The sequence below is a fragment of the Sediminibacterium sp. genome (assembly GCF_019264485.1).
In the GTDB taxonomy this organism is placed as follows: Bacteria; Bacteroidota; Bacteroidia; order Chitinophagales; family Chitinophagaceae; genus Sediminibacterium.
This window is the reverse complement of sequence record NZ_JAHVAA010000004.1, coordinates 230,687-284,099: the sequence shown is the minus strand read 5'-3', so window position 1 is coordinate 284,099 and position 53,413 is coordinate 230,687. Positions and strand designations below refer to the sequence as shown.

Below are 53,413 nucleotides of genomic sequence, written 5' to 3'. Positions count from 1 at the left end.
CTATATTTTTATACAATCATAAACGACCTCACTTGGCGCTAAATATGAAAACACCAGAGCAGGTCTATCAAACAAAAATCCCGGCTACCTGAGGCAACCGGGACTATTTTTTAATCTGTCAACTTATTTACGGACGATTCATATATCTAAAACTCCACAATCAATCCAACTGTTGGTGTTACCTGTACTTCCGCATTGGATAATATCAAAGGAATGGCATTGCTTCCATTGGCAGCAATCGGTTGTCCGTTGGTGGTTAGGAATGCCTTGTTATCAGGTGTGCGCTGAAATGTATATTGTGGCATTCCGCTTACAGTGGCACCATACCAATTGCTGATATCGATAAAAAGATTGAGTGTTGTTTTCTTATAGTTCCATTTTTTATCGATACGAATATCGCTGGCATGAAATGCAGGTAAACGGTTGGCATTGAATTTCGAATAGTCTAATACACCTGTACCAAGACTCAGGTAATTCAATTGTGAGGCTGCCAGATCAAAAGGCGTTAACGGAGCCGACCCCTGGTAACGGAATTTCAAACCAAGCTCCCAGTTGCGTGGTAATTTATACCCCATGGTTATGCTGAGGAGCTGACCATTATCCCAACCCGCCGGTAAATAATTTCCTGTGCTGTTGGTAAACTCAGATTTGTACAAGGTATAGCTGAGTAATCCGAAAAACCGTTTGGTTAATTTTTTTTGCATAAAGATTTCCATTCCATAAGCCCTCCCTTTTCCGTTTTGAATAACGGCTTCGTTGCCAATACTGCCAAACTCTGTTCCTTTATTAGCCAGACTGATACCTTCGGTAACACTCACCGGATAGCTGCTGTATGATTTATAAAACCCTTCCACCGTTAAACGAAAACTACCCGATGGCAGGTATTCAACTCCACCCGTGTAATGTGTACTTTGAATATAGTTACCTGAGTTTTTAATACCCGAGCGCATAAATGCCAGTTGTGTGTAGGGTGGAAGTTTATAATAAGAACCTACACTTGCATTCAGGTTCCATTTAGGCGCCAATGCATAACTTACAGACAAGCGTGGCGACAATTGCTTCAGTGGGTTCGATTCGCTGTTTGATAACCTATTGGCATCCATTCTGATACCAGCACTAAAAGCCATTCGATCGTTCAATATTTTTCTTCCGGCCTGTAAAAAAGCACCATACCTAATAAAATCAATATTGCTATTGGCGTTGATACGTACTTCGGGTTGAATGATATTACCATTCTGGTCGCGCAGTTCTTTCCGGTAAAGGTTTTCAAAACGGTTTACAAAATCAACATACTGCAATACGGTTCCGTAACTTATTTTCCAGCCTCCTGTATTACTGGTAACATCAAAACGCAATTTATTTTCCGTTTCACGGCTATCGGTAAATAATGTTTGTGTTGCCGGACTTGGATTTTCATTGTCTTCGAATTTTTCTACTGAATTGTTGAGTGTATTCCTGCTCAGTGCCAGGTTCCAGAATCCTTTTGCCGTTAATTTTTTTAAGCTCACGCCGAATGTATAGTTCCATTGGTTAATGCTGGGATTACTGTTTATGACATATAATTTTTCCGGTGTTGCTTTTTTGGGTGCAGCAAACCTGAATTCATCGATGGCACCAAGTCCGAGAAAGCTCAGCGTTGTAGTTGTATTGATTTTCGTTGTGGTTTTAAACTGAAGATCCCAGTAATTAGGTCTGATGGGCAGGTCAATAGCCTGGAACAATAACTGCAGGTAACTTCTCCGCACCGATGCCAGGTAGGTGGTTTTATTACTCAGTGGACCATCGGCTGTTAATGCCAGTTCTGTGGCACTCAATATTATATTGCCCTGTGTACGCTTATCATTTCCTGTTTTTTGTTTGAACTGTAATACACTACTCAATGCATTATCGTATCGTGCATCAAAAGCGCTGGAGCTGAGTTTTACTTCTTCAATAAAATTGGCATTGAGAATACCCTGCGGACCACCACCACTTCCCTGTGTACCAAAATGATTGATCAGGGGTATTTCTATTCCATCGAGATAGTACACGTTTTCATTGGGCGCTCCACCACGGATGATGATATCGTTTCTAAAACCACCGCCACCCACACCACCACCTACTCCCGGCAGTGATTGTATTACTTTACTCACATCAAAATTACCACCGGGGTTTCTTTTGATTTCTTCAATCGTCATGCGCTGCACACTCAGTGGCGTTTCAATACTTGCAGCACGGGCCGTATTTCTTCTGCCGGTTACCGTTACACCCGACAATACCGAAGTTTCAGACTCCATTTCTACAGAGAGTACATTGATATTACCGTTGGTGACCAGTAAATTGTTTAGTAATATGGTTTTATAGCCAAGACTGGTTAGCGTAAGATTATAGGTTCCGGGCAAGAGATTTGTAAAACGGAAAACACCTGTTGTATCAGACAATACAGTAATAGCGGCTGGAGTTAACCGGATGGTGGCTGCTGTTATCGGTCTCTGGGTGTTTTTATCTGTAAGTGTTCCCAACAAAGCACCCTGTCTGGCCGTTTGAGCAGTGGTGATTGTACTTAAGCAAGAAGCATAAAAAATTACCTGTACCAGTCTGTTTAACATATATCCTGTTTTTCCTGGGTACAAAACAACAAAACAGGTTTCTTGTTCAATACATTAATGTAAAACAATATTCTTCTCCATATCTTCTAAAGCCATTCCTTTTGTTTCGGGCATCATTTTCCATACATAGAGCAGTTGCAAGACCATCATAAAAGCAAAAAAGCCGAAGATATAACTGCCCGCTACATTGGCTGCAAAAAAGGGAAATACCTGTGCCACCAGTGCAGCAAATACCCAGTGCGTTAAAGAGCCAAACGATGTTCCGCTTGCCCTTACAGCATTAGGAAAGAGTTCCGACAGGAACACCCAGATTACAGCACCCTGCCCCACGGCATGCGCCCCAATAAAGATGAATACATAATAAATAATCATGCTCTTGTCTGCACTGTTAAAAGAAACAGCAATCAGTGTAAGAGAAATAATATAACCCAGTGAGCCAATATACATGAGTGCTCTTCTTCCAAAACGGTCAATCAGGTACCAGCCTGTAATGGTGAAGAGCAGGTTTACCGCACCAATGCCTACTGTTGACAATAAGGCACCGCTTCTTTCAATACCTGCCATTTCAAATACTTTGGGTGCGAAATAAATAATGGCATTGATACCCGACATCTGGTTAAAGAATGCAATCAGAAAAGCGAGTAATAAAGGAGTATAGAATTTTTTGGAGAAGAGTTTTTCTTTTGTGGCTGTAACAGACAGCCTGATTTTTTCAATCATTTCATCTGTTGCTTCACCCGTAAGTGCCATTACTTTTTTCGCCGCTGCAGTATCTTTTTTATACAATACCAGCCATCTGGGTGTTTCGGGTGTAAATAACATCAGTACCGAAAAGAGTAAAGACGGAATGGCTACTACGCCCAACATCCAGCGCCAATCCTGTTCGCCACCGGTACCCTGTAATAAGTAATTGGAAAAATAGGCCAGCATAATACCTGCCACCACATTTAACTGAAATGAAATAACCATGCGGCCTCTGTATTTGGGTGGTGCTATTTCAGAAATATATACCGGTGCCACTACCGATGAGGCACCAATGCTCAAACCGCTCAAAAAACGGAAGAACATAAAACTATATACATCTTGCGCCAATGCAGCACCAACAGAAGTGAGCAGGAAAACAATCCCGATCCAGAACAATGTTTTTTTTCGACCGATACGGTTGGCGGGTATATTACCCAATGCAGCACCAAAAACAGTTCCATACAAAGCCATCGCAATCGCTGTTCCATGCATCCAGTTGCTCAGGTTCCATAAACTTTGAATGGCTTGTTCCGCACCGGAAATAACTGCAACATCTAATCCGAATAAAAGTCCACCCAAACCTACAGTGATGGACCATAATGCAAGTTTCTTATTCATGGCAGCTCGTTGATTATTAAATATAAGTCGGAAAGTCCGAAAGTCAGGAAGTCCGAAAGAAAATTGAGTAGTAACAGTTCAGTGTAACTGAATGGAAGAAACCACGGAGTTACGCGGAGGGCGCTATACTAAATCTGTCATCTCCCGGACTTTCCGACTTCCGGACTTTCCAGACTTCCTCACACAAAAAGACCCGCTTCATAAAAAGCGGGTCTGGGTTGTATTCAGGGGGTTCAAGGGCAAAATAGATAATAATCCCCCCGGACTTTCTTTATCGCACCTCGATTGTCTGAATACTATTTTCAAGTGGGTTTTAGACGGATGCGAAAATAGAAGCATATAATCGCCTTCCGAAATGCGTTTGAGCAAGACAGGTTTTCAGTAGATGAGAAGCAACAATAAGTAGATGAAACGTTTTACTGCGCTTTTATTTTGCTGGCGTAATAATGATATTCCTGTATTCAACAGGCCCATGATCGCCCTGTAAGAGTATGGGACCGGGCTCTCCTTCTTTACTATCGAGTGCCCCGCCGGTAATGCCCGGTATAATCTGGTCTACAATAATGGCTTTGCCATTGGCAATTACTGTTACCCTTCTGCCAATAAGTGTAATATCGAAGCTTTGCCATTCGCCCGCAGGCTTGGCTGCCATTTCGTTGGGTGTGAGAAAACCATAGATACCACCGAAATAGGTTGAGGAGGGTTCTTTGCCTGCATTATCTTCAACCTGTACTTCATAACGGCCTCGGAGGTATACGCCACTATTACTTCCTGCAGGATAGCGAAACTCTACATGTAGTTTAAAATCGGTAAACTTTTCTGTTGTCATCAGGTTGCTTCCCGATTTCGGACTGGTGAGTACACCATTTATATTTTGCCACTGGTTGGTTCTGCCCTGTGCCACCCATCCGTCTAAATTGGTTTTGTTGAGCAGGTGAATGGGTTTGCCCCAGTTCGCTGGTGTTGTTCTTTTTAAAAGTGGTGCGCGTTCTCCGGTAACTGTATAGGTTCTGCCATTACTTGCATAGATGGTGCCTTTTAATTGATCGTTTTCCAATGTTGCTTCAAACACCATTTCTTTATCTGTGCGTTCCCACTGTGCCGGTATGGAAAAATGAATTTTGCCGTCTTTTACTTTTACCTGTGCAATAGGTCTGGCGCTTCCTCCATCGGCCACAAATTGTCCAACCAGGGTTTGTATGCCCGAGAGTTTTACTTCCAGCCAGGAGGGCGCCATACGATCGCCCATATTAACGGTAAGGTCCCAGCGACCAATAATATCGTTATCAGCAGCAACTGTTTGTTTATTACTGAATGCTGTTACGGTAACAAATACGGCAATAAAAGCAAAGAATAAAAAGTAGCGGGTGATGCTTTGTTTCATATGGCAGGTTTGAGTAATGAAGATAAAGAAACTTTGAGGTTAATTATAATATCGAATACCCATTATCCAACTTCGAAATTCGGTATTCGACATTTCTCTGTTCTCCAAAGGAGTTCTTCGAACTTCTGTTTCATTTATTTTCTGGCCACTATCATCAAGCCATTACCGGAGCGAACAGGTAAGGTATAATCTAATAGCATACAAAGAAGAATAAGAGGATAGAAAAGCAGCAGTGAAAAAAAGATTATTATTTTAAAAAGAAAGGAATAGGCATTAAAAAGAATGAGGTGAATATTCAACAGTTCGTTGCTTAATTTACCAAAGAAGCCGTATGTTTTTGTTTTTTCGGTTACCAGAAAATTACAGTCCTGCAAAAGTTTTATCAAACCCGCTTCATGATATATCCGCTGGTTTTGCTGAACAGATTCATAGTTCTCATAACGCTGCATTATTTTTTTATAAAAGGGCAGTATGGTGTGGTTGTTAACAGGCACATAGAGCAATAAATCTCCTCCCGGTTTCATGGCATTGTATAAACAAGATAAAAACACCTCGTCGTTTTTGCTGTAGGGTAATACAGAAATGCAGAGGATAATATCATATAGTTCTTTTTCTTTTAACTGTTCCGTTTCTATTTCTTCAAATAAAATATGTGTTAACCCATAATGCTGTGCATAGCGGTTACAAAAAGAGATATTACTTCTTTCCCTGTCTATCCCTTTGAAAAAAGCTGTTTTACGTGAAGCGGCGAAGGGGAATAAAAACTGACCCTCTCCGCATCCGGCATCCAGTAAACGATAGGGTGTTGTTTTTGAATTTAGGAGTTTGCTGAGTCTTTTAGTAATATACCATTTCCTTAGTTGTAAGAAGTAATTGAAGGCATAGAACAAATGTATCCATTGAGGATGGTTTAATAACCAGGATGGATACTGGTGCGTAAAAAAGTGTTGTGGTTTTTTATTGTTCAAACCCTTTCATTGAAGGCCTAAGATAAACAGACTCCTTACATTGAAAAAAGAAATCCTGCTAACCGGTTCTGCTGAATCTGCTCTTCACACATCATCATAATAATAAATGCGGCGCATTGCTGCGCCGCATTTATCTTATAGCTTTCATCAACAAAACTCCGCCTTTCTTACTATCCTCCTGTATAGAGGTCCCAGTTAATTTCTGCCTGTGGACGTGGGAACTGTTTAAAGATGGTTCCCTGATCGTATGAAGTTGGAATGGTATTGAGTCTGTCGTACCTGCGTGCATCAATCCAGCGATGACCCCATGGTTCGGCCCATAGTGAGTAACGACGCTGATATAGAATTTCGTCAATCAATGCTGCCTGTGTAGTAGCGCCGCCATAGTTACCAATATTAGCCGCAGTGCGAATAACATTAATGGCATTTACAGCATCTGTTGTTTGTCCGAGCTGTGCATGCGCTTCTGCTTTAATCAATATCAGCTCTTCATTTTTAATAAAAGGAATGGGTGATGTATTACTGGCCCATCTTTTATCCTGGTGTGTTCCTACCAGTGGTGCAGCATCTGTGGTAATGGTAACCGGTGTGGTACGCTGGTGGAACTTGGCGGCTACACGTGCATCACCGGGTGTGGCATCGGCCAATACAGACGGGTGTACCACAATAATGGTATTCACACTTGCATCAAGCACATAATACATGGGGTTAAAACCATCTGGTGGTGCACCATAAGTATGTGCCGGACCAGCACCTAAAATGCCGGTGAGGTTCATGAATGAATTATTCAATGCAGTTAATGCGCCGTTCCAGTCTTTACGATAAATGGCTACCCTTGCTGCAATAGCCCTGTTCACTCTTTTCAATCCATCGATATTATTAAAGCCATTCCATCCGGCTGTAAGTGTGAAAGGAAATGCTGTACCCGAAGCATTCAGATCAGCATAACCGGCAGTGAGTAATGAATCTATAAAACCCAATGCTGCGGTATAAGTACGGAAGCCTCCGGGTTTCAGCGGATCTTTTACATCGGTTCTGATACCGTTTTCATATTGCCAGTTGGCGGGTATCATAAACTGGTATGCCATGATGGTTTTGGCAAAACCTGCTACTGCACTTTTTTCCTGCGCAGTTAAAGCTGCGGAGTTTTGTGCTGCATCAATCAATACATAGCCTTGTTTAATACACTGATAGGGAGTTGCGTATGAACCACCACCTGTAGCACCAAATCCAAAGTATGCCGCATCGGGAACACGACCTGCCTGGCCTAACCAGTCTGTTTGAAAACGAGGGTCAGATCCATTCAGGTACCATACTTCTCTTCCGAAAGTATTCCATGCCTGACAGATATTGGTGACATAGCCCTTATGTCTTTGTTCCAGACCCGTTACGAGAAACTGTATCTGGCTTCGTGAAGCATTGTTCAACACACTTGCCTCACTGGGATTATTCGGGTCTACCAGTTCTTTTACCTCCAGTGGGTTGCAGGAAAACTGAAACGCTGCAACACTTGCTAATAATAGTATTTGAAGCTTTTTCATGTGTTTCTATTTATTGATTTTGGTCACATGGAATTCGCCAGCATAGTTCAATCCATATCAAACTTTGTAATGGCTCATTTCATGTGTTATAGAATTTAGAAGTCAATTTGTAAATGAAAGAATAATCTTCTGGCTGTTGGATAAGGAGCCACATCAACGTTATTGGCAACTGCCTGTGCACCAAATGTGGATGTTTCGGGATCATAGCCTTTGTATTTGGTGAAGAGGAACACATTGTTTCCTGATACACCAATTTTCGCACGCTGAATAACCCTTCCAAAGCTACGGCTGAGAAAATCTTTCGGAACTGTATAGTACAAACCAATCTCACGTACTTTCATGAAAGTAGCATCCTGCACCCAGCGCGCTGCATTATTATATGGCGCCGGCGGACGCTGACGACCATTGGGTATACCATCTTTATTATCATCATCAAACCAGCCCTTGGTAGTACCACCACCGTCGGTAAGGAAAGAAGTAAGGTTAATATTATCTCCGCCGCTACGATACTCCATCAAAAAGTTCAGATCGAAGTTTTTCAGGAAAGTAATATTGTTCGACCAGGAAGAAGTCCAGTCAGGTTGTGCATTACCCCATACTGTAAATACACCCGGAGAAACTGCCGGTGTACCCACAATGGTTGTGGGTGCCACTCCCTGTTGATAGAGGAAGGTACCCAGTGCAGAGCCAAACGCACCTGCTGTATATGAAGGTATGCCCAGTCTGGTAATCTTCACATCGTTTTTCCACCACATAAGACGTGAAGTCCATTTAATTTTTTCCTTCTGTAATACCGTACCCGATAAAGCCAGTTCAATACCATTGTTACGCATCTCAGCTTCGTTGCTCAATGTTTGTGCAACACCGGTTGAAGGCGAGAGGTTCAGTGGCTGTAAATTGTCTTTAGTTGTTTTAATATAATAAGTAGCTTCTAACAGTATTTTGTTATTAAAGAAGCCCGCATCCAAACCAAATTCCAGCTCTTCGGCTCTTTCTGGTCTGATGTTGAGGTTACCTACATTCACCGCTACAGTTGAACCCAGTAAGCCACCAATATTCACACCACCCAATGAAGTAAATGTTGCACCAAATGGAACAGGCCCTGCGGTTTGTCCATAAGCAACACGTGGTTTCAATTGAGAAATGGTGCGTGATTTCCAGAAATCAAAATTGGTAAGGTTAACGGCCAGTGATGCTTTTGGAAATGCATAATATTTATTCGCATTACCATTGGTATTTGATTTATCCCAGCGAACACCTACTGTACCAATGATCTTATCTTCAAAATTGGCTTCCTGCTGTAAGAAAATACCCACATCGCGCTGTGAGTTTTCAAACTGTGCTTCTACTTCCTGCACAGTGGCCTGTTTGATATTTGATTGTCCGGGCGCCAGACCACGACCACGGTTGAATAATCCATCATTTTTAAAATCCAGGCGAACCATACCGGCCTGTGTAGTCATACTTACTTTTTTCAGTTCCCAGTTATATACCATCGCTGCCTGAAAATTGGTATTCATGGTTTGTTGTCTGCCCACCAATACATCACCGGGGTTGGCCTGTGCCCGCTGAAACTGCAGGTCATCCGGTAAATACACTTTGGTAGAATTCTGGAAGAAATCCAGACCACCATTCAGTTTAAATTTCAGTTGCGATCTTTCTGTACGAAGGAGATTGATATCTAATCCGAACGACTGAATAAAACGGTTTACCAGTGAATTATTAATGCCCTTATCGGTAACTGCTACCGGGTTCTCTGCGAAATATGGATTATTTGGATAAGCACCCGCAACTGGACGCAGGTCGAAATAATTAGGTACATAAGAAATATTGTAACCAATACTGGCACCTGAATTATTCTGATTACCGGTAAAACCACGATCGGTATTACTACGGCTATAGTTAGAGTTAACACTCAGTGTGATGTCTTTAGTAAGCTTATGATCAATATTTGCACGAACAGACTGGCGTTCAAAACCTGTTCTTCTCACTGTACCACCTTCGTCGGTCATGGCGCCTGAGATAAAGAATTTGGTTCTCTCATCACCTCCGCGCACGCTTAAACGGGTGTTTAACAGTGTGGCGGTATTGCCATAAAAATAATCTTCATAATCAATAAAGGTTCCGTTGGCTACTGCATTCTGATAGCGTGTTAATTCAATAGGTCTTCTCGCAACAGGAAAGAAGGAGTTGATTTTTGCTTCGCTCCAGTTGTCTACACCCATTAGTTTCAGTGGTGTTGCAAAACCAATATCCTGTGCAAAGCTGATGGTTGTTTTTCCTGCTGCTCCTTTTTTGGTATTGATTACGAGTACACCGGCATTGGCACGTGTACCATACATGGCCGCTGCTGATGGGCCTTTTAATACTTCAATGCTTTCAATATCAGCTGGGTTAATATCTGCCAGACGGTTGGCACCATCATCCTGATTGGCCGCGCCGGCACCGGTTACAGAAGCACGTCCGGTACGCTGAAAATCGTTACTGATGTATACACCGTCCAATACTATGAGTGGTGCGGATGCCTGGGTAAGACTTGAAAGACCACGCAACTGAATATTGATACCACCACCGGGTGCACCTGAATTCATACGAATATTGGCACCGGGTACTTTACCATAGAGTGCTCCGTCTGTTGTTTGAATTTGTGTGGTTCCTGTGAGGTCGCGTGCCGATACGGTTGTTATTGCATTGGCGAGGTTAGAGCGTTTGATGGAAGAGGCCAGACCTGTTATAACCACTTCTTTTAAAGGACTGATCTCTTCTTCCATCATAACTGCTACCGTTGGTTTGTCGGCGGTAACGGTTACTTCGGTTGTTCTGAATCCAACATAGTTTAACACCAGCACGGCGGTTCTGCCGGTGGGTTTAATGGAAAAATTACCGCTGGCATCGGTAGTAGTCACCTGTTTGGTGCCTTTAATGGTTACGGAAACCCCTGTTAAAGGATTACCTGTTACCGCTTCCTTAATTGTTCCGGTGGCGGTAAAGCCTTGTGCATCGGCCGCTGTTATACTGCCTGTAAAAAAAAGCAGTAGCAGCATTCTGAAAAGATAAAGTTTCTGCATACTCAGCATTTTGGTTTGTGAATAATCGGGTTTTAGGTTTATCGATCGGATTGGTGTCTGTTTATTTTTTTACTACCGGTAGTTTAATCAGTGATGGATATTGTGCAGAGTGATGAATTTTATTCTCCACTTTAATACCCGTCGCTTCATCGTAATTCTTTCCGCCGGTATTCATGTTTCTGTCGAAGCGTGGAAAATTGCTGCTTGTTACTTCAATGCGGATTTTATGACCGGCCGCAAAGAAATTACTGGTAACCATTGGGGTGAGGTCTACCTTGTATACTTTACCTTTTTCCATAAACACTTCTTTGTCATAACCCTCTCTGTAACGCAGGCGTTGTATGGTTTCATCAAGGTTATAGGCTTTACCATCGGGATGTACATCAATCAGTTTGATGGTGATATCGGTATCCGGACCTGTTGAGGAAACGAATAAAGTAGATTCAATAAATCCACTTACTTCTATTCCTTCTTTTAGTACATCGGAGGTATACACCAGTATATCATCACGCAATTCCATATTCGACTGATCGAATGAACCTCCCTGTACAGCATTACCGGTACAACAAACATTACCACCATAAGAGGGAACGGGGTTCATCGGATCGTAGGTAAATGCATCGGGTTTGTCTTCTTTTGGCTGTGTAGTGCTTAGTTGTCCGTCGCCGTTTCTGGTATTTGCTTTTCCGCCGCTGCTTAAATAGAAGGTCTGCATTTCTGCATTGGGTGGTGGAAAGCTTTCGGCCTGTTGCCATTTATTGCTACCCATGGTATAGTAGCGTACCCTTGGGTTTTTGTCTTTGAAATCGTTTTTGTCTCCTTTCAGCAACATATCAAACCAGCCCCAGGTAAGTTCATCGTAGTTCAGCCGGGCATCGCCCACACTTCTTTCACCCACAATGGTATTTTCGGTGGCGCGTTTATACGAACAATGCAGTACAGGTGCAATCACCAAGTACTGGTTATCGGCGGTGGCTTTGTCTTTGGCTGTTTTACGCACATGATTAAAGAGTGCAATATTGGGTGCCGATGATACATCGTACCAGGATACAAACCAATAAGCAGGCACATTGATGGGCATATTATCGTGGTACAATCCGCCCTTGAACCATTTGGGATCATTGGGTTTGCGGCGAATCATGTCTTCATACACGCCATCCTGTCCCTTTGCATTTTTAATGATATCCTGAACGGGCAGGTGGCGTAAACCTACAGACCAGTCTACGCGGGGCATTTCGGTAGACATATCGTAAAATCTTTGTAAACGCTGTAAATCTTTCTGCTGAATATTTTTTGGGAAAGTAGGTTTAAACTTATCGTTCTGTGTACCATAGAGCCAGGCGGTAAAAAGCATTTGCTGGGCGCCACCGCGGTACCAGTTACCCTGTTCCATAAATTTCCCTACGCGTCCAACACCGGCACCAAAACCCTGTGCCACCATGGCTGCCAGTGCGGGGTGATTTTGTGAGGCTACGGCCATCTGCCATTCGGCGGTGGAGGAGCAGCCGATTACACCAATTTTTCCATTGCTCCAGGGTTGTTTGGCCATCCAGGTAAATGCATCATAGCCGTCTGTTATGGGCGCACCGAGAATATCCCATTCGCCCTCCGAAAAATAACGGCCCCTTTCATTCTGTACCACATAGGCATAACCACGGGAAACCGCATTGTATGCTTCTTCCATGGTGCGGGTGGTCATTTTACCATCAACCCAGGTATTAAACTGGTAAGGGGTTTTGGAAAAAACAATGGGTACTTTCTGGTTGCCCTTGGGGCGGTAGATATCGGTAGCCAGACGAATGCCATCGCGCATGGGCATCATTACTTTCTGGTCGATGACGGCAATTTCCTGAAGTTTAAGGTAAATGGCTGCGGTATCCTGTGCATAGGAACCAATGACCAGCAGACAGCCGGCCAGGATGAAGGCTATTCTTCTCATAGGCATTTTTTGGAAAGGCAACTGTTTCTTTAAAAATGTTGCATCAAAACAGTAATAAAGTAAAAAAAGTTTAATGTGAAGGGGGCTTTAGGTCTCTTACTACAAAAAAGTGGCTATTTAGTGAGGTTATGCCCATAAAAAACCCGCTTCTTTGGAAGCGGGGAGGAGCGTGAGACGTGAGAAGCATATTGCTAACTATAATCAAAGTATCCCAATCTTCTTTTCATGTCTCACTTTTCACTTCTTTAGTTGCAGTGCATATTTTAAAAGCGCATCAAAAAGCAGATAGTAACCATCGGTACGTTTGCCGTCATCGTCTTCGGTGTTAGTAAATAGAATAACGCCTACTTTTTTATTCAAATCGGTTAACATCAGGGTTTTAACACCATGATCTCTGCCACCATGTCCTAAGAGGGTAACATTGTTTTTGGTGCGCCAGAAAATGCCCTCATTTTTTTCTGCCAGATTCATATTCGCCGGTTTATTCTTTGCTGTAAACTGAAGTGTTTGCATATCGTTAATGGTGGCTGTTTGTAAAATGCGTTTCCCATTATGTGTTCCTTTTTTCAGCAGCATGGCAAAAAATTGACTCAGGTCGCTAACAGAGGTTCGCAAACCGCCATCAGGATAAGTTGTGATTCCATACAAAGGAATCTGGAAAGAACTATCTCTTTTGTTATAATAGAGTTTAGCGTGCTTTGCACGATCTGTTTCCGATAAAAACCAGCTACTGTTTTTCATTCCTAGTGGCTTCTGTATAATTGATTGACTATACTCGCTCAGTTTTTTTCCGGAAATACGTTCTATAATATAACCAGCAAGTCCAGCAGCAATATTGGAATACTCCCAGTACTCACCAGGTTTTGCCTTATAGAAATTGGAATCACTGTAATGTTTACCACCCGGTACAAAATATTCTTTTAAAAAATCGCCCAGGGGTTCGGGAGAGTCTTTATCGGTAAAATAAGTGCTGTCTCCATAAAAAGGATCCCTGTCGGCCAGGCTTGAGCTGTGTGTTGCAATCATCCGCAGCGTAATTTTTTCTTTAGGAGCATATGGGTTGATGACCTTGAATGGCAGATAGGTGTTGATGTCTGCATCAAGCGAAAGTTTCTTTTCTTCCACCAATCGCATCATACAAACACCTGTGAGGGTTTTAGTAATGGATGCCACATTCATAACGGTATTTTCTGTAAACGGAATCTTATTCGCTTTATCGGCATAACCATATCCTTTCATCCACACAATCTTACCATCAATAATAATAGAGCCTGCTACACCCGCCATTTTCGATTGTTGCAGGTATCTTTCAGCTACACTGTCTATCCAGTGCTGGTTAACTGTGTATTGTTTACTGTTTTGTTGACCTGCTAAATTGGTCATCGTCAAAAGCATAAATGAAAACAAAAAGATCAAAGTTCTAATTTGCATAAGTAGTTTTATGATAGTTAAAATTGTTTGGGTGTACTGTAATTATTAAAACACAAAACTACTGAGCAGTGTGTTGCGTATTTGTTTAAAAAAGCAAGATACACGCACAAAAAAATCATTCAGAAAGTAAAAACCGGTTAAATTATGCATGCGTTAGATAAAACAGATAAACACCTGTTAAATGAGTTACAGGAAAACAACCGTGTTACTGCCGAAGAGCTGGGTCGTAAATACAATTTGAGTACCAGTGCTGTACAACGCCGGTTAAAACGTTTTCGTACAGACAATATTATTGAAGCAGATATTGCCGTTATAGCGTCCGAAGTATCAGGCACCACTCTTCATTTTGTGGTAGAAGTAAGTCTGGAGTTGGGTAATTCATCCGTAATCGAAGGCTTCAAAAAACTCATGTTATCCTGTCCCGATGTGTCGCAGTGTTTTTATGTGGCTGGTGTCTACGATTTTATTCTCTGTGTACAAACAAAAGATATGGCTGCTTATGAGGTTTTCTCAAAAAAGTATTTTATGGATAATAAACAGGTGAAACAATACTATACACATGTTGTATTGAATACGGTGAAGAAAAGGTATGGAGTGAGGTTATAGCAGACAGGAGTTTAAAACTTTATTTACTGACGCACTGAACCTAAAGAGGTATAAGTTTCATTATTAAATATCCCGCAGTTTTATTCGGTGCCTGAACAAGCCAAAAACAAAAAACCCCAACCCGCCAAAGGCGAACTGAGGTTTTTGTGGTGTGGGCCGGGATCGAACCGGCGACACAAGGATTTTCAGTCCTTTGCTCTACCGACTGAGCTACCGCACCGTGCCGGTGAAGGAACAAGAATCAAGAAAACAAGGTACAAGGTTTAGCTTGTGGCTTGCAGCCTGCAGCTTGAAGCTTTCTTCTTACCCTTTCGGGGCAGCAAAAATAGGGGGTTTTCACATATAATCCACATTCAATCGCATTTTTTTGCGCATTTTGAGCCCGTCAATAACAATTCGGTAACGGACGCTTAATGATTCCATCATGTTACGGGTTCAGTTTTGCAGCAAAACCAAACCTTATATGCGAATTACTGCTATTGCACTTAGTTTACTTGTATTTGTTGCCTGCAAAAAAGAAGATACCGACCCCGTTGAAAAAATAGTTAATGAAGACCCTTCTTCCTACACAGAAATCGCTTCCTTAAACCTGGGTGGCTTGGGCGCTGCTGAAATTACCACTTATGACCCCGCCACCAAAAGACTGTTTGCCGTTAACAACGGTACCACCAATAAAATTGATGTAATTAATATAGCGGATCCTGCTAATATTACCGTTATTCATTCCATCAGCATGGCACCTTATGGTGGTTATGTAAATAGTGTTGATGTTAGCAATGGTAAACTCGCCGCAGCCATCGAATCGGTTAACAAACAGGAAAACGGTAAACTGGTAATTTTTAATACCAGCACTTATGCAGAAGAAAAAATAATTACCGTTGGCGCACTCCCCGATATGGTAGTATATAGCCCCGATGGAAAATTTATTCTCACCGCCAATGAAGGAGAACCCAATGCCACTTACACGGCCGACCCTGAAGGCACGGTTTCCATTATCAGCGTAGCCGATAACTATGCAGTTACCACTATTAATTTTTCTGCTTTTGTCAGTCAGCAAACCGCATTAACCGCAAAAGGATTCCGTATCAGTGGACCTAATAAAAGTTTCCTGCACGATATTGAACCGGAGTATATCACGGTTTCTTCCGATTCAAAAACTGCATGGGTTACCCTGCAGGAAGCAAATGCCATTGCCAGCATTGACCTGTCTTCAAAAACCATTACCAATATTATGCCCCTGGGTTTTAAAGATTTTAACCTGGCGGCCAATGCAACAGATGTATCAGACCGCGATAACGCCATTGCCTTTGCTCCCTGGAAAATCTTTGGTATTTATATGCCCGATGCCATCGCCAATCTTTCTTACAATGGTAAAACCTATCTGTTTACCGCTAATGAAGGAGACTCCAGAGAGTACACCGCTTTTACAGATTTTAAAAGGCTTTCTTCTGTTAACCTCGATGCTACTGCTTTCCCCAATGCAGCAAGTTTAAAAACAGATGCACAGCTGGGCCGACTGAATATACTTACCACCAATGGCGATACAGATAATGATGGCGATTACGATGCTATTTACAGCATGGGCGCCCGCTCTTTCAGTGTTTGGGATGCCTCGAACGGATCGCTGGTTTTCGACAGCAAAAATGAACTGGATGTAAAGGCAAAAGATTTATTGGTGTATGATGATGGTAGAAGCGATGATAAATCTGTTGAACCGGAAGCCATCACTGTTGGAAAAGTAGGTACGAAACAAATTGCTTTTGTGGGTCTTGAAAGAGCCGATGCCATTGCTATTTATGATGTTAGCAATCCAACCGCACCTGTATTTCTCAAGATCATTAAAACAGGCGATGCGCCAGAAGGCACTCTATTTATTCCCGCCTCCAAAAGCCCGATCCAGCAAAGTCTGCTCGTAGTAAGCAGTGAGAATGATGGACTGGTTAAGATTTATAAGGCAACTAAATTGTAGTATAGCTGCTAGCTACTAGCTTCTGGCTGCGAGCAGGATGTCTTTAAACTCACAGCCAGAAGCTAGTAGCCAAAAGCTAGCAGCTAAATTAAAACTCACAATTCTTCGGCGTTCTTGCAAAGGCAATTACATCGCGAATATTAGTCATGCCGGTTACAAACTGTACCATGCGCTCAAAACCCAATCCGAAGCCAGCATGGGGAACCGTTCCAAAGCGGCGGGTATCGAGGTACCAGCTCATTTCTTCCAGTGGTATATGCATGGCCTGCATACGTGCTTCTAATTTTTCGAGACGTTCTTCTCTTTGCGATCCTCCCACAATTTCTCCAATACCGGGTGCCAGAATATCCATAGCGGCAACGGTTTCTTTACCGGGTTCACATCCATCATTCAATCGCATATAGAATGCTTTGATGGCAGCGGGATAACCGGTTACAATCACCGGTTTTTTAAAATGTTTTTCTACTAAGTATCGCTCATGTTCACTCTGCATATCGATACCCCATTTCACATCGAACTTGAATTTCTTTTTCTTGTAATGGGGCGAATCCAGCAATACCTGTATAGCTTCTGTATAAGTAATACGTTCAAATTGATTGTCAACTACAAATTTCAGTTTCTCGAGTAATCCCAATTCCTGTCTTTCGTTCTGTGGTTTTTGTTTTTCTTCTTCTGCCAGTCGCTGATCGAGAAATGCCAGGTCTTCCGCATTATGCTCCATCACATATTTAATGAGGTATTGAATGAACTCTTCGGCCAGGTTCATATTGTCTTCAATATCATGAAAAGCCATTTCCGGTTCAATCATCCAGAACTCTGCCAGGTGACGGGTTGTATTAGAGTTCTCTGCACGGAATGTGGGACCAAATGTATAGATCTCACTAAATGCCATGGCACCCAGTTCGCCCTCCAACTGTCCGCTCACGGTGAGGTTGGTGCTCTTACCAAAGAAGTCTTCTGAAAAATCAATACTGCCATCTTCTTTACGTGGTGGATTATCGAATGGCAATGTGGTTACACGAAACATTTCACCTGCGCCTTCTGCATCGCTTGAAGTAATGATGGGTGTGTGCAGGTATACAAAGCCTTTTTCATTAAAGAATTTATGTACGGCAAATGCAAGTGCGTGTCTGATGCGGAATACAGCTCCGAATGTATTGGTACGGAAACGCAGGTGGGCAATTTCACGTAAAAATTCAAGACTGTGTTTTTTGGGTTGAAGCGGGTATTTCTCTGCATCGCTGTCGCCGAGTATTTCGATGGTCTCAGCCTTCAACTCTACGGTCTGACCCTTCCCCAATGAAGGAACCACTGTTCCGGTTATTTTTAAAGAGGCGCCGGTGGTAATTCGTTTCAATGTGGCATCGTCGAGCAAACCCAGTTCTGCTACAATCTGTAAATTATTATTGGTACTGCCATCGTTCAATGCTATAAACTGGTTGTTACGAAATGTACGTACCCAACCCATCACGATAATATGTTGTCCGGTTTGGTCGCTGCCCAGCAGGTCCTTGATCCTTGTTCTGTTGTTAAACATTGCTTGCTCTTGCTTGATTTGAGGGCAAAGATATGGGAGAAGGTACAAGGTACAAGCCTCAAGGTATAAGCAGATTTTTACTTGCCGCCTGTGGCTTACAGCCTATGGCCAAAATTCTTCTTTATTCATCTCTAAATTGTATATTTTTAAACGCTTTTATAGCTCCATATCCAATCCGCATGATCCAACCATCATTGTTCCAGTCGTTGATTGAACTCACCACAGAAGCGGTGTTTATTGTACGTGTACAGGCCGGAGGCAAGGAGTTTGTAATGGAGTACGTAAACCCTGCCTATCTCAGGAAATTTGGCGTTACAGAAGATTCCGTTGTTGGCAAGGAGTTTAAGGATATGCTTCATGTCAACATTGTAAATGCCATCCGGATTCGCTTTATAGAATGTGTGGAAAAAGGCCATAGCATCAGCTTTGAGGAGGATTTCGAAGACCAGAGCGCAAGCTTGAGCGAGCTTTTCCCTATTAAAGACGATGACGGCAGGATTACGCATGTAGTAGGTATTTCCAAAGATATTTCCGAGCTCAAAAATAAACGCGACCAGATTGCTGCTTCAGAAAGAACCCTGCAGTCGATCATTAACAGTTCTGATAATGTGCTCATTTATATGAGCAAGGATTCGAATATTAAATATGCGAATCGAAAAGCCCAGCAACACGCTATTAAAATGTTTGGCCGGCCCTTTATGATCGGTGATAAACTAACAGATTATTATTCTGATGAAGAAAAGACACTGGGTGTGGAACATGGGCGTATACTGGCCGAACAAAAAGCCACTGTTACACATGAACACATGGTAGAATACCCCGACGGAGAAAGAGTATGGTTTCTCCGGAGGTATTATGGTGTTTTTGATGATTCGGGTGATTTATCGGGTATTGTAATTGCCTCCATCAACATCACCAACCGCAAGGAACAGGAGATGCAGATTCAGAAGCATTTAGATGCGCTGAAAGAGATTGCCAAAATACAATCGCATGAAATACGCAGGCCGGTGGCCAATATTATCGGACTGACCGATCTGATGGATTTTAAGCAGAAAACAGTGGCGGAAAACGAACAGATTTTACAGTACCTGAGAACAAGTGCGCTTGAACTTGACCAGATCATCAGCAGGATTGTAGATAAAACGCAATTTGACGGGGAGAAAGAAACTGAGTAGAAGAGGTATTGAATCGGACTTTTTAGCCACAGATTCACAGATTAAAGCACCAAAATCTGTGAATCTGTGGCTAAAATCACCTCAACCCCATCCCCTTCCAAATGAATTTTTTGTTTTGTTTTTGATTTTTTTGGCTTAACATTGCATCGGAAACCAAGCTGATTTAGTCCTTTTTTTAGCTCTCGACGCATCAGTTTACCTTCTTTCCAAATCAATTTAACAATACCCAAGATTTTCCGATCTGAGCCTGCAATTCCTTAGACTGGATTTTGAACGATGACAATTTGAATTTCCCCATCAATAGATTTTATGTACGACATTTTGCAATTAAATGACATGTTATTGCCCGAGCTGCTCGATATAGCTGAGCAGTTAAAGATTACAGGAGCCAAAAAGCTGGATAAGCAGGGGCTTATTTACAAGATCCTTGATAACCAGGCTGTTCAGGCTAGTGAGTCGAAAGATGACCCCAAGAAAAAAACTGCCCGCGCCCGCAAGCCGGTAACAGTAAAAACGGCCAATGGTACCGAAGAAGCTGAAATAATGGAGGAGGCGCCCGAAAAAGCGGCACCTAAACGTGGTCCGGTTAAAAAAGCCAGAAACGAAAAACCCGAAGCTGCCCCCACAGAAGAAGCCCAATCAGCAACACCTGAAAACGGTAATACCGAAACGGCACAGGCGCCAGAAAACGGAATGCAACAGGAAACTCCTGCCCAGCAGCCCCAGCGTCAGCACAGAAAAGAACCCAATTTTAATATTGAATTTGAAGGTGTAATCCTTGGCGAAGGCGTATTGGAAATGATGCCCGACGGGTATGGTTTTCTCCGCTCTTCCGACTATAATTATTTATCCTCTCCCGATGATGTATATGTATCTCCTTCCCAGATCAAATTATTTGGTCTGAAAACAGGCGATACGGTTAAGGGGGCTGTTCGTCCGCCCAAAGAAGGTGAAAAATATTTCGCCTTACTGAAAGTGGATCATATCAATGGTAAGCGTCCGGATGAAGTACGTGACCGTGTTCCTTTTGATTACCTGACGCCTTTGTTCCCTTATGAGAAACTGAATTTATTTACCACTTCCAATAATTACAGCACCCGTATCATGGATCTGTTCACGCCTATTGGTAAAGGACAGCGTGGATTGATTGTGGCGCAACCCAAAGTGGGTAAAACCATGTTGCTGAAAGAAGTGGCCAATGCCATTGCCGCCAATCACCCGGAGTGTTACCTGATGGTGGTATTAATTGATGAACGTCCGGAAGAGGTTACCGATATGGAGCGCAGCGTAAAGGCAGAAGTAATTGCTTCTACTTTCGATGAGCCCGCAGAGAAACACGTGAAAGTATCTACCATTGCTTTACAAAAAGCAAAAAGACTGGTAGAGTGCGGTCATGATGTGGTGATCCTGCTCGATTCAATCACCCGTTTGGCACGCGCACACAATACTGTTGCTCCAGCCAGTGGTAAAGTACTGAGTGGTGGTGTGGAAGCCAATGCCATGCAGAAACCCAAACAGTTCTTTGGTGCCGCCCGTAAAATTGAACATGGTGGTTCACTCACCATTCTGGCTACTGCGCTGATTGAAACCGGCAGTAAAATGGATGAAGTGATCTTTGAAGAATTCAAGGGTACCGGTAATATGGAATTATTACTCGATCGTCGCCTGGCCAATAAACGTGTGTTCCCGGCCATTGACCTGGTTGGTTCTTCTACACGCCGCGATGATTTATTGTTAGACAAAGAAGTATTACAAAGAATGAATATTCTGCGTTTGTATATCAATGATATGAATACCGAAGAGTCGATGAACGAATTGCTGAAACGCATGAGAGGAACAAAAGATAATGAGGAGTTCCTTGCTTCGATGAACAGGTAAGAAAGTCAAAATTCAAAAATAAAAAGTTGAAAGCGGTGAGTAGTATGCTCGCCGCTTTTTTATTTTATTCTGTGTACCTCTGTGTCCTCAGTGGCAGTATAAATTGCCACTGAGGACACAGAAAAACACAGAAGCATTTCGCCTGTTCCTTCACTTTTCACCTTTCACTTTTCACATCTCGTGTACAACGCTCCCAAAATAGAAAAGCGGAATGCATATTTACATTCCGCTTTTTGTTTTTCGGATAGGATATATATTAGTGCCTGCTCAGACTAAACAAGGTTGATGGTTTCACTATACAGTTTTCCAAAACGGTCGGTTGCCTTCACGGTTATTTGTTTTGCATTGGCCGATGGTTTTGCAAAAAACAAATGATCCGCAAGTGTAGGTTCTACGAATTTGTGTTTTACCGGTAACTCAGGACCAGCATATAATTCAATGGCCCAGGGATCTCTGGCTATTCTTTGCTCCATGGCGCCTTTGGCGGCTCCGTCTTCCCACCATTCTACTTTCCATTTGCTGTCCCAGTTCCATACATTGGCTACAATTTCAGCAGGCGCTTCTTTCAGTCTTCCCTTTTCATAAATACGCAACTGATGATCTTTGTCTTTCCCTGTCGATTTATAATACCACTGTACTTCACTTCCATTTACTTCATACACGCCATAACCCATCGGTGTGCCATCGCCACATACGGGACCCGTCCACCAGGCACCACAAACCGTACCATGGTTATGCTCCATGATATTGTCTTCTTCCCATGCTTCATTAAAATGGGTATGGCCCGACATAATATGCACTTTATACGGTGCCAGTATTTTATACAACTGTTTTCTATTGGTTACCACTCCGCCCATTTCTTCTTCTTTCTTCGCTCTTCTTGCAGCACCTGTATTTGTGGGAATATGTACACTTAATACAACGGTTGTTCCGGGTTTTACCAGTTTAAGATCGTTCTCTAACCACTGCAACTGACTTTCAGTAATATAGCCAATGTACTTTTTTGCCGTACCTACAAAGAATACATCATCCAGTACCACATAATGCACTTGTCCGCGGTTATACGAATAGTAGGTTGGACCAAACTGCTGTTTAAATGTTTTGGCTGAATAATCATCGGTACGTGCATCCAAATCCATATCGTGGTTACCGATTACATTAAAAAAGGTAACGCCTGTTGCTGCAATGGCTTCTTTATAATCTTTGAAGAACTGGAATTTATCCCAAACCAGGTCACCACAGCCAATGCCGTGAAAAAGACTGTCTTTGGGGTACGAGGCTACGAGCGCTTTTAAATCGGGTACTGCTGTAGCTTTTAACTGGTCGCAGTCGGCCTGTGAAATCATTTGCGTATCGGCCCAAACTACGAACTGGTGTTTATTATCATCCACAGTAAGTTTCTCCAGTGAAAAATCGGCTTTGGCATTTAACTGGTCTGCAGACAATGACTGATAAAACCAGGCAATATGATTTTGCTGGTTAAATGCATAGCCGGCGGGTGTGCTGATATAAACAAACGCTGCATTGCTATGCACATCAAAACTATAATTACCCTGTGTATCTGTTGATACAACAGAATAACCATCGGTTACAGACACATTGGCAATGCCTTTTCCATTACTATGCACTTTACCCGATACCGTTCGCTGTTTTGTATTTCCAGCAGCAGCATTACTGATTACTGGTGCACCTAAAACAATGGTGGCCAGACTGAAATTTCTTAGGAATGATCGTCTTTGCATAAAAATATTTTTCTTGTGTTTCTGTGTTCTCTGTGGCAAATCTCTCTGTTATAAATAATTATTCAAATTATTGAATCGTTATGTATTGCCACAGAGAACACAGTCCAAAGGACTCCTTCGGAGAATAACACAGAAGTTAGGTTTATTTTTCCCACCAGCCTTTTACGTTGAAATTATCGCCACCCATGGCCTGTACAGCTTTGTTGTAATTGTCTGTATTGGTTGAACGTACATTGATCGGATACATATAACGTACCGGTACTTTTTTATTGTTAACCATTCCGTCTGCTGTTGGTAATACCGGGAAACCTGTTCTCCTGTATTCAAACCACTGCTGGTGATCAACAAAAAACAGTGCTACATACTTCTGTAACATAATACGTTCGAGTGTTCCATTAAATGCAGCATCAGGTGTATTGAAATAAGTTGCCGGCATTACGGCTCCCCATTGTTCTACTGAAGCTTTCACGCCCTTTTCATACGCAGTTCTTGATGCAGTTGTATTATTAAAGAAGAGTTCTACTTCCGATTTAATAAATTCTACTTCTGCATAAGGCATCAGCACGCAAGTCATCGGTGCTGTTACGAGTGCAATATTGAGGTTTGATGGAATGTATTTGAACTGCGATTCTCCTCCCGAATAACCACTGGGTATGCCCATATAACCCAGGTTACCCGTACCGGTGGATGGTCTGGCTGTGGTAGCAAATTTTTCACGACGAGGATCGTTCAATGTATTCAGCTGGTCGAGGAAAAATTTACCCATGGCACGGAAAGTGGTGAAGTCAATAGCCCTGCCCCATGGAGATACATTGGGAACTAATCCGGTTACTTTCAATACTGCTGCATTATCGTTGCTGGTAAATACCGGATACTTTGTTGGGTTATCAATCATGGCACGGAGCTTTGTCATAGCATTCATCTCCGTTCTTTTCGATACACGCAGCAGTAAACGCATCTGTAAAGAATTACAAAAGCGTTTCCAGTTGGTTACATTATTGGCATACAAAATTTCCGTACCAAAACTCATGGCCCTGGATGTTACAAACAGGTTATTTGCTGAGTCGAGATCGGCAATGATTTTTGTATAAATATCTTTCTGGTCATCGAACACCGGGCGCAGAATTCCCTCATCGCCTTTCGCTGCTTCTGTCATGGGTACATTACCAAAACAATCGGTAAGGTTTGAATAGATCCATGCATTCAATGTTAAAGCAATGGCTTTATAATTGGGGTCGTTCAACTCCACTGCCGCGTTGTACATTTCTTTTACATTGGTGAGCCAGCGGTAATAAGTGGTCCAGGTAGAGCTTCCTGCATTTTCGGCAACATCATACCTGTGTACACCACCCGATGCACTGGGGAAAGGAAGTGATACCTGCATGAGGTTGAACGTAAAATCATCGGCCCTTCTTGTATTAAATGCAGTTACTTCATAAATAATCGGATTCAAGAGTGTACCCGGACTTATTTTATCGATACGATTGGGATCTGTGTTTACTTCTGCAAAATCTTTATCACAGGCACTGAACAACAATGTTGAAGCGAGAAGTAAAAATGTATATAGTTTATGCTGTTTCATTTTATAATGGTGTTACTGAATTAAAACTTGATGGTAATATTTGCTCCAAATGTTCTGCTCGATGGTAACTGACCCATTTCAACACCCGGTAAAATGGCTGAACCATTCAATGCCGCAGTTTCCGGATCGAAAATGGGGAAGCTGGTAATCAGCAGCAGATCGCGTCCATACAAGGCTACAGTTACCTGTTTGAATAATGTTTTACCCAGTAAACGTTTGGGTAAACTATATTCAAGTCTGGCTTCTCTCAGTTTAATAAATGACGCGTCAAATGAATTTGATTCCACATTCGCTCTGCGGTAATATTCCACATAGTAATCTACCGGTAATACTTTTCTGGTATTGGGTGAATAAGATTTATCGGGATTTTCAATTACTCCATCACCGATGATAAAGTTTTCTTCACGTCCACGCAGTGTATGTTTCAGCTTACCCTGCTCACTCATTTTATGATGGGTTTGTGAATAGATGGTTCCTCCCAACTGACCATCGAACAGGAAGCTAAAGCGGAAGGCTTTATAAGTAAACTCATTACGGATACCGCCTTTCCAGTCTGCATAAGCAGTTCCGATATATTGAATTTCAGCCGGACGAACAGGTAAGCCACTACTGTTATAAATAACCTGGCCTTGTGGTGAGCGTGCAAAACCAAAACCATAAATATCTCCTGTTGTACCACCCACTCTTGCCTGTATGGTGGCATTACCGCCATAACCAATATCCTGTTTACCATCCATGCCTTCTGCCAGTTCCATTACACGGTTCTGATTTTTCGACCAGGTTAAAATGGTGTTCCAGCTAAAGTTTTTCGTCTTTATCGGGTTAGCATTCAATACCACTTCTATACCCTGGTTACGAACAGAGCCTGCATTCAGTACAGCTCTTGAATAACCTGTTGTTGGGTCAAGGGGCACATCAAGAATCTGGTTCTTCGTGAGGTTGCTGTAAACGGTAAGATCAAGGTTCAGCCTGTTTTTAAACAAACGGATATCCAGACCGGCTTCGTAGTTGGTAGAAATTTCAGGCTTAAAATTTACGTTGTGCAAAATGGTAGGAACAGAAGCAGAGCTGGGGAAATCGCTCATTCCATAATACTTGCTTGTTTTATACGGATCGGTATCGTTACCCACCTGTGCCACAGAGAAACGCAGTTTGGCAAATGAAATCTTTTTGGGTAACTCAAACAGTTCGCTCAAAATAACACTGGTGTTCACAGATGGATAGAAGAATGAATTGTTTTGAACAGGTAATGTACTCGACCAGTCATTTCTTCCTGTTACATCAACAAACAACCTGTTTTTATATGAGAAAGATGCGGTACCGTAAATACTGTTTACTTTTTTGTTGCTGTTTATATTGGTCATGAGTGGGTTGCTGATACCATTACTCAATTTATAAACCGCAGGTGTAACCAGGCCGTCTATGGTTCCATCCACGCGTTTATAAGAACGGCTCATGGCATTGGCTCCGGCAGATGCTGTTACATTTATATTTGACCCGATTTTATTTTTATACGACAGCAATACATCGGTATTGATCTCATAATCTAAAATGGTTTGCTGCTTATAATAACCACGCTGGAAATTCGCTGTACTGTATGGGCGCTTTTGTTCTCTCTCTTCATTAGTCATGCTAACACCTGAGCGAACCATAAAGTCGAGTTTTTTAGAGAACTCATAAGTAGCGGCAATATTTCCTACCATCATATTACTTTTCACCGCATTGGTCATTTCATAAGCAATCAGGTAGGGGTTGTCGATAAATGAACTGAAAGGATGCACCTGATCAACCTGTGCCAGTCCTTTTTTCCAGATGGGTCTGTACCAGGCCAGATCAACATTCGGGTTCTGGAAGATCATGAAATAGGAGATCGACTGATTGTTGTATCCCGTAGCCGGCAGGTTATCGCTTTGTTTGTTGGTATAATTAACTTTTGATGCAATACGCAGCCTGTCTGATATTTTCTGGTTCACGCTCAGTGCTGCAGTTATTCTTTTATAACCGGTGTTCGGCATGATCCAGTCGTTTTTTGAATGGGTGAGCGATGCGCGAACAGAACCATTTTCTCCACCACCTTCCAGCGCAATATTATTGGTGATAGTAGAACCTGTTCTCCAGAATCCTTTGATATTATCTGTATAGGGTCTCCATGGTAACCGGGTTGGCGACTGCCCCTCTACTGCAGGATCGTACTGAAAATAGTTTTGTCCGTTAAAACGAGGACCAAAAGCACTACTGGTACCACCCGTGCTGGCTCCGTCGGCAGAAGCGCCATAAGAGTAATACTTTTCACCGGCTGTATTCAGGGCCTTTCCCGTACCCTGTCCGTATTCATATTGATAATCGGGCCAGCGTAAAACAGTATTGAAACTGATATTGCTGTTGAGTGTTACACCGATACCTTTTTCTTTTCTTGCTCCCGATTTGGTGGTAATCAGTAATGCACCATTGGCCGCCCGACTTCCATAAAGGGCCGTAGCACCGGGTCCTTTTAATACTGTAATACTTTCAATATCATCGGGGTTAATGTCTGAAATGCCGTTACCAAAATCAATCGGCACATCATTACCAGATCCTGCACCATATGCATTGTTAACACCAGATGAGGTGAGGCCACTGTTCATGGGTACACCATCCAGTACAATCAATGCATTGTTTCCTTCCGGATTCATAGACGCATCGCCACGAAGCGATACCCGTACAGAGTTTAGCGGACCAGAGCCGGGAGAAATAAGGTTGAGTCCTGCCACTTTTCCTGATAAAGAACCCACCCAGTTATTAGAGCGGGCATCGTTAACATCATTCTCTTTCATGGTTTGCGCAGCATAACCCAGGGCTTTTTCCTGACGCTTAATACCCAATGCTGTCACCACAACTTCATCAAGACGTGAGTTTTTTTCTCTGAGGCGGATAAGAATAGAGTTTGTTTGTCCCTGTTGCTTTACTACAAAACCATTCTGGTTCTCGTCTTCATATCCAACATAAGAAAAGCTGAAATTGTAACGGCTACCCACCTGCAGTTGCCGGAAAACAAAAACACCTTTTTCATTCGTAGTAGCAGACAGCGATTCGTTACCGGTTGCAGTCTGCTTACGCGCAATAATGGTTACACCTTGTAACACTTCTCCTTTTTCGGTTAATACAGAGCCGGTAACATCGGCTACTGATGACTGTGCGCTCAGTTGTGTAATGGAAAGAACCATTAACAACAAAACAAAGAGCGGGCTTTTTGTCTGGATCAGTTTTTTCATAAATTTTTGTTTCGGTTGCGGCAAAACTTGTCCTTCACATGGCTTAACCATATGTGTACCTTTTGCTGATATGTTGCTTATTGATTTTTTACCAAGAGAAAACGGTTGCTTCCTTCTTTCTTTATAGTTAATCCGTTCATATTACCAATTACATTCAGCAGGAGTTCTGCTGAGTCGGTTGGTAATACTTTTCCGGTGAAAAAATGTTTGTTTATTACCGATTGCTCGTATTCAATTTTTATGGCATAGCGTTCTTCAATTTGCAACAGCACTTCCTGTAAAGGCGCATTATCGAAATTGAGTTCTGTACCCGTTACCTGTTTTTTATTTCCTGAACTTATAATAGCCGTTATACTGTTTTTTATTTTTGCTTCTGGTACAAATACGGCTACCGTTGTTCTTGTTTGTTTGATAGAGTATGTCATGGCTGTTCCCGGCAACAGGTAAACGGGACCACTCCAGTGTTTGGCCGATCCTGATTTGTTTACTATCACTTTCCCCGTATACAATTTCACCGTTACACTTTCTTCATTTTCAACCACACGAAAAGAAGTGCCCAGCGCTGTAGTAGTAATTTCTCCTGCCACCACTATAAATGGTCGGGTTATATCTTTCTCTACTTCAAAAAAACCATTTCCGGTGAGTATTATTTTTCTTTCCCTGCCACTAAATCCCTTTGCATATTTTATGGTTGAACCCGGCTCCAGTGTTACTGCAGACCCGTCTGGTAATTGGATGCTAATAGGCGCTATTGTTGTGTTTCCGCGCAGTTCCATTTCTATGGGCTTATCTGATGCGAGTTGTGGTTGATGAACGGCAACACTATATTCGCGGGTAAAAAACCAGTAGCTACATAGCAGCAGCAATATAATGGCAGCAGCAGATAGGTATATATTTCTTTTGTAAATCCGTGGCGGTTCTGTAAGGTTGATCTCGTTACGTACATTTCGCCACATCTCTTTTCTGTACGATGCAGGAACCGGAATTTCTTTTCCAGCCTGTTGCCAGTCGGGCCCCAGCCATCTTTCTGTTTCTTCTGGATGATTATACAGGTATGATGCAACAGTGTCTGCCTCTTCAGCAGAACACTGTTGATCAAAAAAACGCTGTAATAGGTTTTCTGTTACCTGCATAAAAAATAAACGCTGCTATTAACTAATACGTAAAACAATACTGTTTACCCCTGCTGGTAATAATTTGGTAACAATTACCCGTTGATGAAAAGAAAAAATTGCGAAACAGTAGCAATTGACCGGAGTTGCCTGATGGCTTTTGAATAGTGGTCTTCCACTGTTTTTACTGAAATGAAAAGGCTTTCTGCTACTTCTTTGTTTGAATAGCCGTGAACCACTTTGAGGAGAAAAATATTTTTTCGAACGGGAGGGAGATGGCTGGTAGCCACTTCTATATAATTACTGGTTTCAAAACTACCATCCGCATGAACCATTGCCGTACCAGCCGTTTCGAGTTCTTCTGTACGGCCCGAACGTTTATCTGCCATACACATCCTGATATGATCTATGAGTACGGAAGAGGCAATGGTAAAGCACTGAATGTCCATACCGTGATCGGTTGATAATGTATGACGGCTTTGCCAGATCTTGATAAAAGTAAGTTGTGTTAACTCTCCTGCTACATAGTGTTCGCCCACTCTTTTTTGAAAAAATCGAAACAGCTTGGAGTGAAACTCATTGAATAAAGCTGTAAAAGCCATTTCTGTACCCTCTTTCACAGAAGCCACACTAACCAATAAAGATGATGTATTACGGTACCCTGACATGACTCGTTTTGAGACCGTAAATTTGAGACAGAAAAAGGATGGTGGAGATTATCTGATTGTTAAGAAAGATGAGAAAAATAGTTATTCTTTTAATACATGAAAACTATGTTGTTCTGATCCCGGCATCATTAATCTCATCCGGTTGTCTTGTTTTCACTTCCTCAAAACGCGTATCATAATCTTCGCGGATGGTGCCGAGTATGCGGTCCCAGAAAAGAAAATACAGTCCGTAGTTTCCTTTAAAGTATTGATGGTGCTGGTTATGGTTAATAGATGTGTTGATCCATTTACCAAACCAGTTTTTATTAAATCCTTTGGGGTAGAGCTCATAACCCAGATGTCCATATACATTGTACACAATCATGAACAGAAAGAAAATCAGTAAATGTGTTTTATGCATCGGTATGGTAAATACAAAAACAAACAGGATACCAATTTCAATAAAAGCTTCCACCGGGTGAAAGGAATAAGCGGCCCAGGGAGATGGGTTTGTTGACTGGTGATGTACCAGATGAACAAAGTTGAAAATCTTTTTATGGTGCATCAGCCGGTGCATAAAGTAGAAGTATGTGTCGTGCATAAACAGCATGATCGGGAAAGCGGCGAAATAATACAACCAACCATATTCTCCGATCTCTTTATAAATTGTTGTATGCGGTCTGATGGATGAATGTGTGAAAACAACGGAAGAAACAAGACTAAAAACAAGCATTGTTAAGATGGAGTAAAGAATCTCTCTTTTATAATCTTTGTTTCGGGGAAAGCGTTGCTGAATTTTTTTGTACAGCCATTTATTCCTGAACAACACATAGAATAAAAGAAAGCCTATGAGTGCCAGTAAAAAATACCTGCTGCCGATAAGCTCTGCGTTTTGAAAGAATGCATTCCAGTTCATAGCCTGTCGACTTTATGGTGCTGTATAAAGATAAAGAGCAATGAATAATTATCAGCCGTCAACGATGGGTAATATTCTGTGGACTTCCGGACTTTCCGACTTTCGGTCTCCCACCTACTGCTCCATAAACCGCGTTAACCCGATTTTGGCTTTTAGTTGCAGTTTTTTATGAAAATACCCAGACCAGCCAAGTAGCCAACCGGTTAGTCCGAAAGCCTGTTTGCTCCAGCGGTAAATGGAGAAGGCATCGGAATGTTCAATAATCAGTCCGTCTTTAAAACGCATATGTGCTTTGATCTGGTTCTCTACTTTTCGGCCCGTCTGCGAAAAAATATAATTCGCTTTCCAGTCTGTTGTGGCATATTCATCATCGAGCAACTGAATATTATCATAGGTAAGTGAAAAATCCTTAGCCCTTTTGCAAAGCATTTCCCACATGGCTTTTACTTCATGCACATCCAGCAAGCCGAAAACAGGATCACTGAATACCGCTTCGGGATGATAGCAGGATTGCATGGCTGCATAATCAAGCTTTTGAAAAGCGGTGTAAAATTTGTGTATGGTTGCTTCGTTAGGATTCATGGTAGGGGGTTAAATATTGAATGATGAATAATGAATATCGAATGTAGAAATCGATACTTCTATATTCGATATTCATTATTCGTTATTTCCCTGTTCTCAATGCGCTTCGAGCCAATTGCCTCCCATGCCCACTTCTGCTTCTACGGGTACTTCGTGGGGCAGTGGCATAGCGGTGGTCATACAGCGGATGATGAGCTCTTTCAGTTTGTCTACTTCACCAGGCACCGCATCAAAAACCAATTCATCGTGTACCTGTAAAATCATTTTCGATTGCCAGCTGGCGGTTTTCATTTCGTTGTGAATTTTTATCATCGCCAGTTTAATCATATCAGCCGCCGTTCCCTGAATGGGTGAGTTAATAGCATTTCGTTCTGCATAACCACGCACCGTGAAGTTGCTGCTGTTGATGTCTTTCAGCCAGCGTTTTCTTCCGGCAAGCGTTTGTACATAACCGTTTTCTTTGGCGAAATTCACCTGCTCATCCATGTATCGCTGAATATTGGGAAACTCTTTTTTATAATTATCTATAATTTCTTTCGCCTCTGTTCTGCTTATACCCAGGTTATCTGCCAAACCAAAAGCCCCCTGCCCGTAAATAATACCAAAGTTTACGCTCTTGGCTTTATAGCGCATTTCTTTGGTCACTTCATTCTCCGGAACGTTGTATACTTTAGAAGCAGTGGCGGTATGAATGTCTTTATGCTGTCTGAATGCTTCACACATATTCGGATCGCCGCTGATGGCTGCTACAATACGCAATTCAATTTGTGAATAGTCGGCACTTAACAATACGCGGCCTTCTTCTCTCGGTACAAAGGCTTTCCTGATCTCTCTTCCCCTCGCCGTTCTGATGGGAATATTCTGCAGGTTGGGGTTGTTGCTGCTCAATCTGCCCGTAACCGCCACAGCCTGTGCATAGCTGGTATGTACACGACCTGTTTTAGGGTTAATCATTTCTGGCAATGCATCAACATAGGTTGATTTGAGTTTGGTTAACTCGCGGAAACCCAATATATCGTCTACAATTTTATGTTGATTGGCCAGTTTTAGTAACACATCTTCACCGGTTGCATACTGACCCGTTTTTGTTTTTTTGGCTTTGGGATCGAGTTGTAATTTTTCAAACAATACTTCTCCCAATTGTTTGGGTGATGCCAGGTTAAAACGAACACCCGCCTGCGCATACACACTTTCTTCGCATCTTTTGGCTTCTGTTTCTAATTCTTTACTATACTGTTTTAAAAAGTCAACATCAATTTTTACGCCTTCAAATTCCATGTCGGTTAACACTCTTACCAGTGGGTTCTCAACATTGTCGAATACAGGCTGCACTTCTTTCTCTTTCAGCAGGGGTACAAAAACCTGTTTCAGCTGAAAAGTTATATCGGCATCTTCGGCTGCATATTCTTTTATCTTTTCCAGTTCCACATCGCGCATACTTCCCTGGTTCTTTCCTTTCTTACCAATCAGTTCTTCAATATGTACAGGCTCATAACCCAAAAATTGTGCACTCAGCAGGTCCATGCTTCTTCTGCCCTCGGGCTCAATGAGGTAATGCGCCAGCATGGTATCGAATAATTGACCCTTGATTTCAATACAGTACCATTTTAAAACCAGCAAATCATATTTTATGTTTTGTCCAATCCAGGTAACCGTTTCTTTTTCAAAAAGTGGTATGAACTGCCCAAGTATTTTTTTCACTTCATCCTGATCCTGCGGGCAGGGTACATAATAGCCTTCACCTGCTTTGTAAGAAAAGCTTAGGCCAACGAGTTCTACATTATTGGCATCGGTGCCGGTGGTTTCTGTATCAAAACAAATTTCGCTTTGCTGCATCAGTGTTGATACCAGCTGTTGAATGGCATCGACACCCTGAATTAATTCATATTTATGTACTGTATTGTTGATGTTTTTTTCTGCTATCAAACCAGCCTGTTCTGTTTCCGGACCACTCACAGGTGTTACCGGCTCTGCAGATTTTGTTGATTTGGATGATGCTTTTGGTGTTTCTACTGCATTACCAAACAAATCGGTCTGAACACCCTGAGGTGCTGCATGAAAAGCATTGAAGTCGTCGCCAAGTATGCGTTTACCAAGTGTTTTAAATTCGAGTTCGGTAAATACTTCTGTCAACGCTTCCCTGTTCCATTCTTTGAGACGATAATCTTCTTCATGAAACTCAACAGGCACATCGGTAATAATAGTAGCCAGTTTTTTACTCATGATGGCGAGGTCAACCGCATTCCTTACTTTCTCGCCTAATGCGCCTTTTATTTTATCGGCATTGGCCAGTACGTTTTCGAGTGTATCATATTCTTTCAGCAATTTGGCCGCTGTTTTCTCACCCACACCCGGTATGCCGGGAATATTATCTACAGCGTCGCCCATCAAACCAAGCATATCTACCACCTGTTGTACCCGCTGTATGTCCCAACGCTCACAGATCCTGGCGGCATCCAATATTTCTGAGGGATTACCAAAAGAAGCAGGTTTATAAATATATACGCCGGGATGAATCAATAACTGACCATAATCTTTATCGGGTGTAACCATATACACTTCATAGCCCTTGTCTGCAGCCTGCCAGGCTACGGTACCAATTACATCATCGGCTTCATAACCATCCATCTCCACCACGGGAATATTAAAGGCGCGTATGATGCGCTGTATATCGGGTATAGAATCAATCAGGTCCTCAGGAGCTTCCTGTCTGTTGGCCTTGTATTCTGTAAAGTCGGTATGACGCTCAGTAGGGGCATGTGTATCAAAACAAACTGCCAGATGGGTTGGTTTTTCTTTGTTGATGAGATCAAACAAAGTATTGGTAAAACCAAACTGTGCATTGGTATTTCTTCCTTTTGAAGTAATACGCGGGTTCCGGATCAGCGCATAATAAGCACGATAAATAAGGGCAAGCGCATCCAGCAGAAATAGTTTCTTAGCCATAGAGCTAAGGTAGGGAAATAGTGAGTAGTGAGTAGTCGGTAGTGAGTAAAGAAAATAAACCAATACCTCTCACTACCGACTACTCGCTGCTCACCACTCAGCTTTTCTTCTTCAGGTTCAGGTAATCAAGGAAATAAATAATCCTGATGGAAATACTGTTTTGCTGATCGGAACTGAGGGTATTGCCAAAATTTTTGAAGTAAGTGGTACGGGTGTCCTGGTTAAAAGTGCTGATGGCGTCTTTCCATACCACATTGATGAAACTACCCAGTGCAAACTGCCAGGTGTATACCATGTCGATATTGAAATAGTTCACATTGAAATCTACATTTCTATTGATTCCACCTGCTATATGATTCAGGTAACCATCATCACGCAGTTTATAAAATTCCTTATTGGCTACTTTACTCCAGTAATGTCTGGCACGGAAAGTAAGTCCCATTTTATTGGTGAAATTGTATTTTACATTAAATACATTCTCCACTGTATTTCTTTTGCGTAAGGCAAAAATAATACTGTCGGGACTGTACATCGTGGCATACCCAAGATTGTTGTGGAAGAACTGTAAAAAGCTATTTACAGAAAGTGTAAGTTTTTTATTGAAACGGTAATTGTGCCTGATAAAGATATCCTGTCCGTTGCTGCCATACTGATTGAATGTGCGGTTAAACAATTCAAACACTGCAGAATATTTTTTTGCATTATTGGTTTCAAACCAAACGCCCGTGGCCCAGCTACCGGGACGTTTAAATACTTTGCCGTTTACCCTGGGCTCAAAGAAATCGTTCTGCTCCGGATTGATATTTACATTGAACCCGGCCCACCAAAGATTTTTCAGTTGTGTATTGGCATTGATATTAAAATTGAATCGCTGGTAGTCCATTGGTTTGTAACGCATGGAATAACTGATATTCATATTTGCCTGAATACGGTTATACCATTTTTTTGGCTTTAGCCAACGATACGCCACCCAAAGTCCATTATTGAAATAGTTGTTATTGGTAAAATACCCCATATCGTTATGGTTGTATTTATTATCGGCCAGCTCCTGCCAGAGATTAAAATTGAAACGGCCGCTTGTTTTTCCAAAACCCAGGTTATGACTATACCCCATGAGCGTTTTTCCGGGTGCTTCATAACCAATTAACTGACTCACACCTACCTGACCATTTACGTTCCAGGTATTTTTCTTGTCATAAATGTCCCATAGTGCCGCTGTTACATTGGCATCATAATCTGTTCCGCTGCGGGTAACATTGGTATTGATCAACGATACGCTTGAGTTGTTTTTTAAGGACTGATCGAACACAAGAATATTGTAATTGGTAAGCGGATTGGTTTCAAACTTTCTGGTTTCTTCTCCACCCACTTCTATGCTGGCATGCTGCGCTTTGGTAACCGCATTAAAGAAACCAATACCCAAACCCTTACTTGTTCTTCCGCTTATTTTGCTTGCATTGAGCAACCTGGTTTCTACCGGATTTTGTCCAACGGTTTCACCGGGCTGTAATTGACCCTGCACTTTACCAAGATGTATGGGTGTGCCGCCGATACGTCTGCTGTAAAAGAGGTTTCCTTTTCCAAACAATTCTGTTCCTTCCGTAAAGAAGGTTCTGTTTTCGTTGAACTGTACTTCAAATGGCGTGAGGTTCAATACCTGATTATCGCTTTGTACCTGACCAAAATCGGGCACCAGTGTCATGTCTAATGTAAATGCCTGGTTGATGCCATATTTTACATCCATACCGCCGTTGATAGATGTGGTGGTATTTTTTACCCCCGCCTGGTTATAGGGAAAATGGTTGGCGTAAGTAGAAAGATATGGCGAGAAGGATAGACGAACCGGTGGTTTTATATCCTGCACACCGGTCCACAAACCAAACTGCGCCAAAAAATTACCGCCGATGGCCGGGTCTGTCGGACTCCACATCATTTGCTTACCACTTTTGCTTCTTCTCCTGGTAATATTAATACCCCAATCCTGTATTTTGGTATTACCGAAACGAATGGCACCATAAGGTATTTTCATTTCAAAGGTCCAGCCATCCGATTGTATTTGTGCATTGCTTTCAAAAACGCTGTTCCAGCTTCCGTCTTCACCATTGGAAGAATATTTTGCATCAAACTGTTCGCCTAATGCGGTTACATAATAACCAAAGCCATTTATTTTATCATGATAGGTATCAAAGATGACGCCCACAAAATCGTTCACACCCACTACATCGCGCCCTACCAGTTCTTTGGTAATACTGTCCGGACTCGCTTCGTGTGCATAGCCGGCTATATAGATGGCATTGTTATCGTACAGAATACGGATTTCGGTTCTGTTCTTATCATCCTCCTTATTGCCGAATGTGGGTCTCCATTCTATGAAATCGGTAGCTACGGGTGCTTGTAACCAGGCAGAATCTTTCAGGTTACCATCAATAACAATCTTCTGCGTAGTTCTTACAGCAGGAATTTTCTTCACCACTTTCTCCGCTTGCTGGGCAAGCAGTGTGGTTGTATATATTAACAGGCTCAGAATTGTTAATAAGGTTCTCATACAGTCAGTTTATAGTATATCTGTTTGGCTTGAAAGGGGCCATGCACGGCCCCGGATCATTGTTTATACGAAACTAAACGTAGTAAAAGTAGAAACGTTACAGACTGACGGCTGTTAAGGACCCCATAAGAACGATGAGCGGTAATTGTATGAGAAGGGTGGTGATTAGTAAGGATGTTACTGTAAATCTTTTGTTAAGCCGACCCTGAATTTTATATCCAGATAAGGAAAGGGCACAAAACAAAAACCCCGACGATATCGTCGGGGTTTAAACATTAAAACAAGTGAGTCTGCTTATTTGATACCGTACTTGTGTTTATAGCGTTCAAACAACTGTGTGTGTTTGCTTTGTAAGCTAATGGAGCGTCCCTGAATAAAGGCATTGGTAACAATACTGCTCTTCATATCAAGAATATCACCTTCACTGATTACGATATTCGCATCTTTACCTACTTCGATTGTTCCTGTTCTGTCATCAATACCCAACACTTTGGCAGCATTGGATGTGATGGCTTTCAGGGCTTCTTCTTTTCCAAGTCCATATGCCGCTGCTGTACCTGCATTGAATACGAGGTTACGGCCACGGTTCTGCGGATCATCATCATTCAGACAATACAATACACCTGCTTTTTGCAAGAAAGTGGCTGATTTGTAGGGCTGATCCACATCATCATCATCCAGTGTTGGCAGGTTATGTTCCTGTGTAAGGATAACAGAGATATTGTTTTGCTTGAGGAGGTCGGCAATCTGCCAGCTTTCACCGGCACCTACTACCACAACATCAAACCCAAATTCTTTTACAAAATCTATTGCTATCAGCATTTGTTTTACCTGTGAGCAATGGATAAAGAATTTTTGTTTTTTCTCAAACAAAGCTTTGGTTGCTTCAAACTTGAGGTTGATTTCTTTGCCTGCATCTTTCTGGTGGTAAGCTTTTGCTTGTCTGAAAAATGCTTTTACTCCCTCAATTCTGTCGAGCGCTGCTTTAACAGGATCGGCCGATTGCTGTGGACCGAGTAGTGCAAGCAGTGCTGCAAAACGACCGCCGCCCGGACGGGCCAGCAGGCTGGGCATATAAAAATGCATGCCGTTGTCGGCTTTGTAAGCCGCATCTTCCCAGTTCCAGGCATCAAGCTGTACTACAGATGACTGACCGGCAATTAACTGACCGCCGGGAGCCACATGTGCAAACAAGATACCATTGGCACGAATGGTATTCGTAACAATCGACTCTGCTTTGTACGCTACGATAGAACGTACAGAGGGGTTGAGTTCGCCGATTTCATTTACATCGGTACTTCCCCGCACACCCGAAATTTCCTGTAAGCCCAGGTTCGATGCCGGAAGAATAATACCGGGGTATACATGTTTTCCTTTTGCGTCAATGGTTGTTTCGGCAGAAGGAGCGCCGGCAGCAGCACCGGCATAGGTGATCTTTCCATTGTCGAAAACAATGGTTCCGTTTTCAATGACATTACCATTACCCACATGCACCGTGGCATTGGTGATGGCTGTTTTTTTAGACTGCTTGGCTGCAGGATAAACATCATCCTGTGCAATGCTTGCTTTGGAAAGCAGGAGCGTCAGCACACTGATATATAAAAATGATTTTTTCATGTTGCAGTGGTTTATTGGTTATCGCCATGGGTTTCTTCTTCCGCCTCAATTTCCAGCATACCCAGTTTATGAGAATGGTCTAAACAAGTGTGTACATATTTGTAACTCGGTGTAGCCGGCATGGTTGGACGGCCTCCTCTTTTTTCTCCCACCATTTTACCGATGAGTCTTGTACGTTCTGCCAACACCTGTTTACGCATGGCTGCATCTTTTTCACGATCGAAATAAATGGTACCATCTACCATTGTCTTTTCTGCTTTCGCATAAATGCTCAGCGGATGATCGCTCCATAAAACGAGGTCTGCATCTTTCCCTGCTTTAATACTTCCCACTCTGTCGTCAACATGCAGCATTTTAGCCGGATTAATGGTTACCATTTTCAAGGCTTCTTCTTCACTCATACCGCCATATTTAACGCTCTTCGCTGCTTCCTGATTTAAACGGCGCGCCATTTCAGCATCATCTGAATTAATGGCTACAGTTAGTCCAACCTTATTCATGATATAGGCATTGTAAGGAATGGCATCGGTTACTTCTACTTTATATGCCCACCAGTCGGAGAAAGTAGATGCCGCTGCGCCATGGGCTTTCATCTTATCGGCTACTTTATACCCTTCGAGAATGTGAGTGAACGTGTTGATGCGGAATCCGAATTTCTCTGCTACTCGCATGGTGGCCGTGATTTCGCTTTGTACATAAGAGTGACAGGTAATAAAACGCTGTTTGTTCATGATTTCTACCAGCGCATCCAATTCAAGATCGCGACGTGTGCCTTTAGGATCGGCTTTCATCGCTTTCTCATAAGCTACTGCCCTGTTGAATGCATCGGTTAATACCTGCTCCACACCCATACGTGTATCGGGGAAGCGGTTATTGCTGGTTGATGATGTACGTTTTACGTTTTCACCCAAAGCAAACTTGATAAAGGGATCCCAGTTTTTAAATTTCAGTTCTTCATCATTCACACCCCAGCGCAACTTGATAAGCTGTGTCTGACCACCAATGGTATTAGCGGAGCCGTGCAGGATATGTGATGTTGTTACACCGCCACTTAACTGGCGATAGATATTGATATCATCCGGATCGAGGTTGTCCTGCATACGAACTTCAGAAGTAACACTCTGTGCGCCTTCGTTGGTAGATGCAGATGCAATATGTGAGTGTTCATCAATAATACCTGCGGTAAGGTGTTTACCCGTACCATCAATAACGGTTGCGGATGCGTCGCTCAGGTTTTTACCAATGCGAGCAATCTTTCCTCCTTTTACCAATACATCCGTTCCTTCCAGTTTACCTTCTTTTTCGCTGGTCCATACCGTAGCATTTTTAACCAGGTATGTTCCCGGTGCGGGTAAGGTAGAATCGGTACCATATGCCGTAAACGGATACATGGTTTTGCCAATTCTGTTTGGAGGTGTTGGTCTGGTGCGGGCAGTGGCCGTATCTGGTTTGATTGAATTGAGTTTAGCGGTCCAGGTCATTCTGTTACCTTCTGCATCTTCTGCCATACCATTCCAGTCGCCACCATTATTAAATCCGCTGAAGCGGATAATATTACGTGAACGTCTTTCAGGAGCAAAGCTGAACTTAACCGCTTTACCATCGTAGCTAAATGTAGCTGTTACCGTGTCTTTTGCAATAACAGTTGCTGAAGAACTGCTTTTTACATCTACACTATAGGTATTGGTTCCTTTGGCACCGTTGGTGGTTAGTGTGTACAAACCTGTTACGCTGGTCCAGGCACTTTCATTAACTGCATATTTTTTTCCCTGTACCCAGTTTTGGAGCAGGGTTGTTCTTTCTGCAAATACAGGACCCGTAGTAATAACGAAATTGGCGAGTTTGCCATTATCAATACTGCCTACTTTATCATATACACCCAACCAGGTAGCCGGTGTTTTGGTTAACGCTTCCATGGCCGCTTTTTCTGATAATCCATTTTCCATGGCTTTTCTCAGGTTGGTCATAAATGTGCGTGCGTCGCGGAGATCGGCTGATGTTAATACAAAAGATATACCCGCTTTTTCGATAGCGGCAGGATTGGTAGGAGCCAGTTCCCAGTTTTTCATATCGGCCAGTGATACCAGACGTGCATCATTGGGGTCTTCAACATCCATCGCTGCTGGAAAATTCAAGCCTACAATTAAGGGCGCTTTGGTAGCAGCCACTTCTTTAATACGCTGGTATTCTTTACCTGTTGCTTTCAAGATATACTGAACGCCAAACTCATCGCCCACACGATCGGCACGGATGATGTTCCAGAAATCGGTTCCTGCCCTGTCGGCCGGATCAAAAATCTGCGGAAGCGATTGCTGGTCGTTGAAATATTTCAGACTGATATTTACACCGTCTCCCTGTAAGCCAGCAGCTGCAGGATTGGTTTTATACCATTGTGCATCTAAATATGTCTGACGCAATAATGCAATGGTTCCCATCAAGGAGCCTGGATATGACTGACCCGATGTTCCTTTATTAAAAGAAAGATGTGTGGCTGCTTTTTCTTTTACCACAAGGAAATTATCTGCATCATTGGCCAGTGTAACCACAGAACCGGTACCACGTAGAATACCATCTTTCTGGTGTGTGAGTACGGTACCAAAACCCATATCGCGTAAGGGTTTTGCGCGGGCCTCATCGGCAGTGAAAATTTTATAGGCCTGTACATCAGACTTCAGTGCCTGGTTCCAGCCATAAGCACCTTTCTGGTTGGAGGTTAACTGTGCGGGTGCATTGAAGTTAAAACCGCCGCCGCCCTGCTGACGCTGAGCCTGTGGCATACCATAATCGCTGAAAATATCGATGAAGGAAGGATAGATATATTTATCCTTACAGTCAACTACTACTGCATCTTTTGGAATGGCAACGCCATTTCCTACCGATACAATTTTTCCATCACGGATGACGAGTGTGGCATTGGTGAGTGTGGTTTGTGCATCTTTTACAATGGTGGCATTGGTAAACGCATAACATCCGTCGCGTTTGTCGCCAACACCATTGACCTGAAATGTTTCCTGGGCCTGTAGCAGGGATGCAAACAGGAGCCCCGAAAACAGGAGCTTTAGTCTTCTCATGGTAGTTTTTAGATTGGTTTTAGGAAGACTTTAAAGCTACAGAAATATGCGGGGTGGCAAAAAGGTTTTAGTATTTTAAGGATGAATGGACAAATGAAATCGGTGGAAAGGTCTTTTACCCATCTTAGCTCCGGACTTAAGTCCGGAGCAGGGATAGGAAGATTTATTTTAATAGGTCTGTTTCTTTGATGAATTTGATTACGCCTTCCATAAATATTTTCTGATCATCCCACATAGACAGATGGCTTCCGTTCGGACAATAGAGGTATTTCCCGTTTTTTACCTGTTTGCTCATCCATTCCATATGGGCCGGGTCCATGGTATCGTATTTGGCGCCCACGGTAAGTGTTGGAACGGCGATTTTCGGAAGATCGGCTTTCCGGTCCCAGGTCAATAAGCGGCCGCCTACCTTAAACTCACTTGGACCCTGCATCATTACATAAATAGTTTCGTTGATGTGTTTGAAACAACGGTTTACCGGTTCGGGCCACTCCGGTAAACGGCAGAGGTGTTTGGTATAATATTCATTGAATATCAACTGTTGATAAACCGGATCTTTAAACAATCCCTTTGATTCATAAGATTGTAGCGTATCAACAAGTCCGGGACGCATTTGTGCACGCAGCACCCCATTGTATTTTTCATAATCCGGAATACTGGCCATCATATTACAGATGATCAATCCTTTCAGGTGTTGCTGGTATTTCAACGCATATTCCATGGCGAGTATGCCTCCCCAGGAATTGCCCAGCAGGTAAAAATTATCTTTTGTTAGACCAAGTGCCTGGCGTACCTGTTCTACTTCTTCTACAAACCTTTCTGTTGTCCATAAAGAACTGTCTGTAGGCTGGTCGCTATAGTAAGAGCCGAGCTGGTCATACTCAATCATTTCAAAACCTTCCTTAGGAAAGAAACTTTCAAATGCTTCCATGTATTCATGTGTCATGGCCGGACCACCATGTAATAACAATACTTTGATGCGTGGGTTATTGCCGATGGTTTTGGTCCACACTTTGAATGTACCAACAGGTGTTTTGATGGGAATCATTTTGATGCCGGCAACCTGTACGCCGGAATCTTTTTGTGCGAAATAATCGGTAACTGTAGTTTGCTTTTGCTGACAGGAGACAATTATGAGCAGGATAAAGAAAGAAAGGATATATCTCATGGCATTTAATTGTATGCTATTAAAGATACACCTTCTTTGATTTTTATTCTTTCAGACAGATGGAAGAAAAATTTTAGCCACAGATTTTAGTTTACCAATCTGTGAATCTGTGGCTTTTCTTCATGCTACTTTACGGGCGGGTTCTGTTTTAGTAAATACTCAAAATCAACTTTATCAAAGTTCATCTCAGGTGGTTTACTTGTTGGGCTATGATTTGAAATGACGGGAAATAAATGAGACGACTCTTTTCATCTTAGATATTTTTATCTGGCGCCGGTATTCTTCATTGACCAATACTTACAGAAATCTACCTCCCCATATACACCATCAAAATCTGTACATCACTCGGATTCACACCACTGATACGGCTTGCCTGCCCCAATGTTCTCGGACGGATGCGTTTGAATTTTTGCAAGGCCTCGTTTGAGATGGCCGCTACTTTATCATAATCAAAACTTTCGGGAATCTTTGTATTCTCCATCTGACTCATCCGCGTAGCAATATCCTGTTCTTTCTCAATATATCTTTCGTATTTAATCTGTATTTCAGATTGTTCCAGGCTGTCCTGATCAAAAGAACACAGCGCCTCTTTTAATGCAGGCATATACGCAGCAAGAGAAAGAAGGTCAACATTCGGACGAAGAATAATTTTAGCTGCTTTTTGTTTTTCTGTGATCAGCGCCGAACCAATTTTTTCAAAATATGGATTGATCTGATCCGGCTCCACATTCATCTCCTGTAATATTTTTTTAATGGCTGTTACATTGTTTCGCTTGCTGATCACTTTGTCCATTCTATCCTGCGAAGCCAAACCTAAACGGTAACTCAATTCTGTTAAACGCAGATCGGCATTATCCTGTCTCAACAATGTTCTGAATTCGGCGCGACTGGTAAACATCCGGTAAGGTTCATCCGTTCCTTTGCTGATGAGGTCATCGATCAATACACCAATATAGGCTTCACTTCTTTGCAGGATCACAGGATCTAATTCTCTGGCACGCTGGTGTGCATTGATACCTGCCATCAAACCCTGACAAGCCGCTTCTTCATAACCCGTGGTTCCGTTAATTTGTCCGGCGAAGAATAAATTAGCAACCAGTTTTGTCTCGAGCGAATATTGTAATTGTGTTGGTGGAAAATAATCGTACTCGATGGCATAACCAGGTCTGAAGATCCTGCAGTTCTCAAACCCCGGCACAGTACGAATTGCTTCGTATTGAACTTCTTCGGGCAATGAAGTTGAGAATCCGTTTACATAAATTTCAACCGTGTTCCATCCTTCCGGTTCTACAAATAACTGATGCCGTTCACGATCTGCAAAACGGTTGATCTTGTCTTCAATACTCGGACAGTACCTGGGACCCGTTCCTTCAATTCGTCCCTGAAACATCGGACTTCTATCGAAACCGGTTTTTAATATATCGTGTACTTTTTCGTTGGTATAAGTAATATAACAGCTTCGCTGATCTGCGGCTTTGATGCGGGGTGTATCGGTATAAGAGAAACCCACAATTTCATCATCGCCTTTCTGCTCTTCCATTTTACTGTAATCGAGGCTGCGGCCATCTACACGGGGAGGTGTTCCTGTTTTCAGACGATCGCTTTCAAAACCCAGTTCTACCAATTGCTCGGTAATACCTGTTGAGGCTTTCTCAGCCACCCTTCCTCCGCCAAATTGTTTTTCACCAATATGAATGATGCCATTTAAGAAAGTGCCACTGGTAACAACAACTGTTTTTGATTGTATTTCGTGACCAAGTCCTGTTACAACCCCGCAGGCCCTTCCGTCTTTGATGATGATGGAACGAACCATATCCTGGTAAAAATCTACATTGGGCGTATTCTCGAGCATTTCTCTCCATTTGGCAGCAAAGAGCATGCGGTCGTTCTGGGTACGTGGGCTCCACATGGCCGGGCCCTTGCTCCTGTTCAGCATACGAAACTGAATGGTGCTGATGTCTGACACAATACCACTGTACCCACCCATGGCATCTATTTCACGAACAATCTGTCCTTTGGCAATACCACCCATGGCCGGGTTACAACTCATCTGGGCGATGGTTTGCATATTCATGGTAACCAGTAATACTTTACTGCCCAGGTTAGCGGCAGAGGCGGCGGCTTCACAACCGGCATGACCGGCACCCACTACAATTACATCATATTGCGGAAACATAGTTTGCAAAGATAGTTCAGGCCTTAGGCATTAGCTGAATTTTTTGAGGATTTCGCGTTCAAGGAGGATTTCTTTTAAAGCAACACCTCTGTTTAGTTGATCCAGCTCCCCGCTATATAGCATTTGTATCTGTTCTAAACGATCTTTTTGGTTTGAAAGAAAATCATATAAGGCAGCTGGCACTTCAGCATTCTGTTCCTCTATCTCGCTTAATTTCTCTAACATATTGGAACAAACAGGCAATTGCGATTTTTCCTGGAGTTGAAAAAAATATGTTTTAGCAGCCAGAAGGTTAAAAGAGGGCGTAGATTGACCTTCACCGTCCAACGGCTGGACCCTCATATTTATAAAGCTCCAGCATAGTTTTAGCTCTTTATCATCCGAAAAGTTGAAATAGGTAGCCGGAACAATATGCTCGAACTGCCAGGCTTTTCCATAATTATCCCAGTTAATGGCCTCCGTAAACTGCAAGCTGAACCACTCCCTGAGTGTTTGAATGTCTAAACCAAAGAATTGTCCATAGGTTTCGCTTGGTTTTTGTTCTACCACATAACGCCTGTAGGCTAATTGCCATTTTCGTTTTTCCCTCAAACGCAATAAAGAGTCTGTGATTTCGGTTTGCGGAGTCCATCTTTTTCTTGCCATACCCAAAACTAAGGAATGTTTCATCCCGAAACTGGGATTCGTGGAACAAATCAGACTCCGATGTTTCATCCTGAAACTGTGTTTTGTGGAACATTCAGTTCTGACTACAAGCCATATCCTGTACCATAAAGAATTGATCCTTACTATAAATAGCATAGCCAATTCCAATTTCTGTGAGATTCGGGTTTAGAAGCGCTTTTCTATGGCCGAGTTCGGGCAGGCGGATATCGAGGTAAAGTAAAACGAGTGATATAAGTATGTGGTGACTACCCAATGAAAGGTTTTCATTGGCGCAGGATTTAATCCGGGCCATTCGCATTCTGTCCTGGAAACTACGTCCATCGGTAGAACTATGGCTGGGCTCTGCGTTATGGATTGACATATCATCGCAATGGTCCTGGGCGGCTTTTATGAATGATTCGTTGAGTTTCAACAAGGGAAGAGGGCGGCTTCTGTACAAATCATCTTTTAGGCTTAGGGATTCCGCCCCTTTCAATTCGGGGAAAAGACTGATTATGGGCGCTACAACACTATCCCAGAATCTTTTCGGATTGATTCGGCTATAATTGGTCCAGTAAAGTATTTCCTGCGCTTCTGGTGAAAGCGATTTAAATTCACGGTTGTTGCTATTCCATCGTTCTACATCCAAATCGCGCAGCAGGGGTTGTGGTACAGGCTTTATCTCCAGCTCTACGGTAGACATCTGGGCCTGACTTTTCAGCAGGAAAAAAATAAATAGACAAACTATGCCGATACGAGGCATATACTGGGGTTTATCAAATAAAACGAATTATCAGGATTCTGTTTATCAGGAATATGTTATTTCGCTTTTCTTTTTCACGCTAACTCCGCGTCTGAATGTATTCATACAACTTTAACCCACCTGTTTGTATGTATCTTATTAAAGAGAGAAAACCAGGGTTAGTGTACTGAGGCCTTCAAAAACAGTTTGAGGTAATGATCTTCTCTCTTTCGCATTAACGCTATATCTGCTTTCCTCTTATCCTTGTAGCCGCATAAATGCAGGGCTCCATGGAAAATTACACGCAACATTTCATCCCTGAAAGAAATGTCCAACTGCCCGGCATTGTCTTTCACCCGCTCTGTACTGATATAAATTTCTGCCTCCACAGGCTTACCTGGCGCAGATAAACCAAATGTGATGATATCGGTATAATAGTCATGCTGTAAAAAACTCCTGTTAATAGCCAAAAGGTATTCATCCGAACAAAAGATATAGTTGATTCGCGCCAAGGGCGTTTTCTCTTTCGTAAAGAGCTTTTCAACAAATTCCTGAATAGCCGTTTTCTGTGCAAGGGTTAATCGACGGTCTGCGTAACGAAACATAATCCTCTTCATACTCGTATATCTTCTAATACTCCAAAATTCGTAACAAAAACGGATTACACCATGCTACCTTTATAGAATATTTATAACCAGGCGATGAAACGATTGTCAGATTTAGAAGCGGGTCAGAAAGCGGTCATTAATTCTTTTGAAAAAGATGAGATCTTTATCAAGCTAATGGAAATGGGCTGTATTCCAGGAGAACTGGTTCAGGTTGAACAAGTAGCACCCCTGGGTGATCCTATTTCTATTTCCGTAGCCGGCTATCACCTAAGCCTAAGGTTAAGTGAGGCAAGAAGTATTTTTGTGGAAGATGCAAAATAATCATAATAAATTGATTATCAATTGTTTAGATGAATATTGGACTCTATTTTGGTTCTTTTAACCCCGTTCATACCGGTCACCTCATCATTGCTTCTCATGTGGTGAACCAGACAAATATTCAGCAGGTGTGGCTGGTGGTATCTCCACAAAATCCTTTTAAAACAGCAGCCGGTTTATTAAATGAATATGATCGTCTTCACCTCGTGAACCTGGCGATTGATGATGAAACGCGTATCCGCGCTGCTGATGTTGAGTTTAAATTACCACGCCCCTCGTATACCATCGATACACTTACCTATCTCCGCGAAAAATATCCGCAGCACCAGTTCAGTATTATTATGGGTAGTGATGGTTTTCAGAATTTACCTAAATGGAAAAATGCCGATTTACTGGTGAAAGAATATCCCATCATTATTTATAAACGTCCCGGCTTCGATATTACCGATACCTGGAATGCATCCGTTCAAATACTCGATGCGCCCATGCTCGATATTTCTGCTACGCTGATTCGCAACAATATCCGCGAAGGAAAATCTATCCGCTATCTCGTTCCCGATAAAGTGAGAGAAGAAATTGAGCGGAATAATTATTATAAGTAGTTATTGATTTCACCCAAAGGCACACAAATTTTCCGTAACTCTCTGTGCCTACCCTTTCTATCCGCTTGTAAAATTCATTTCACTATCCCCAATCGATACAATAGATTTATCCGATAAACCAGACGAATGAAAAACAAACTGCTTATCCTCGGCTTTTTATTGGCCGGTTTCTCTGCTTCTGCTCAATTAACTGTTGAGAAAATTATGCGCGATCCGAAATGGATCGGCTCTTCTCCCTCCAATGCATTCTGGAGTGCCGACAGTAAAAAGATTTATTTCAGCTGGAACCCCGATAAAAAAATATCGGACTCTGTTTATGTTTACTCTCTTGCTTCGGCAAGTACCGCAAAAGCAAGTTTACAGGAAGTACAACTGGCACAGGCCACTAACAATGCAGTATATAATGACAAGCGCTCTAAAATGCTTTATGCCTTACGCGGCGATTTATATTTGGTAGATATTGCCTCCAATAAAACAACACGCATTACCCAAACGCAGGAACAGGAATTTGGTCCGCGTTTTATTCTGAACGATGAGTGGGTTGTGTATAACCGCAACCAGAACCTGTTTGGATGGAATACGCAATCCGGCGTAACACTTCAGCTCACCAATATTACAAGGGGGTCCGAAACAGTAGTTACTTCTGCAGCGCTAACAGGCGGTGGTCGTGGTGGTTTTGGCGGAGGAGGGTTAGCTGGTGGAAATATTATTCAGCAAAGAGCTGTGCAACCAACATCAGGTATACAAACACAAGAACCCTGGTTACGCAGCCAACAGTTAGAACTATTTGAAGTATTAAAAGAAAGAAAAGAAAAAAGAGATGCCCGGGTTGATTTCCTCCGTGCCAACCGCGATACAGATACACTTAAACTGATTGGTATTGGCGAGAAGCAATTACAGAATTTACAGATTAGTCCCGACGGACGTTTTGTTACTTATCGTTTATACACTGCTCCGGCCGGCGGTAAAAACACCATCGTTCCGGATTATGTTACCGAAACAGGTTTTACGACAGATATTCCCGCACGCACAAAAGTGGGCGCTCCCTTAGGCAGGTATGAATTTTTTGTTTTCGATAAAACAAAAGATAAACTCATTGCGGTAGTAGTTGACTCTATTTCTGTTCCCGGTATTACGGATCAGCCTGATTATGTAAAAGATTATCCAAAACAATTTGGTACACGCCGTGCACCCGTTCGCGGTGTAATGATCAACGGACCCTATTGGAACGCCACGGGTTCCGCAGCGATAGTAGATATCCGTTCACAGGATAACAAAGACCGCTGGATCATGCAACTCGATGCCGAAACAGGCAAACTGAAATTACTCGATCGTCAGCGCGACAATGCATGGATTGGCGGCCCGGGCGTAAGCGGTTTCGGCGCCACATTTGGCTGGATTGATGAAGGCCAGTTTTATTTTCAAAGTGAGGCCACGGGCTATTCACACTTATATGTGTACGACCTGAAATCCAATGCTAAAAAGGCGCTCACCGGTGGGCAATATGAAGTACAGTCTGTTTCGCTCAGTAATAACAACCAGCATTTTTACCTGTTGACCAATGAAGAACATCCGGGTAAACTAAACTGGTATCGTATTAATAAAGATGGCAGCGGAAAAGAAAAAATTACAGATAAAACGGGTGGTTATGAAGTAAGCATGTCTCCCGACGAAAAATGGATTGCCTATCGTTATTCTTACAGCAATAAACCATGGGAGTTATTTGTACAGGAGAATGCTGTGGGTAAACCAGTTACTCAAATCACTAACAAAGCAGTTTCGGAAGAGTTTAAATCCTATGCCTGGAGAGATCCCCAGATGATTACCATTCCGGCACGCGATGGCCAACAAATCTATGCTCGTTTATATGAACCGGTTAAAGCGAAAAAAAACAAGGCCGCTGTAATATTTGTACATGGTGCCGGCTATCTGCAGAATGTTCACTATTGGTGGAGCTCCTATTTCCGCGAATACATGTTCCATAATTTACTGGCCGATCAGGGTTACACAGTAATTGATATCGACTATCGCGCCAGCAGTGGTTATGGCCGCGACTGGAGAACGGGCATCTATCGTCATATGGGAGGAAAGGACCTGGATGATCATGTAGATGCAGCAAAGATGCTGACAGAAAAATATGGTATAGATGCCGGAAAGATTGGTATTTACGGCGGAAGCTATGGCGGCTTTATTACGCTGATGGGATTGTTTACAACACCAGATGTATTTAAAGCAGGTGCAGCATTAAGACCCGTTACCGACTGGGCACATTATAACCATGGGTATACATCGAATATACTGAATGAGCCTTTTAATGATAGCATTGCCTATGCCAAATCATCTCCCATCAATTTTGCCAACGGACTAAAAAACAATTTGTTGATTTGCCATGGTATGGTAGATGTAAATGTTCATTTTCAGGATGTGGTTCGTTTATCACAAAAACTAATTGAACTCGGAAAAGATAACTGGGAACTGGCGGTGTATCCAATGGAAGATCATGGTTTTGTAGAACCCAGCAGCTGGACAGATGAATACAAACGGATACTAAAACTATTTAACGACAAACTTCTAAAGAAATAATACACCTATAGAAAGAGCCGCTGAAAATTCAGCGGCTCTTTGTTTTATAGAAGCTGTCTTCTTATTTCTTTTTAAAAATAGGCACAGTACTACAGGGCTCACCATACATAATACTTTTAGCTACCGGGCGGAGCTTCTTTGTAATGGCAACATAGGCCGCTTCGGGGATGGCCAGATCTCCGCATCCTTTTACCACAATCCGCTGATCTGTAAATTCACTTACATCAATTGCATCAATATTCTTTAACAGTTCCCGGTTAATCAGTTCCTGTTCGGTTCCTACAATTACTGTTTTGGCAACGGGTTCGAGGTAACTGGCTACCAGCATATAGGCCCACATTGGAATAACAGCATCGGCAGAACAGGTAATGGCAACATCGGCATCTTTGTATTCATTCCAGTCGGTCTGTAACAGTGCCGCACGGAAATCTTTTTCCTTTAATATCAGACCCATGAATAAATGGTCTTTCAGGTCGAAAATTTTTCTGGGTGCAGAGGGATAATATTTCTCCAGATCAAAACTGATCAGTCCGCTTTCTGCCACTTTATTAATAATCACATCTGCCATACACTCAATTTGAAATACAAAATTACCATATCTCCCTGAAACAGGCTTTCGGTTTGCGAAATCCTTCCTTTTTTACCCCAGACTTAAGTTAGGGGCCAGGATGAAATAAAAAACCCCGGTTTTTCTGCCGGGGTTTTCAATATTATTCCAGTTACTATTAATAGAACTTGAAGCGGTTGTCTTTAACAACTGCTGCTGTTTTCAGCGACTGAACACCACGGAATACAGCTACACGGCTTCCCTGCATCAGGGTTTGTTTAATCGTTTCAGCATCCATTACTCCCGGACGGGCGCTGTTGCTTTCTACTTTAACCGCAAACACACCTGTTAAACCTGCGATGGGCGCGCTCACTTTACCCTGTAATGATTTATTGAAAGCCGCACCTACAATCTTAGGCTCACTTCCTACATTTGGCAGGAATGGTGTTGAGAAGCTCAGACTGTCGGCACGCAGTACCGGAGAACCGATGGCTGCAGATATCGCTTCAAGTGAAGCGCCTTTGAATTTACCATCCAGAATTTGTTTTGCTTTTTTCTCATTACGAACAAATCCTTCTACCAATGGTCGTGCATCTGCAGGAGACATGGTACCGGCAGGATTGATACCTGAAACAATAGCTACTACATAACGGTCGCCAACTTCAATTGGCTCAGATACATCTCCTGTTTTATTTTCATACACCCAACGAACCAGCTGACGGCTCTGTCCGATTCCATTCACATTAAAATCATTCTGTTTAATATCTGCTGCTGTGAGAACAGTAAGGTTTGATTTTAATGAAGTAGCATCAAATTCTTTTTTGCCTTTCGATGCAGAAGCAAATTGCGCAGCAGCTGTACTTGCAGCACTCACTGTTTCACTACTTGCTAAAATGGGTTTAGACAAATAAGCAATTTTATACGCGGGGTTAAAATTTTTCTGACCCAATACTTCTACATAATGATAACCATATTCAGTTTTTACAACCCCTTTGGAACCAACTGGTTTATCAAAAGAAAAATCGTTGAAAGGAACTACCATTTGTCCTTGTGGGAAGTATTCATAAACGCCACCGGTATTCTTGTTTCCATCATCAGAATATTTTGAACACAATGCTGCAAAATCGGCACCGCCTTTAACAGCGGTTTCTATGCTATCGATTAATTTCTTCGCCAGTGTGTCGGGTCTGATTACCTGATTGGTTTGTGGGTTGAAAGTAGAAACAAGGATATGGCGAACCTTTGCGCTGTCGGGCCAATTCTTAACAGCAATCATTTTAGCGATTGTAAAATTACTGCCGTCCTGGTATGGGCCATACAATGTACCTACCGGTGTTCTGGTAATAGAATCCTTATTGGGTTGCTGCATTCTTGCTTTGCTGAAATAGCTGTCGTAATAAGGTAATTCAGTTCCTGCTTTGGTTAAGAAGGCACTTACATTATCGGTAGTGGCAAACTCTTCTCTCAGGCTCATCAACTGATTTAATGTATTTAAAGTATCAGCACCACTGGGTGAAGCGTTGAAATAAACATAATTGATAGAGCGTGTTTCCTCTTCTTTCTGGTATTCTTTACTGTGCTTTTTTACATAAGCAGCAATATCAGCATCCGTTACTTTAACCGCGCTGTCAGAAACTGCAGCATAAGGCATATAAACGTAAGAGATATTAGCGATGGCATTATTATCGGCCTGCTGTTTTTCAACCAGCCATTTAGGAACATAAGAAGCCTGTTGTAAAAGAGCCAGGTATTTACTTCTTAATGTTTGCTCAATCGTAGGCTCTATATAAGCTTTATTGATCATCTCCACCTGCTCCTTATTGGTGCTCTTCTTAAGCTGGTTAAAAGCCTGTCTGGCTTCAGCCACTTTAAATTCACCGGTATTAGGATCTGTAAATTCCTGACGCAGTGGAGAGTTAGGTCCGAATAAAATATCGCTCAGCTCTTTGGGAGAAACCTGTAAACCCAGTTTATTATATTCCTGCGTAAGCACAAGTCTTTCTACTTCCTGCATCCATAAAGCACCGATCAGTTGATCGCGTTGTGCTCCCTGACTACCATACATACGTTCCTGCATGGCGAGCTTTGATTCAAAATCAAGACGCTCAATTTTTTCTCCGTTTACTTTACCAATAACAGATGAATTGGAAAAAGCACTTCCGCCTCTTCCCACACCATCCTGGAGGATAAAAGCAATCAGGGCCAATGCAATAATGGCAAAAACAATCCAGGCACCTTTGTCACGAATTCTTTGAATAACAGACATAAATCAGTTTAATTGGTATAATAAATAAAGCCGCCACCCGGCGGGAGGCAAAAATAGGGGATTAAAGCATTTGAACAAATTGTGGAAAACCTAATTTAATGCAGACGGGACAATGGTTCGCCAAACGCGAATTTGGAAATTTGTGGATTTGGAAATTTGGAAATGACATTTAAGATGTCTGATCGCTGATGTCGGATTTGAAATATACATCTGACATCAGCGATCAGACATCCACAAATCCACACCCCCTTGTTTATAAATTGGTTTTCCGGTGGAAAACTGAGCTTTTTAAGGTTTTAAA

34 protein-coding genes and 1 tRNA gene are annotated in these 53,413 nt (G+C 42.4%); 7 read left to right on the top strand and 28 right to left on the bottom strand.

Going from position 1 to position 53,413, the window contains the following annotated elements; all coding sequences use genetic code 11:
* Window positions 1-146: 146 nt before the first annotated feature.
* The 8 genes from KXJ59_RS02625 to KXJ59_RS02590 form a co-directional block, all read right to left on the bottom strand.
* Window positions 147-2,588, bottom strand: a complete 2,442-nt coding sequence (locus KXJ59_RS02625; protein WP_295200830.1) for a TonB-dependent receptor — start codon at window positions 2,586-2,588, stop codon at window positions 147-149.
* A gap of 54 nt (window positions 2,589-2,642) precedes the next feature.
* Entirely contained in the window at window positions 2,643-3,950 is a 1,308-nt protein-coding gene (locus tag KXJ59_RS02620; protein ID WP_295200828.1) for a sugar porter family MFS transporter, read from the bottom strand.
* A gap of 427 nt (window positions 3,951-4,377) precedes the next feature.
* Entirely contained in the window at window positions 4,378-5,334 is a 957-nt protein-coding gene (locus tag KXJ59_RS02615) for a DUF1080 domain-containing protein (RefSeq protein WP_295200825.1), read from the bottom strand.
* Between the two features lie 134 nt (window positions 5,335-5,468).
* Entirely contained in the window at window positions 5,469-6,302 is an 834-nt protein-coding gene (locus KXJ59_RS02610) for a class I SAM-dependent methyltransferase (RefSeq protein ID WP_295200822.1), read from the bottom strand.
* Between the two features lie 170 nt (window positions 6,303-6,472).
* Window positions 6,473-7,843, bottom strand: coding sequence for a RagB/SusD family nutrient uptake outer membrane protein (locus KXJ59_RS02605; RefSeq protein ID WP_295200820.1), 1,371 nt, complete (start codon window positions 7,841-7,843; stop codon window positions 6,473-6,475).
* A gap of 95 nt (window positions 7,844-7,938) precedes the next feature.
* Complete coding sequence (locus tag KXJ59_RS02600; protein WP_295200819.1) at window positions 7,939-10,911, bottom strand: SusC/RagA family TonB-linked outer membrane protein; 2,973 nt, start codon at window positions 10,909-10,911, stop codon at window positions 7,939-7,941.
* Window positions 10,912-10,972: 61 nt separating this feature from the next.
* Complete coding sequence (locus tag KXJ59_RS02595; protein WP_295200817.1) at window positions 10,973-12,850, bottom strand: CocE/NonD family hydrolase; 1,878 nt, start codon at window positions 12,848-12,850, stop codon at window positions 10,973-10,975.
* Between the two features lie 237 nt (window positions 12,851-13,087).
* On the bottom strand, window positions 13,088-14,233 hold the full coding sequence (locus tag KXJ59_RS02590) for a serine hydrolase domain-containing protein (protein ID WP_295200814.1): 1,146 nt from the start codon (window positions 14,231-14,233) through the stop codon (window positions 13,088-13,090).
* 192 nt (window positions 14,234-14,425) lie between these two features.
* On the opposite strand from KXJ59_RS02590, the gene KXJ59_RS02585 reads away from it, so the two are divergent.
* Complete coding sequence (locus tag KXJ59_RS02585; protein WP_295200813.1) at window positions 14,426-14,887, top strand: Lrp/AsnC family transcriptional regulator; 462 nt, start codon at window positions 14,426-14,428, stop codon at window positions 14,885-14,887.
* 147 nt (window positions 14,888-15,034) lie between these two features.
* Here the strand turns inward: KXJ59_RS02585 and KXJ59_RS02580 are convergent.
* Window positions 15,035-15,107, bottom strand: a tRNA-Phe gene (locus KXJ59_RS02580).
* 243 nt (window positions 15,108-15,350) lie between these two features.
* Here KXJ59_RS02580 and KXJ59_RS02575 point away from each other — a divergent pair.
* Window positions 15,351-16,856 carry a choice-of-anchor I family protein gene (locus KXJ59_RS02575; protein WP_295200811.1) on the top strand — a complete coding sequence of 502 codons (1,506 nt, stop codon included), beginning with the start codon at window positions 15,351-15,353 and terminating at the stop codon, window positions 16,854-16,856.
* A gap of 88 nt (window positions 16,857-16,944) precedes the next feature.
* On the opposite strand, the gene asnS is transcribed toward KXJ59_RS02575, so the two are convergent.
* Window positions 16,945-18,393 (bottom strand): asparagine--tRNA ligase, encoded by a 1,449-nt coding sequence (asnS, locus tag KXJ59_RS02570; protein WP_295200809.1) that lies wholly within the window; start codon window positions 18,391-18,393, stop codon window positions 16,945-16,947.
* Window positions 18,394-18,572: 179 nt separating this feature from the next.
* Here asnS and KXJ59_RS02565 point away from each other — a divergent pair, with 179 nt between their 5' ends.
* Both KXJ59_RS02565 and rho read left to right on the top strand, forming a co-directional pair.
* Window positions 18,573-19,568, top strand: a complete 996-nt coding sequence (locus KXJ59_RS02565) for a PAS domain-containing protein (protein ID WP_295200807.1) — start codon at window positions 18,573-18,575, stop codon at window positions 19,566-19,568.
* Window positions 19,569-19,877: 309 nt separating this feature from the next.
* Entirely contained in the window at window positions 19,878-21,446 is a 1,569-nt protein-coding gene (gene rho / locus KXJ59_RS02560; RefSeq protein ID WP_295200805.1) for a transcription termination factor Rho, read from the top strand.
* Between the two features lie 272 nt (window positions 21,447-21,718).
* Here the strand turns inward: rho and KXJ59_RS02555 are convergent, their stop codons facing one another.
* The 16 genes from KXJ59_RS02555 to ybeY form a co-directional block, all read right to left on the bottom strand.
* The gene (locus KXJ59_RS02555) at window positions 21,719-23,188 is read right to left on the bottom strand and encodes a calcineurin-like phosphoesterase family protein (protein WP_295200803.1); all 1,470 of its coding nucleotides are present in this window, start codon (window positions 23,186-23,188) and stop codon (window positions 21,719-21,721) included.
* A 142-nt stretch (window positions 23,189-23,330) separates the two neighbouring features.
* Window positions 23,331-24,770, bottom strand: coding sequence for a SusD/RagB family nutrient-binding outer membrane lipoprotein (locus KXJ59_RS02550; protein ID WP_295200800.1), 1,440 nt, complete (start codon window positions 24,768-24,770; stop codon window positions 23,331-23,333).
* 20 nt (window positions 24,771-24,790) lie between these two features.
* Complete coding sequence (locus tag KXJ59_RS02545; RefSeq protein WP_295200798.1) at window positions 24,791-28,021, bottom strand: SusC/RagA family TonB-linked outer membrane protein; 3,231 nt, start codon at window positions 28,019-28,021, stop codon at window positions 24,791-24,793.
* A 77-nt stretch (window positions 28,022-28,098) separates the two neighbouring features.
* Complete coding sequence (locus KXJ59_RS02540) at window positions 28,099-29,154, bottom strand: FecR family protein (RefSeq protein ID WP_295200796.1); 1,056 nt, start codon at window positions 29,152-29,154, stop codon at window positions 28,099-28,101.
* A 74-nt stretch (window positions 29,155-29,228) separates the two neighbouring features.
* Window positions 29,229-29,801: a sigma-70 family RNA polymerase sigma factor gene (locus KXJ59_RS02535; RefSeq protein WP_295200793.1), complete on the bottom strand. Its 573-nt coding sequence runs from the start codon at window positions 29,799-29,801 to the stop codon at window positions 29,229-29,231.
* 103 nt (window positions 29,802-29,904) lie between these two features.
* Complete coding sequence (locus tag KXJ59_RS02530) at window positions 29,905-30,696, bottom strand: sterol desaturase family protein (RefSeq protein WP_295200791.1); 792 nt, start codon at window positions 30,694-30,696, stop codon at window positions 29,905-29,907.
* Window positions 30,697-30,810: 114 nt separating this feature from the next.
* Entirely contained in the window at window positions 30,811-31,278 is a 468-nt protein-coding gene (locus tag KXJ59_RS02525; protein WP_295200788.1) for a nuclear transport factor 2 family protein, read from the bottom strand.
* A gap of 96 nt (window positions 31,279-31,374) precedes the next feature.
* A complete protein-coding gene (gene polA / locus KXJ59_RS02520) occupies window positions 31,375-34,224 on the bottom strand; it encodes a DNA polymerase I (protein ID WP_295200785.1) in 2,850 nt (949 codons plus the stop codon).
* A gap of 97 nt (window positions 34,225-34,321) precedes the next feature.
* On the bottom strand, window positions 34,322-36,769 hold the full coding sequence (locus KXJ59_RS02515; RefSeq protein ID WP_295200783.1) for a DUF5916 domain-containing protein: 2,448 nt from the start codon (window positions 36,767-36,769) through the stop codon (window positions 34,322-34,324).
* Between the two features lie 294 nt (window positions 36,770-37,063).
* On the bottom strand, window positions 37,064-38,386 hold the full coding sequence (locus KXJ59_RS02510; protein ID WP_295200781.1) for an amidohydrolase family protein: 1,323 nt from the start codon (window positions 38,384-38,386) through the stop codon (window positions 37,064-37,066).
* A gap of 11 nt (window positions 38,387-38,397) precedes the next feature.
* Window positions 38,398-41,457: an amidohydrolase family protein gene (locus KXJ59_RS02505; RefSeq protein ID WP_295200778.1), complete on the bottom strand. Its 3,060-nt coding sequence runs from the start codon at window positions 41,455-41,457 to the stop codon at window positions 38,398-38,400.
* Between the two features lie 163 nt (window positions 41,458-41,620).
* A complete protein-coding gene (locus tag KXJ59_RS02500) occupies window positions 41,621-42,625 on the bottom strand; it encodes a proline iminopeptidase-family hydrolase (RefSeq protein WP_295200776.1) in 1,005 nt (334 codons plus the stop codon).
* A 307-nt stretch (window positions 42,626-42,932) separates the two neighbouring features.
* Window positions 42,933-44,801, bottom strand: coding sequence for a tRNA uridine-5-carboxymethylaminomethyl(34) synthesis enzyme MnmG (mnmG, locus tag KXJ59_RS02495; RefSeq protein WP_295200774.1), 1,869 nt, complete (start codon window positions 44,799-44,801; stop codon window positions 42,933-42,935).
* 30 nt (window positions 44,802-44,831) lie between these two features.
* Window positions 44,832-45,470, bottom strand: a complete 639-nt coding sequence (locus KXJ59_RS02490) for a hypothetical protein (RefSeq protein ID WP_295200772.1) — start codon at window positions 45,468-45,470, stop codon at window positions 44,832-44,834.
* Window positions 45,471-45,540: 70 nt separating this feature from the next.
* The gene (locus KXJ59_RS02485; protein ID WP_295200768.1) at window positions 45,541-46,209 is read right to left on the bottom strand and encodes a CAP domain-containing protein; all 669 of its coding nucleotides are present in this window, start codon (window positions 46,207-46,209) and stop codon (window positions 45,541-45,543) included.
* A 158-nt stretch (window positions 46,210-46,367) separates the two neighbouring features.
* Complete coding sequence (gene ybeY, locus KXJ59_RS02480; protein WP_295200766.1) at window positions 46,368-46,805, bottom strand: rRNA maturation RNase YbeY; 438 nt, start codon at window positions 46,803-46,805, stop codon at window positions 46,368-46,370.
* 84 nt (window positions 46,806-46,889) lie between these two features.
* Between ybeY and KXJ59_RS02475 the strand changes: the two genes are divergently transcribed.
* The 3 genes from KXJ59_RS02475 to KXJ59_RS02465 all read left to right on the top strand — a co-directional run bounded on the left by KXJ59_RS02475 (window position 46,890) and on the right by KXJ59_RS02465 (window position 50,299).
* Window positions 46,890-47,117: a FeoA family protein gene (locus KXJ59_RS02475; protein ID WP_295200763.1), complete on the top strand. Its 228-nt coding sequence runs from the start codon at window positions 46,890-46,892 to the stop codon at window positions 47,115-47,117.
* A gap of 29 nt (window positions 47,118-47,146) precedes the next feature.
* Complete coding sequence (gene nadD, locus KXJ59_RS02470; RefSeq protein ID WP_295200760.1) at window positions 47,147-47,716, top strand: nicotinate (nicotinamide) nucleotide adenylyltransferase; 570 nt, start codon at window positions 47,147-47,149, stop codon at window positions 47,714-47,716.
* A gap of 126 nt (window positions 47,717-47,842) precedes the next feature.
* Window positions 47,843-50,299, top strand: coding sequence for a prolyl oligopeptidase family serine peptidase (locus KXJ59_RS02465; protein WP_295200757.1), 2,457 nt, complete (start codon window positions 47,843-47,845; stop codon window positions 50,297-50,299).
* Between the two features lie 61 nt (window positions 50,300-50,360).
* Here KXJ59_RS02465 and KXJ59_RS02460 read toward each other — a convergent pair whose 3' ends face one another.
* Complete coding sequence (locus KXJ59_RS02460; RefSeq protein WP_295200755.1) at window positions 50,361-50,867, bottom strand: DUF2480 family protein; 507 nt, start codon at window positions 50,865-50,867, stop codon at window positions 50,361-50,363.
* Window positions 50,868-51,024: 157 nt separating this feature from the next.
* Window positions 51,025-53,112 carry a SurA N-terminal domain-containing protein gene (locus KXJ59_RS02455; RefSeq protein WP_295200754.1) on the bottom strand — a complete coding sequence of 696 codons (2,088 nt, stop codon included), beginning with the start codon at window positions 53,110-53,112 and terminating at the stop codon, window positions 51,025-51,027.
* Window positions 53,113-53,413: the final 301 nt, after the last annotated feature.

Excerpts from the sequence above, each read along its gene's own strand:
- KXJ59_RS02565 (WP_295200807.1), top strand. The coding sequence starts at position 18,573 with ATGATCCAACCATCATTGTTCCAGTCGTTGATTGAACTCACCACAGAA.
- KXJ59_RS02575 (WP_295200811.1), top strand. The coding sequence starts at position 15,351 with ATGCGAATTACTGCTATTGCACTTAGTTTACTTGTATTTGTTGCCTGC.
- KXJ59_RS02500 (WP_295200776.1), bottom strand. The coding sequence starts at position 42,625 with ATGAGATATATCCTTTCTTTCTTTATCCTGCTCATAATTGTCTCCTGT.
- KXJ59_RS02530 (WP_295200791.1), bottom strand. The coding sequence starts at position 30,696 with ATGAACTGGAATGCATTCTTTCAAAACGCAGAGCTTATCGGCAGCAGG.
- KXJ59_RS02475 (WP_295200763.1), top strand. The coding sequence starts at position 46,890 with ATGAAACGATTGTCAGATTTAGAAGCGGGTCAGAAAGCGGTCATTAAT.
- KXJ59_RS02510 (WP_295200781.1), bottom strand. The coding sequence starts at position 38,386 with ATGAAAAAATCATTTTTATATATCAGTGTGCTGACGCTCCTGCTTTCC.
- KXJ59_RS02455 (WP_295200754.1), bottom strand. The coding sequence starts at position 53,112 with ATGTCTGTTATTCAAAGAATTCGTGACAAAGGTGCCTGGATTGTTTTT.
- KXJ59_RS02625 (WP_295200830.1), bottom strand. The coding sequence starts at position 2,588 with ATGTTAAACAGACTGGTACAGGTAATTTTTTATGCTTCTTGCTTAAGT.
- mnmG (WP_295200774.1), bottom strand. The coding sequence starts at position 44,801 with ATGTTTCCGCAATATGATGTAATTGTAGTGGGTGCCGGTCATGCCGGT.
- KXJ59_RS02540 (WP_295200796.1), bottom strand. The coding sequence starts at position 29,154 with ATGCAGGTAACAGAAAACCTATTACAGCGTTTTTTTGATCAACAGTGT.
- KXJ59_RS02465 (WP_295200757.1), top strand. The coding sequence starts at position 47,843 with ATGAAAAACAAACTGCTTATCCTCGGCTTTTTATTGGCCGGTTTCTCT.
- KXJ59_RS02460 (WP_295200755.1), bottom strand. The coding sequence starts at position 50,867 with ATGGCAGATGTGATTATTAATAAAGTGGCAGAAAGCGGACTGATCAGT.
- KXJ59_RS02615 (WP_295200825.1), bottom strand. The coding sequence starts at position 5,334 with ATGAAACAAAGCATCACCCGCTACTTTTTATTCTTTGCTTTTATTGCC.
- KXJ59_RS02525 (WP_295200788.1), bottom strand. The coding sequence starts at position 31,278 with ATGAATCCTAACGAAGCAACCATACACAAATTTTACACCGCTTTTCAA.
- KXJ59_RS02595 (WP_295200817.1), bottom strand. The coding sequence starts at position 12,850 with ATGAGAAGAATAGCCTTCATCCTGGCCGGCTGTCTGCTGGTCATTGGT.
- KXJ59_RS02515 (WP_295200783.1), bottom strand. The coding sequence starts at position 36,769 with ATGAGAACCTTATTAACAATTCTGAGCCTGTTAATATATACAACCACA.
- ybeY (WP_295200766.1), bottom strand. The coding sequence starts at position 46,805 with ATGAAGAGGATTATGTTTCGTTACGCAGACCGTCGATTAACCCTTGCA.
- polA (WP_295200785.1), bottom strand. The coding sequence starts at position 34,224 with ATGGCTAAGAAACTATTTCTGCTGGATGCGCTTGCCCTTATTTATCGT.
- KXJ59_RS02585 (WP_295200813.1), top strand. The coding sequence starts at position 14,426 with ATGCATGCGTTAGATAAAACAGATAAACACCTGTTAAATGAGTTACAG.
- KXJ59_RS02620 (WP_295200828.1), bottom strand. The coding sequence starts at position 3,950 with ATGAATAAGAAACTTGCATTATGGTCCATCACTGTAGGTTTGGGTGGA.
- KXJ59_RS02490 (WP_295200772.1), bottom strand. The coding sequence starts at position 45,470 with ATGAAACATTCCTTAGTTTTGGGTATGGCAAGAAAAAGATGGACTCCG.
- KXJ59_RS02555 (WP_295200803.1), bottom strand. The coding sequence starts at position 23,188 with ATGCAAAGACGATCATTCCTAAGAAATTTCAGTCTGGCCACCATTGTT.
- KXJ59_RS02535 (WP_295200793.1), bottom strand. The coding sequence starts at position 29,801 with ATGTCAGGGTACCGTAATACATCATCTTTATTGGTTAGTGTGGCTTCT.
- rho (WP_295200805.1), top strand. The coding sequence starts at position 19,878 with ATGTACGACATTTTGCAATTAAATGACATGTTATTGCCCGAGCTGCTC.
- KXJ59_RS02550 (WP_295200800.1), bottom strand. The coding sequence starts at position 24,770 with ATGAAACAGCATAAACTATATACATTTTTACTTCTCGCTTCAACATTG.
- KXJ59_RS02485 (WP_295200768.1), bottom strand. The coding sequence starts at position 46,209 with ATGCCTCGTATCGGCATAGTTTGTCTATTTATTTTTTTCCTGCTGAAA.
- KXJ59_RS02590 (WP_295200814.1), bottom strand. The coding sequence starts at position 14,233 with ATGACCAATTTAGCAGGTCAACAAAACAGTAAACAATACACAGTTAAC.
- KXJ59_RS02505 (WP_295200778.1), bottom strand. The coding sequence starts at position 41,457 with ATGAGAAGACTAAAGCTCCTGTTTTCGGGGCTCCTGTTTGCATCCCTG.
- asnS (WP_295200809.1), bottom strand. The coding sequence starts at position 18,393 with ATGTTTAACAACAGAACAAGGATCAAGGACCTGCTGGGCAGCGACCAA.
- KXJ59_RS02605 (WP_295200820.1), bottom strand. The coding sequence starts at position 7,843 with ATGAAAAAGCTTCAAATACTATTATTAGCAAGTGTTGCAGCGTTTCAG.
- nadD (WP_295200760.1), top strand. The coding sequence starts at position 47,147 with ATGAATATTGGACTCTATTTTGGTTCTTTTAACCCCGTTCATACCGGT.
- KXJ59_RS02600 (WP_295200819.1), bottom strand. The coding sequence starts at position 10,911 with ATGCAGAAACTTTATCTTTTCAGAATGCTGCTACTGCTTTTTTTTACA.
- KXJ59_RS02545 (WP_295200798.1), bottom strand. The coding sequence starts at position 28,021 with ATGAAAAAACTGATCCAGACAAAAAGCCCGCTCTTTGTTTTGTTGTTA.